Origin of the sequence: Pseudomonas bharatica (genome assembly GCF_048586865.1) — a bacterium.
Classification (GTDB): domain Bacteria; phylum Pseudomonadota; class Gammaproteobacteria; order Pseudomonadales; family Pseudomonadaceae; genus Aquipseudomonas; species Aquipseudomonas bharatica.
In genome coordinates this window covers 111,890-167,446 of the sequence record NZ_JBMAWR010000007.1, presented here as the reverse complement: position 1 = coordinate 167,446, position 55,557 = coordinate 111,890, and the positions used below count along the sequence as shown (strand labels likewise).

General features: G+C 61.9%; 57 protein-coding genes and 3 tRNA genes (2 of these 60 only partly in view). 17 read left to right on the top strand and 43 right to left on the bottom strand.

Features of this window, described 5'->3' with window-relative positions:
- From ACKLLE_RS11335 to ACKLLE_RS11180, 32 genes are all read right to left on the bottom strand, one after another.
- Positions 1–194, bottom strand: partial view of a RidA family protein gene (locus ACKLLE_RS11335; RefSeq protein WP_420057972.1) — the 5' portion only. 166 nt of this gene lie to the left of the window's left edge; only the first 194 of its 360 coding nucleotides appear in the window; the start codon lies at positions 192–194; its stop codon lies off the left edge, out of view.
- A gap of 46 nt (positions 195–240) precedes the next feature.
- A complete protein-coding gene (locus ACKLLE_RS11330; RefSeq protein ID WP_420057970.1) occupies positions 241–1,275 on the bottom strand; it encodes a zinc-dependent alcohol dehydrogenase in 1,035 nt (344 codons plus the stop codon).
- 103 nt (positions 1,276–1,378) lie between these two features.
- Positions 1,379–2,170: an IclR family transcriptional regulator gene (locus ACKLLE_RS11325; protein WP_420057969.1), complete on the bottom strand. Its 792-nt coding sequence runs from the start codon at positions 2,168–2,170 to the stop codon at positions 1,379–1,381.
- 92 nt (positions 2,171–2,262) lie between these two features.
- The gene (locus ACKLLE_RS11320) at positions 2,263–3,432 is read right to left on the bottom strand and encodes an NAD(P)/FAD-dependent oxidoreductase (protein ID WP_279896960.1); all 1,170 of its coding nucleotides are present in this window, start codon (positions 3,430–3,432) and stop codon (positions 2,263–2,265) included.
- A complete protein-coding gene (locus tag ACKLLE_RS11315; protein ID WP_420057967.1) occupies positions 3,429–4,910 on the bottom strand; it encodes a 2Fe-2S iron-sulfur cluster-binding protein in 1,482 nt (493 codons plus the stop codon). The genes ACKLLE_RS11320 and ACKLLE_RS11315 overlap by 4 nt, the downstream gene beginning before the upstream one ends.
- Positions 4,907–5,722 (bottom strand): ABC transporter permease, encoded by an 816-nt coding sequence (locus tag ACKLLE_RS11310; RefSeq protein WP_420057966.1) that lies wholly within the window; start codon positions 5,720–5,722, stop codon positions 4,907–4,909. The genes ACKLLE_RS11315 and ACKLLE_RS11310 overlap by 4 nt, the downstream gene beginning before the upstream one ends.
- 4 nt (positions 5,723–5,726) lie before the next feature.
- Positions 5,727–6,608, bottom strand: coding sequence for an ABC transporter permease (locus tag ACKLLE_RS11305; RefSeq protein WP_009399650.1), 882 nt, complete (start codon positions 6,606–6,608; stop codon positions 5,727–5,729).
- Positions 6,605–7,687, bottom strand: a complete 1,083-nt coding sequence (locus ACKLLE_RS11300; RefSeq protein ID WP_420057965.1) for an ABC transporter ATP-binding protein — start codon at positions 7,685–7,687, stop codon at positions 6,605–6,607. The genes ACKLLE_RS11305 and ACKLLE_RS11300 overlap by 4 nt, the downstream gene beginning before the upstream one ends.
- A 93-nt stretch (positions 7,688–7,780) precedes the next feature.
- Entirely contained in the window at positions 7,781–8,791 is a 1,011-nt protein-coding gene (locus tag ACKLLE_RS11295; protein ID WP_420057963.1) for an ABC transporter substrate-binding protein, read from the bottom strand.
- 38 nt (positions 8,792–8,829) lie between these two features.
- Positions 8,830–9,861 (bottom strand): polyamine ABC transporter substrate-binding protein, encoded by a 1,032-nt coding sequence (locus tag ACKLLE_RS11290; RefSeq protein ID WP_420057961.1) that lies wholly within the window; start codon positions 9,859–9,861, stop codon positions 8,830–8,832.
- Between the two features lie 144 nt (positions 9,862–10,005).
- Positions 10,006–11,343 carry an NAD(P)/FAD-dependent oxidoreductase gene (locus tag ACKLLE_RS11285; protein WP_420057960.1) on the bottom strand — a complete coding sequence of 446 codons (1,338 nt, stop codon included), beginning with the start codon at positions 11,341–11,343 and terminating at the stop codon, positions 10,006–10,008.
- Positions 11,344–11,770: 427 nt separating this feature from the next.
- Positions 11,771–14,185, bottom strand: a complete 2,415-nt coding sequence (locus ACKLLE_RS11280) for a TonB-dependent siderophore receptor (protein ID WP_420057959.1) — start codon at positions 14,183–14,185, stop codon at positions 11,771–11,773.
- Positions 14,186–14,264: 79 nt separating this feature from the next.
- Complete coding sequence (locus ACKLLE_RS11275) at positions 14,265–15,212, bottom strand: FecR domain-containing protein (protein WP_420057958.1); 948 nt, start codon at positions 15,210–15,212, stop codon at positions 14,265–14,267.
- Complete coding sequence (locus tag ACKLLE_RS11270; RefSeq protein ID WP_420057957.1) at positions 15,209–15,745, bottom strand: sigma-70 family RNA polymerase sigma factor; 537 nt, start codon at positions 15,743–15,745, stop codon at positions 15,209–15,211. Before ACKLLE_RS11270 ends, ACKLLE_RS11275 begins: the two co-directional genes overlap by 4 nt.
- Positions 15,746–16,211: 466 nt before the next feature.
- Positions 16,212–16,287 (bottom strand) — tRNA-Lys (locus tag ACKLLE_RS11265).
- A gap of 61 nt (positions 16,288–16,348) precedes the next feature.
- Positions 16,349–17,023, bottom strand: coding sequence for a 7-cyano-7-deazaguanine synthase QueC (gene queC / locus ACKLLE_RS11260; protein WP_064302302.1), 675 nt, complete (start codon positions 17,021–17,023; stop codon positions 16,349–16,351).
- Positions 17,024–17,037: 14 nt separating this feature from the next.
- Positions 17,038–17,685: a 7-carboxy-7-deazaguanine synthase QueE gene (gene queE / locus ACKLLE_RS11255; RefSeq protein ID WP_064302303.1), complete on the bottom strand. Its 648-nt coding sequence runs from the start codon at positions 17,683–17,685 to the stop codon at positions 17,038–17,040.
- A 157-nt stretch (positions 17,686–17,842) separates the two neighbouring features.
- Positions 17,843–18,670: a tol-pal system protein YbgF gene (gene ybgF, locus ACKLLE_RS11250; RefSeq protein ID WP_420057956.1), complete on the bottom strand. Its 828-nt coding sequence runs from the start codon at positions 18,668–18,670 to the stop codon at positions 17,843–17,845.
- 6 nt (positions 18,671–18,676) lie between these two features.
- Positions 18,677–19,174 carry a peptidoglycan-associated lipoprotein Pal gene (gene pal / locus ACKLLE_RS11245; protein ID WP_003178634.1) on the bottom strand — a complete coding sequence of 166 codons (498 nt, stop codon included), beginning with the start codon at positions 19,172–19,174 and terminating at the stop codon, positions 18,677–18,679.
- A gap of 52 nt (positions 19,175–19,226) precedes the next feature.
- Positions 19,227–20,477, bottom strand: a complete 1,251-nt coding sequence (gene tolB / locus ACKLLE_RS11240) for a Tol-Pal system beta propeller repeat protein TolB (RefSeq protein WP_205346411.1) — start codon at positions 20,475–20,477, stop codon at positions 19,227–19,229.
- A gap of 47 nt (positions 20,478–20,524) precedes the next feature.
- Complete coding sequence (tolA, locus tag ACKLLE_RS11235) at positions 20,525–21,613, bottom strand: cell envelope integrity protein TolA (RefSeq protein WP_009402101.1); 1,089 nt, start codon at positions 21,611–21,613, stop codon at positions 20,525–20,527.
- Complete coding sequence (gene tolR / locus ACKLLE_RS11230; protein WP_009402103.1) at positions 21,613–22,065, bottom strand: protein TolR; 453 nt, start codon at positions 22,063–22,065, stop codon at positions 21,613–21,615. Before tolR ends, tolA begins: the two co-directional genes overlap by 1 nt.
- A 14-nt stretch (positions 22,066–22,079) precedes the next feature.
- Complete coding sequence (gene tolQ, locus ACKLLE_RS11225) at positions 22,080–22,775, bottom strand: protein TolQ (RefSeq protein ID WP_009402105.1); 696 nt, start codon at positions 22,773–22,775, stop codon at positions 22,080–22,082.
- A gap of 2 nt (positions 22,776–22,777) precedes the next feature.
- On the bottom strand, positions 22,778–23,233 hold the full coding sequence (gene ybgC, locus ACKLLE_RS11220) for a tol-pal system-associated acyl-CoA thioesterase (RefSeq protein WP_420057949.1): 456 nt from the start codon (positions 23,231–23,233) through the stop codon (positions 22,778–22,780).
- A gap of 124 nt (positions 23,234–23,357) precedes the next feature.
- Positions 23,358–24,410: a Holliday junction branch migration DNA helicase RuvB gene (gene ruvB / locus ACKLLE_RS11215; protein WP_009402109.1), complete on the bottom strand. Its 1,053-nt coding sequence runs from the start codon at positions 24,408–24,410 to the stop codon at positions 23,358–23,360.
- The gene (gene ruvA, locus ACKLLE_RS11210; RefSeq protein WP_064302305.1) at positions 24,411–25,019 is read right to left on the bottom strand and encodes a Holliday junction branch migration protein RuvA; all 609 of its coding nucleotides are present in this window, start codon (positions 25,017–25,019) and stop codon (positions 24,411–24,413) included.
- 66 nt (positions 25,020–25,085) lie between these two features.
- The gene (gene ruvC, locus ACKLLE_RS11205; protein ID WP_064302306.1) at positions 25,086–25,610 is read right to left on the bottom strand and encodes a crossover junction endodeoxyribonuclease RuvC; all 525 of its coding nucleotides are present in this window, start codon (positions 25,608–25,610) and stop codon (positions 25,086–25,088) included.
- Positions 25,611–25,690: 80 nt separating this feature from the next.
- Complete coding sequence (locus ACKLLE_RS11200) at positions 25,691–26,437, bottom strand: YebC/PmpR family DNA-binding transcriptional regulator (RefSeq protein WP_420057948.1); 747 nt, start codon at positions 26,435–26,437, stop codon at positions 25,691–25,693.
- Positions 26,438–26,559: 122 nt separating this feature from the next.
- Positions 26,560–28,335 (bottom strand): aspartate--tRNA ligase, encoded by a 1,776-nt coding sequence (gene aspS / locus ACKLLE_RS11195; protein WP_064302372.1) that lies wholly within the window; start codon positions 28,333–28,335, stop codon positions 26,560–26,562.
- A 119-nt stretch (positions 28,336–28,454) separates the two neighbouring features.
- A complete protein-coding gene (locus tag ACKLLE_RS11190) occupies positions 28,455–28,670 on the bottom strand; it encodes an FmdB family zinc ribbon protein (RefSeq protein WP_009402119.1) in 216 nt (71 codons plus the stop codon).
- 112 nt (positions 28,671–28,782) lie between these two features.
- Complete coding sequence (locus tag ACKLLE_RS11185; RefSeq protein WP_009402121.1) at positions 28,783–29,136, bottom strand: ribbon-helix-helix domain-containing protein; 354 nt, start codon at positions 29,134–29,136, stop codon at positions 28,783–28,785.
- 259 nt (positions 29,137–29,395) lie between these two features.
- Positions 29,396–29,869, bottom strand: coding sequence for a Dps family protein (locus tag ACKLLE_RS11180; protein WP_009402123.1), 474 nt, complete (start codon positions 29,867–29,869; stop codon positions 29,396–29,398).
- A 302-nt stretch (positions 29,870–30,171) separates the two neighbouring features.
- On the opposite strand from ACKLLE_RS11180, the gene ACKLLE_RS11175 reads away from it, so the two are divergent.
- The gene (locus tag ACKLLE_RS11175) at positions 30,172–30,762 is read left to right on the top strand and encodes a cold shock domain-containing protein membrane protein (protein WP_420057946.1); all 591 of its coding nucleotides are present in this window, start codon (positions 30,172–30,174) and stop codon (positions 30,760–30,762) included.
- A gap of 70 nt (positions 30,763–30,832) precedes the next feature.
- Here the strand turns inward: ACKLLE_RS11175 and ACKLLE_RS11170 are convergent, their stop codons facing one another.
- Together ACKLLE_RS11170 and ACKLLE_RS11165 are read right to left on the bottom strand one after the other, a co-directional pair.
- Positions 30,833–31,039, bottom strand: a complete 207-nt coding sequence (locus ACKLLE_RS11170; RefSeq protein WP_009402128.1) for a SlyX family protein — start codon at positions 31,037–31,039, stop codon at positions 30,833–30,835.
- A 3-nt stretch (positions 31,040–31,042) separates the two neighbouring features.
- Positions 31,043–31,468 (bottom strand): HIT family protein, encoded by a 426-nt coding sequence (locus ACKLLE_RS11165; RefSeq protein WP_420057944.1) that lies wholly within the window; start codon positions 31,466–31,468, stop codon positions 31,043–31,045.
- Positions 31,469–32,249: 781 nt separating this feature from the next.
- Here ACKLLE_RS11165 and ACKLLE_RS11160 point away from each other — a divergent pair.
- The 3 genes from ACKLLE_RS11160 to ACKLLE_RS11150 all read left to right on the top strand — a co-directional run bounded on the left by ACKLLE_RS11160 (position 32,250) and on the right by ACKLLE_RS11150 (position 36,406).
- The gene (locus tag ACKLLE_RS11160) at positions 32,250–33,551 is read left to right on the top strand and encodes an OprD family porin (RefSeq protein ID WP_420057943.1); all 1,302 of its coding nucleotides are present in this window, start codon (positions 32,250–32,252) and stop codon (positions 33,549–33,551) included.
- Positions 33,552–33,716: 165 nt separating this feature from the next.
- Positions 33,717–35,432, top strand: coding sequence for a proline--tRNA ligase (locus ACKLLE_RS11155; RefSeq protein ID WP_009402134.1), 1,716 nt, complete (start codon positions 33,717–33,719; stop codon positions 35,430–35,432).
- Between the two features lie 20 nt (positions 35,433–35,452).
- Complete coding sequence (locus ACKLLE_RS11150; RefSeq protein ID WP_420057941.1) at positions 35,453–36,406, top strand: hypothetical protein; 954 nt, start codon at positions 35,453–35,455, stop codon at positions 36,404–36,406.
- A 45-nt stretch (positions 36,407–36,451) separates the two neighbouring features.
- Here ACKLLE_RS11150 and dinB read toward each other — a convergent pair whose 3' ends face one another.
- On the bottom strand, positions 36,452–37,516 hold the full coding sequence (gene dinB / locus ACKLLE_RS11145; protein ID WP_064302310.1) for a DNA polymerase IV: 1,065 nt from the start codon (positions 37,514–37,516) through the stop codon (positions 36,452–36,454).
- Positions 37,517–37,728: 212 nt separating this feature from the next.
- Here dinB and ACKLLE_RS11140 point away from each other — a divergent pair.
- From ACKLLE_RS11140 to ACKLLE_RS11125, 4 genes are all read left to right on the top strand, one after another.
- A tRNA-Met gene (locus ACKLLE_RS11140) sits at positions 37,729–37,805 on the top strand.
- Positions 37,806–37,940: 135 nt separating this feature from the next.
- Positions 37,941–38,017 (top strand) — tRNA-Met (locus ACKLLE_RS11135).
- A 219-nt stretch (positions 38,018–38,236) separates the two neighbouring features.
- Entirely contained in the window at positions 38,237–40,876 is a 2,640-nt protein-coding gene (mprF, locus tag ACKLLE_RS11130) for a bifunctional lysylphosphatidylglycerol flippase/synthetase MprF (RefSeq protein WP_420057940.1), read from the top strand.
- Positions 40,876–42,171, top strand: a complete 1,296-nt coding sequence (locus ACKLLE_RS11125) for a virulence factor family protein (protein WP_064302312.1) — start codon at positions 40,876–40,878, stop codon at positions 42,169–42,171. The genes mprF and ACKLLE_RS11125 overlap by 1 nt, the downstream gene beginning before the upstream one ends.
- Positions 42,172–42,309: 138 nt before the next feature.
- On the opposite strand, the gene ACKLLE_RS11120 is transcribed toward ACKLLE_RS11125, so the two are convergent.
- Positions 42,310–44,208, bottom strand: a complete 1,899-nt coding sequence (locus ACKLLE_RS11120; protein WP_420057939.1) for a potassium transporter Kup — start codon at positions 44,206–44,208, stop codon at positions 42,310–42,312.
- Between the two features lie 363 nt (positions 44,209–44,571).
- Here ACKLLE_RS11120 and ACKLLE_RS11115 point away from each other — a divergent pair, with 363 nt between their 5' ends.
- From ACKLLE_RS11115 to tsaA, 6 genes are all read left to right on the top strand, one after another.
- Positions 44,572–44,889, top strand: coding sequence for a type II toxin-antitoxin system RelE/ParE family toxin (locus tag ACKLLE_RS11115; RefSeq protein WP_064302314.1), 318 nt, complete (start codon positions 44,572–44,574; stop codon positions 44,887–44,889).
- Positions 44,890–45,216: an addiction module antidote protein gene (locus ACKLLE_RS11110; RefSeq protein WP_064302315.1), complete on the top strand. Its 327-nt coding sequence runs from the start codon at positions 44,890–44,892 to the stop codon at positions 45,214–45,216.
- A 264-nt stretch (positions 45,217–45,480) separates the two neighbouring features.
- The gene (gene rimO, locus ACKLLE_RS11105) at positions 45,481–46,818 is read left to right on the top strand and encodes a 30S ribosomal protein S12 methylthiotransferase RimO (RefSeq protein WP_009395167.1); all 1,338 of its coding nucleotides are present in this window, start codon (positions 45,481–45,483) and stop codon (positions 46,816–46,818) included.
- A 93-nt stretch (positions 46,819–46,911) separates the two neighbouring features.
- Entirely contained in the window at positions 46,912–47,622 is a 711-nt protein-coding gene (locus ACKLLE_RS11100; RefSeq protein WP_420057936.1) for an rRNA pseudouridine synthase, read from the top strand.
- A gap of 41 nt (positions 47,623–47,663) precedes the next feature.
- Positions 47,664–48,125 carry a YehS family protein gene (locus ACKLLE_RS11095; RefSeq protein WP_064302318.1) on the top strand — a complete coding sequence of 154 codons (462 nt, stop codon included), beginning with the start codon at positions 47,664–47,666 and terminating at the stop codon, positions 48,123–48,125.
- A gap of 7 nt (positions 48,126–48,132) precedes the next feature.
- The gene (gene tsaA, locus ACKLLE_RS11090; protein WP_420058011.1) at positions 48,133–48,831 is read left to right on the top strand and encodes a tRNA (N6-threonylcarbamoyladenosine(37)-N6)-methyltransferase TrmO; all 699 of its coding nucleotides are present in this window, start codon (positions 48,133–48,135) and stop codon (positions 48,829–48,831) included.
- A 125-nt stretch (positions 48,832–48,956) separates the two neighbouring features.
- On the opposite strand, the gene fpr is transcribed toward tsaA, so the two are convergent.
- Positions 48,957–49,736 (bottom strand): ferredoxin-NADP reductase, encoded by a 780-nt coding sequence (gene fpr, locus ACKLLE_RS11085; RefSeq protein WP_009395171.1) that lies wholly within the window; start codon positions 49,734–49,736, stop codon positions 48,957–48,959.
- Between the two features lie 123 nt (positions 49,737–49,859).
- On the opposite strand from fpr, the gene ACKLLE_RS11080 reads away from it, so the two are divergent.
- Positions 49,860–50,786: a LysR family transcriptional regulator gene (locus ACKLLE_RS11080; RefSeq protein WP_009395172.1), complete on the top strand. Its 927-nt coding sequence runs from the start codon at positions 49,860–49,862 to the stop codon at positions 50,784–50,786.
- Positions 50,787–50,802: 16 nt separating this feature from the next.
- Here the strand turns inward: ACKLLE_RS11080 and ACKLLE_RS11075 are convergent, their stop codons facing one another.
- The 3 genes from ACKLLE_RS11075 to ACKLLE_RS11065 all read right to left on the bottom strand — a co-directional run bounded on the left by ACKLLE_RS11075 (position 50,803) and on the right by ACKLLE_RS11065 (position 52,679).
- Positions 50,803–51,165, bottom strand: a complete 363-nt coding sequence (locus ACKLLE_RS11075) for a diacylglycerol kinase (protein WP_009395173.1) — start codon at positions 51,163–51,165, stop codon at positions 50,803–50,805.
- A 75-nt stretch (positions 51,166–51,240) separates the two neighbouring features.
- A complete protein-coding gene (gene erdR / locus ACKLLE_RS11070) occupies positions 51,241–51,891 on the bottom strand; it encodes a response regulator transcription factor ErdR (protein WP_009395174.1) in 651 nt (216 codons plus the stop codon).
- A gap of 77 nt (positions 51,892–51,968) precedes the next feature.
- The gene (locus ACKLLE_RS11065; protein WP_009395175.1) at positions 51,969–52,679 is read right to left on the bottom strand and encodes a tRNA-uridine aminocarboxypropyltransferase; all 711 of its coding nucleotides are present in this window, start codon (positions 52,677–52,679) and stop codon (positions 51,969–51,971) included.
- 216 nt (positions 52,680–52,895) lie between these two features.
- Between ACKLLE_RS11065 and ACKLLE_RS11060 the strand changes: the two genes are divergently transcribed.
- Positions 52,896–53,315: a quorum-sensing-regulated virulence factor family protein gene (locus ACKLLE_RS11060; RefSeq protein WP_009395176.1), complete on the top strand. Its 420-nt coding sequence runs from the start codon at positions 52,896–52,898 to the stop codon at positions 53,313–53,315.
- Here the strand turns inward: ACKLLE_RS11060 and ACKLLE_RS11055 are convergent, their stop codons facing one another.
- A complete protein-coding gene (locus ACKLLE_RS11055) occupies positions 53,316–53,516 on the bottom strand; it encodes a hypothetical protein (protein WP_009395177.1) in 201 nt (66 codons plus the stop codon). It abuts the gene before it with no gap.
- A gap of 300 nt (positions 53,517–53,816) precedes the next feature.
- On the opposite strand from ACKLLE_RS11055, the gene ACKLLE_RS11050 reads away from it, so the two are divergent.
- Entirely contained in the window at positions 53,817–54,935 is a 1,119-nt protein-coding gene (locus ACKLLE_RS11050) for an LOG family protein (RefSeq protein ID WP_064302321.1), read from the top strand.
- A 6-nt stretch (positions 54,936–54,941) separates the two neighbouring features.
- Here ACKLLE_RS11050 and recX read toward each other — a convergent pair whose 3' ends face one another.
- Both recX and recA read right to left on the bottom strand, forming a co-directional pair.
- Entirely contained in the window at positions 54,942–55,409 is a 468-nt protein-coding gene (recX, locus tag ACKLLE_RS11045; RefSeq protein WP_064302322.1) for a recombination regulator RecX, read from the bottom strand.
- A gap of 8 nt (positions 55,410–55,417) precedes the next feature.
- Positions 55,418–55,557, bottom strand: the final stretch of a protein-coding gene (gene recA / locus ACKLLE_RS11040; protein ID WP_009395182.1) for a recombinase RecA. It continues 928 nt past the right edge of the window; the window shows 140 of its 1,068 coding nt (coding positions 929–1,068); its start codon lies beyond the right edge, outside the window — the gene reads right to left on this strand; the stop codon is at positions 55,418–55,420.

Genomic DNA, 55,557 nt, shown 5'->3' with positions numbered 1-55,557 from the left:
GCGAACAGGATGTGCGACTTGTCGGAGCCGGCTTCGACCAGCAGTGCATCGATCCGCGCCAGGACCTGGGCAGTCTGCCCGGAGACATCCTGGGTGCGGTCGGCCGGCACCTGGCCGGTGATGTAGACGATGCCGTTGTGCACCAGCGCGTGGCTGAGCAGGCCGGGGTTGGGTTGCAGACGAGTGATGGTCATGAGGTGATTCCTGTTGGGTGGTTGAATGCTGTTGAAGGTGAATAGCTCAGGCAATTTTCAGCACCGTGCGGCCCACCAACTGGCCCTGACGCATGCGCGCAAAGATGTCGTTGATGTCGTCCAGGCGCTCCAGGTTGACCTGGGCCTTGACCTGGCCGCGGGCGGCGAAGGCCACCGCCTCGTTGAGGTCCTGCCGGGTGCCGATGTTCGAGCCGGTGATGGACAGCTCCCAGCCGCTGATGCTGGAGATCGATGCGCGCACCGTATCGGCATCGCCACCGGGCAAGCCGATGAACACCGCCGTGCCGCCAGGGCGCAGCATCTTCACCGACTGCTCGAAGGCGGCATTGGCAGTGGCCGTCACCAGTACCGCGTGGACGCCACCCGGGATGTGCCGCTTGAGGGTTTCCACCGGGTTGTCGAGGGCGTCGACCAGGCACTCGGCACCATAACTGCGTGCCAGTTCCAGCTTGTCGGCGGACACATCGATGGCCGCCACCCGCAAGCCCATGGCGACGGCATACTGCACCGCCACATGGCCCAGGCCGCCGATGCCCATGACCGCCACCCACTGCCCCGCCCGGGCACGGGAGCGCTTCAGGCCCCGGTATGTAGTCACTCCGGCGCAGAGGATGGGCGCCAGGGCGTACAGATCGACCCCCGGCTCGATGGTGGCGACAAAGGCGGCCGGCGCCACCATGTACTCGGCGTAGCCGCCCTGCTTGCTGTAGCCGGTGGATTCGCGCTGGGCGCAGATGGTTTCCATGCCGCCCAGGCAGAACTCGCAGGTGCCGCACGCGCTGTACATCCATGGCATGCCGACGGCTGCGCCGATCGGCGGTTCGCTGACACCGGCACCATGGGCCGCCACATGCCCGGTGATTTCATGACCGGGGATCAGCGGCAGCGTCGGCAATGCGGACCAGTCGCCGTCAATCGCATGCAGGTCGCTGTGGCACACGCCACAGGCCGCGATACGAATGAGGATTTCGCCGGGGCCGGGCTTCGGAATCGGCACTTGCTCGATACGCAGCGGCTCACCTACAGCGTGCAGGACCGCAGCCTTCATGGTCTGACTCATAACTCTCTCCTTCACGTACGCCTGGGTTTCGGGCAATGGGGCACCTATACCGCCGGCCAGGGCCGGCAGCAGGGTGTGCGGGTGCAAGGGGGTCCCCGGGGCGTCAGCCCACGGGGCGTAAACTGCGCGCCGCGCTGGCTATGTTTCGGGCGGTGTTGATGACCTTGGGCGCCAGTTGGCTACGCGCGTCCTCGAGGGTCCAGCGGCTGAACGGCACGGAAATGTTGACCGCGCCCAACGGATAGCCATCGGCATTGACCACGGCGGCGGCAACGCTGATATCGCCGGCGAAGTACTCTTCCTGGGCATAGGCATACCCGGCGCTGCGGGCTTCGGCGACCAACGCACGCAGTTGGTCCAGTTCCGTCACCGTGCTGGCGGTATAGCCCTGACGCTCGGAGGCCATCAGGATCGCGTCGGACTCGTCTTCCGGCAGCGCTGCCAGGTAAGCACGGCCCGCCGATGTGCAGTACATGGGCAGGTGCCGGCCCAACGGCATGTGGATGGCAATCTGCTTGTGGCTTGGGAAACGTGCCACGTAGAGCATGTCCAACCCGCAGGGTTCGAGCAGGTTGCAGCTTTCCTCGACATTGCGGTTGAGCTCATGCAGATACGGATTGGAGCGCTCGATCAATTCGCTGGTCTGCAGGTAGCCGGTGCCCAGGTCCAGCGACTTGGGCGCCAGGCGAAGACGCTTGGTCACCGGCTCCTTGTACAGATAGCCCAGCGCTTCGAGGGTAAAGGCGGAACGCTGCACGGTGCTTTTGTTCAGCCCCGTGTGTTCGGCCAGCTCGACCAGGCTCATGCTCGGCCGCCCGGCTCGGAATGCCGTCAGGATCGAAAGCCCTTTCGACAGGGCAGTGATGAAAAGTGGTGAGTCTTCCAGGGAACTCATGGATTTATCCTTATTCTGCAGCATCGGCATACGCATCACGGTACGTTTCAGGTTATGCGGGTTCGAGGGCGTACGGTACCCGTTTGGCTCGCTCATTCGAAATGACTCAGTACGATGCCAGGTTCTACCACTGGCCGGTTCAGTTCGAATCGGTCCACGGCGAACGGGCGCATGCGCTCGTCCACCTGCCCGCTGACAATTGCCTTGGCCAACAGCTCGCCGGCAGCCGGAGCGCCTGCGTGGCCATAACACCAGCCAGCGCTGACAAACAGCCCCGGCAACGCATGATGGGCGCCCAGCAGCGGCCCGAAATCCTTGGAGATGTGTACCAGCCCCGCCCATTGGCGCAGGATCCGGGCGTGGCCCAGTTGCGGAAACATCTCCAGATACGCCCGCGCGGTGGCTGCCATCACGGGCACATCGGCATTCAGGGTGTGTTGCGGGCGCTCGGCCACCTCGGCCCCTCCCACCACTTCCCCACGCGCGGTCTGATGCATATAGCAAAGCCGATCCAGCAACGCCACGGCCGGACCGATCAGGGGCCGCGTGGGTTCCAGCGCCATGGCCTCCAGGCGCATCGGGTAGCCATCCAGCGGTACTCCGGCCATCTGCGCCAGGGCATTGCTCTGGGCACCACCGGCCAGTACCAGGGTGTCGCTGGCAATCCGCTGGTCGCCGACCCGCACCCCGGCAACCCGCCCGGCGCTCTGGTCGATGGCGGTGACGCAGGTGCGATAGTGAATGCTTACGCCCCGGGCCTCGCACGCCCGGCGATAGGCATGCATGGCCGCGTGGTGAGGCGCCACGCCGCTGTCAGGCAGGTGCAACGCCGCGCTCACCCGTTCATGGGCCAGGGCGGGTAGCACTTCACGCAACCGGCCCGGTGTCAGCAGGTGGGAATGGATCCCGCATTCCTTGTGCACGGCCAGCGTGCGGTCGAGCAATCCGGCCGTGGCACTGCGCTCGCCCACCATGGTGTAGCCGCGGCGGGAATACATGACGTTCTCGCCCAGGCGCCTGGACAGGCCTTGCCACAATTCGCAGGAATGGGCGAAGAAACGTGTCCACTCGGGAGAGCTGAAGGCACCGCGAATCAGCGTACCGTTGCGGCCCGAGGCACCGCCCTGCCAGTAGCCGGCGTCGAGCACGAGAATGTCGCGCACGCCCAGTTCTGCCAGATTGAACGCCAGCGACAGGCCCTGGATCCCTGCGCCGACAATGATGATCGATGCCTTGGCAGGCAAAGGATTAGGCGTATTCATTTCAAAGGCTCGACTACATCGGCCAGGCCCGCGGCCTGAGCGACGCTCAGGGCCCGGCGTGGCGGGCGCAGCGTCGGCCTGGCCAGCAGCTCCAGGGCGATACCGCTTCGGGCACTGACCCAGGCGCGCAGCGAATCCCAGCAGGGTTGTCCCTGGCAAGGGCCCATGCCGCACGAGGTCAGGCGTTTGATCACTTCCAGATCGGTGATGCCCTGCTCTACCAGCGCTTGCACCTCATGGCTGGACACGTCGAAGCACGGGCACAACAAGGTGTGACGGGACGCTGGCGCCGCCACGGGCACCGGCTGGTCCGGCTCGGCGGCAGCCCCCACCACTTGCCAGTCGCAAGGGCGCTGCTCGCGCAACTGCAGCAAGCCTTCGGCGCGACCCTGGAAGGTCAGGCTGGCCTCTGTCAACCAAGGGCCGGAATGTACCAGCGCATCGCAGGTAATGCGCTCGGCAAAATACGCTGCCTTGACCCTGTTGCGCCCCGCTACCCGACGCAAATCGCCCAACGGGCGCACCGCCACGACCTTCACGCCCAACTGGCGCAAGCGCCTGGCCAATGCCTCCTGATCACCGTTGCCCACCACGACCACCCGCTCGCCCGGCGCCACGGCCTGCTCACTGGCCATGATCAGGGCCGTGCGTGCCTCCATCACCCCCGGCAGCCACATACCGGGGACCACCGGCGGGCAGGCGCGCCGTCCGGTGGCGAGGACAATCTCCTCGGCTTCGAGCGCCAGCGCACCCAGGCTTGGGTCATGAGGCGCGCCCAGCAGCAGCTCGCCCTCGCGGTAGGCACCAAAAACCTCGACGCCCGTGACCAGCGTCACCCGCTCATCCAGGACTGGCCGAGCCAGGCCGGCGGCCCGGGCATACCGCGCCAGGTCATGACCACGGGTGACCAGCACCACATCCAGCCCTTGCGCAGCCGCCTCGTTGGCCGCCGCGCAGCCGGCGGGCCCGCCACCGATCACCAGGCGCCCGGCGCTCAAGCGACGGGCCGGCGGCACTGCGACCTCCCCGGTGGGGGTGGCCGGCCTGGCCGACCCGGCCAGAAACGCCAGGATCGCTTCCCAACGCTGGAACAACGCCGTTCCACTGGGCACCAGGTTGGTGTGCTCGAAACCGCCCTGGATCCAGCCCGACGGGATCAGCCGCGACAGGCGCAACACATCGAACGCCGGGCTCGGCCAGCAGTTCTGCATCTCCACCCGCACTCCGGCCGCCACCGGGAACAAGTCCAGACGCACGTTGGGCACGCCATCCACCCGCGCGAGCACCCCGCTCAGGTAATTGCCCGAGTAGCCCAACGGCCGGTGGGATTTGCGCGTCCAGGCCAGCACCTTGATGCCGTTGGCCAACAAGGCCGCGGCCAGGCTTTCGCCCCGGCGTCCCTGAACCGGGCGACCGTTCCAGAAGAACCCGACCACCTCGCCGCTGGCGTGTTCGAGCCGCAGGTCGACACCCCTCATGCCGCCGCCCTCCGGGCCTTGCGCTGGGCCATGATGCTGATGCACAGCATGCTGATCGACAGCAGCGTCATCAGTGTCGCCACCACCGCGATCAGCGGATCGATCTCCGAGCGCAGCGAACTGAACATGCGCTTGGTCAGGGTGGAACTGTCACCGCCACTGATGAACAGCGAGATCACCGCTTCGTCCAGGGAGATGGCAAAGGCGAACATGGCGGCGGCGATCACCGAAAAGCGGATCTGCGGCAAGGTCACGTCGAAGAACGCCCGCAGCCGGGTCGCCCCGAGAATGCATGCGGCCTGCTCCAGGGTCATGTCGTAGCTGCGCAGGCCGGCGCTGACGTTGATTACCACGTAAGGCAGCGCCAACAGCGTGTGCGCCAGCACCAGGCCGGGGATGGTGTTGTTCATGTCCATGCGGGCATAGACAAAGAACAGGCCGATGGCGATGAAGATCGTCGGCACGATCATCGGCGCCATCAGCAGGCCACGCAGCACGCCCGTCAGCCGCGATTGGGTGACATGCAGCGAATACGCGGCCGCCGTGCCCAGCGTGGTGGCCAGCAGCATGGTCAGCGTCGCGGTGATCAGCGACACCACCGTCGCGCTGCGCCACTCCAGGGAGGCGAAATAGCTGAAGAACGGCTCGATGCTCAGCGACTTGGGCGGAAAACTCAGGTAGCGCGCATCGGACAGCGACATGGGAATCACGATCAGGGTCGGCAGGACCAGGAACAGCATGGTCGCCAGGACCAGCACGTACAGCCAGGAACCACGCAGGGCAGCCATCAGGGTTTGCTTGAATCCGATCATGATCTCACTCGCTGCGCCGGCTGAGGCCGGCGCCCTTCTTGACGATGAACAACATGAGCAGGGTGGCCAGCAACAGCACCACGCCCAGCGAAGACGCCGCTCCCCAGTTGGCATACATCGAGACATCGCTCTCGATCCGCATGGAGATCATCTGCACCTTGCCACCACCCAGCAGCGCAGGCGTGACATAGAAGCCCAGCGTGATCACGAATACCAGGGTGGCACCGGCCGCCAGCCCCGGCAGCGACAACGGCAGGAACACATCGCGAAAGGCCCGGGAAGGCGACGCGCCGAAGGTGGCAGCCGCCTGGTTGTAGATCGGGTCGATGCTCTTCATCGCGGCATACAGAGGCAGGATCATGAATGGCAGCATGATGTGCACCATGCCGATCACCGTGCCGGTCAGGTTATGCACCAGTGCCAGCGGCGTGTCGGTCAGGCCCAGGCTCATCAGCAGGTCGTTGGCGATACCGCGACGCTGCAGGATGATCAGCCACGCATAGGTACGCACCAGCAGCGAGGTCCACAGCGACACCAGCAGCAGCCCCATGGCCAGGTTGGCCAGCCAGCGCGCGCCCTTGACCATGAAGTAGGCGTAGGGGTAGCCGATCAGCACGCAGGCGATGGTGACAATGATGCTGATCTTGAAGGTCTGCACGAACGTCAGCACATAGATCGGCTCCAGCAGCCGGGTATAGTTCTCCACCGTCAACTGGCCGTTGGCATCGAACAACGACAGCCAGAACAACCAGCCGATCGGCAGGACGAAGGTCAGCAGCACCAGCAGCAACGCAGGCAATCCCGAGCCGAACAGATACCAGCGGTGACGCCGCTCGGCACTGCGCAAGCGACGGGCATTCAACGCGTCCAGATCGCCAATGCTCATGGTTCGTCTCCAACCACCAGGGTGTCCTGCGGGTGCAGGCCAAGCACCACGGCCTCGCCACGGGCTGGCAGGCGGCCGCTTTCGGAGCTGCGGGTCGGCCGGCGGATGGCGACCGACATGCCCTCGCCCAGGTCGATCTGCACCAGTTGGCTCTCACCCTGGAAAATCACATCGGTGACATGGCCGTAAAGTTGGTTGTACTCAGTGGCATCGGCCGAAACGAATTGCAGTTTTTCCGGACGAACCACCAGGCTAGGGTTCTTGAGCCCGGCCACCGCGCTGACAGTGGCCAGGGAACGTCCCTGGAATCGAGCGCCCCCTTCGTGCGCCACCACCGGCAGACAGGACGACTCGCCGACGAACTCTGCAACGAAGCGATTGGCCGGGCGCTCGTAGAGGTTCACCGGCGTATCGATCTGGCGAATCCTGCCCTTGCTCATCACCGCAATGCGGTCGGACATGGTCAAGGCTTCGCGCTGGTCATGGGTCACGTAGACTACGGTCATGCCCAGGCGCTCATGCAAGCGGCGCAGTTCCAGTTGCATGGTTTCCCGCAGGCGTTTGTCGAGCGCCGACAGCGGCTCATCCATCAACAGGATCTTCGGCTCGAAGACGATGGCCCGGGCCAGGGCAATCCGCTGGCGCTGACCACCCGACATCTCGGTGATATTTCGCTCGATCAAATGGTCGAGCTCTACCGTGGCCAATGCCTGCTCCACCCGCTGGCGAATTTCAGCGCGTGCGTAACCGCGCAGCTTCAGCGGGTAGGCGACGTTCTGGAACACGTTCATGTGCGGGAACAGTGCGTAGCTCTGGAACATCATGCCGACATCGCGTTTGTGTGGCGGCTCGAAAATCATCTCCCGACCGCCAAAGCGAATACTGCCGGCGTCAGGGCGAACAAAACCGGCCAGCGCCATCAGCAGCGTGGTCTTGCCGGACCCCGAGGAACCGAGCAGAGAAAGGAATTCGCCACTCTTGATCGAGAGTGAGACATCATCCAACGCAGCAAAGCTGTCGTAGGTCTTGGTAAGGTTCTCGATGTCGATCGACATCGAAAGTTTAGGGTCTTCGGACATACACACACTCGGCACAAACGGGCAACTTCAGCCCTTTTTATTGAAGCAGGGACGCCGAGGCGCCCCTCCTTACTTCGCGTCTGGCAGCAACCGTCAATGCGCCAGGAACAAGGCGAAGCGCTGGCGAACGGCAGCTTGATTGCTTACCCACCACTCGGGAGACACCGAGACCACCTTGTCGATGTTCTGCGGCGAGGTGGGCAGGCGTGCCGCCAGTTCCTCGGTGATCACCGGCTCCTGGTATGCCTGGCTGTTGACCGGCGAGTAGGGAATGAGCGTCGCCAGGGCTGCCTGGCTCTGCGGCGTCATGATCTGGGCGATCAGCTTCATTGCCAGGTCCTTGTTGGCCGCCCCCTTGGGAACGATCAGGCAGTCATGGCTCAACAGGGCGCCGTCGAAGCTGTAGTTCACCTTCTCGCCGCTGGCCTTGACATCATTCACCCGTCCGTTCCAGATCGCCAGGAAGTCGACCTCGCGGCTGCGCAACAGCTGCGCCGAGTCGGCACCGGCACTCCACCAGTTGACCACCTGTGGCTTGATCCGCTCGAGCACCTTGATGGCGCGCTCGACATCCAGCGGATACAGGTCTTTCGGCGCAACGCCGTCACCCAGCAACGCCGCCTCCATGGTCAACCAGGGTTGCCGATACAGGGCACGGGCGCCCTTGACCTGCGGATCGAAAAACTGCTGCCAGTTCTTCGCCACGGGAGCACCGGTGTCATCGGCCCAAGCCACGACGGTGGCGTAGGCATGGCTGGCGATCCAGTGACTGCTGACCACGCTCTTGTCGACGTGAGTCGCATCGATCACCGAGTAGTCGAGGGGTTCGACCAGGCCTTCCTGCTGGGCCTGGGCGCACTCCGTGCTGCCCAGCTCCACGACATCCCATTTCGGCTTGCCCGACATGACCTGGGCGCGCACCGCCGCCAGGCCATCCATGTTGTCTTCTTTGATCGTCACGCCCAGCACCTTGGCCGCAGGCTCCAGGTAGGCCTTGCGCTCGGCATCCTGCAATGCCCCACCCCAGCCCGAAAACGTCAGGCTGTCGGCCAGCGCGGTACAGCTTGCGGCCAGGGCCAATGCGGCCACGACGGCCGTATGCAAAGTTTTCCTCTTGAAACCGGACATATCCGAGCCTCCCATCAATTCTGGATGAACAAGTCAAAACGACGCTGGACTTCCGCCTGGTGCGCCTGCCACCAGACCGGGTCGAAGAACACCACCTTGTCGACGTTCGCAGGTGCGGTTGGCAAGGTCGCGGCCATGGCGGGCGGGATGATGTCGGTGTCGTAGGCCTTGACGTTGATGGGCGGGTTCGGAATCAGGGTGACCAGTGTCGCCTGGCTTTCCGGCTTCATGATCTGCGCAATCAGCTTCATGGCCAGTTCCTTGTTCGGCGCGCCCTTGGGCACGACCACACAGTCGTAGTCGAGCAGCGCGTGATCATAGGTGTAGTCGACGTTCTCGCCGGACTTCTTCAGGTCTTCGACCCGCGAGGCCCAGATCGCCAGGGCATCCACTTCGCGGCTGCGCAGCAATTGCGCGGAGTCGGTACCGCTGCGCCACCAATTGACCACCTGCGGCTTGATACGCTCCAGCACCTTGAAGGCACGGTCGACATCCAATGGATAAAGGGCCTTGGGGGACACACCGTCAGCGATCAGGGCCAGCTCCAGCGTGGTATAGGGCTGGCGATACATGGCGCGGGAGGCCTTGACCTGGGGATCGAAGAACTCCTTCCAGGTTTTTGGCGCATTGCCGTTGGCATCGTTGGCCCAGGCCAGCACGGTGGAGTAGGCATTGCTGGCGATCCAGTTCTTGCCGTAGAAGTTGGCTGCCACGCCTTCGGTGCTGATCACCGAGTAATCGAGGGGTTCGGTCAGGCCCTGTTCCTGGGCGAGCACGCAATCATTGGAGGCCAGCTCGACCACGTCCCACTTCGGCTTGCCCGACATCACCTGGGCACGCACTGCAGCCAGACCGTCCATGTTGTCTTCCTGGATCCTGATCCCCAGGGCCGCCTCTGCCGGTTTGAGATAGGCCTTGCGTTCAGCGTCCTGCAACGCCCCGCCCCAACCAGCGAATGTAACGGTACCCGCAGCCTGCACAGGGGCCACGGAACACACGGACAAGGCCAGCGCCACGCCAGCCAAGCGCTTATTGATCGAATGCATTTTCAACTCCTGAGTTATTTTAGTTAGACAGTTGAATCGAACGCGGGGCGAAATCACCCGAACCACTCTTTTTATAATGACGGAGGCAGCACTTGTGCCTCTCTAATTCCGGCCTCTACCGCAAACATACGGGATGCGAAAAGCCTATTGGGAATCCTTGAACCGATACCAGGCGTAGGTCATGCGTTGCCCCAACCGCAGGAACGGCTGGAAGGGAAAACGCTTGGGAACCTGGTGCAGGAAATCGATCGAGGTGGGCTGCGTTGTCCCCGTCAGCATCTGCGCCAGGCGCTTGCCGGTCTGCACCGAGAACGACACACCGCTACCGGCATAACCACCACCGGCGTACACGTTGTCGAGCCCCGGCACCCGGCAGATGAAGGGCAGCGAGTTTTCGCTGACCGCGACCCAGCCGCCCCAGTTGTAATCCACTTCAATACCGGCCAGTACCGGAAACTTGCGGCACAGCGCGTCGTGCAGGTTCTGCCTGTGACGAGGATCGTCCGCCTCCCGACCGGTGATGGCGCTGCGTCCACCGAACAAAATGCGGTCGTCCGGCAGGCGTCGGTAATACGAGAGCAGGTTGCGGGTATCGAACATGCATTCGCTGCCTGGAAGGCTGAGCCGCTTCTCTTCCGAAGTCAGGGGGCGGGTCACGATGATTTGCGAATGAACCGGCAGCACACGTCCGGCAGTGGCCTTGTTCAGTGCTGGCGAGGTGTAGCCATTGGTCGCCACCACGACCTTGCGGGCCGTAACCACACCACCAGGCGTGACCAAACGATGAACACCGTTGCTGCTGTGCCACTCCATCACCGGTGACGAGGTGTGCACCCTGGCACCGGCCGTGCGCGCCATGCGGTGAAGCCCCCAGGCCAGCTTGAGTGGGTGCATGGAAAACCCGTCCGGCATATACAAGGCGCCGAATGCTTCGGCGCCGCTGTGCACCGAATGCACCTGGCTGCCACTGACAAACTCGGCGCGGTAGTTCAATACATCGTTGTACAGGCCCACCTCGTGCTTGAGTGCCTCGACGTGTGACGCATGGCTCGCCACCTTGTAAACGCCATCGGGCTGTGGATCGCAGGCGATCGCTCCGTCGCGGATCAGTCCGCGAACGGTGTTGAGCCCGTCGGACATCTCCTCGAAATAGGCCTTGGCCCTGGTTGCGCCGTAGCGCTTGATCAACTGTGCCAGCGGCACACGACCACCGGAAATACGCGCAAAACTGCCATTACGACCGCTGCACCCCCAGGCCACCTGATTCGCCTCCAGCACCACGGCATTGATCCCATGATCACGAGCCAGATGCAGCGCGCAACTGAGCCCCGTGTAGCCGGCCCCGATGATGGCAACCTCTACATCGACTGCACCCGAGATCGGGCCATCGTCATCCGGGGCCTCACCCGCTGTATCAACCCAATAGGAGGGCGAATGTGGCATTCCTGCGCCTGGGGTAGCACTGACAAGAGGATCGTACAATTTAGACTCCGTATCGCTGTGCGATTCGACAAAATCACTTAACAAAAATAATCCGCCACATATCGATCCATGTCAATCGAATGAATGGTATCGACCTTCTTTTTTTGATTTAGGAAGGGGAATCGCCAGAAACAAGCCGTGCTTTTCGAACAACCGCCTGCGGGGCGTAGGAGGTGCTGTTCGGCTGCTCGTTGATAGCCACGAGACGATGCTGCGGGATGCAGAAATGACTATGCGTAGCTGATAGCGCTGGACGTGTATCCCGACGGGCGGAAGGTAATACCCCGCCCTTTCATAGGTTGCCGCCGGGTTACCCACAGATTCGACAACGCAGATAGCGTGGATCGATACGAAATCGGTCATGTGGGCGGGGGACAAGCTGCAAGGGCGATAGACCTCATCCGCTCGCCCTGCCCACTTGGCGCAATCACCAGTCGTAACTGAGGGTCGCAATCACGTTACGGCGGTTCCCGTAGAGCACGGAGTTCTCGTAGAACCCTGGCTGGAAGTAGTGCTTGTCGAACAGGTTGCTGGCCGAGACCGACGCTCGCGTGCCGTCCAGGCCAATGCCCGCCAGGTCATAACGCAGGGTGGCGTCGGTCAGGCTGTAATGCGGTGTCTTCAGCGTGTGCTGGACGTTGTACGAAGAGCCGACGTAGCGCTGCCCGAGGCCCATGCCCACGCCCTTGAATGCACCGTCGGCGACGGTGTAGTCGAGCCAGAGACTCGCGGTGTTGCGCGGAATCGCCCGCGGCGTGTTGCCTTTGAAGGCGTTGTCTTCGGTGATTTCGGCATCGAGGTAGGCGTAGGACGCCAGCAGGTTCAGTTCACGGCCGAGACTGGCCTTGCCCTCCACTTCCAGCCCGCGCGAACGCACCTCCCCACTCTGGACCGAGAAGCCGGGATTGAGCGGGTCGGTGGTGGAAACATTTGTTTGCAGCAGGTCGAACGCCGAGACGGTAACGAAAGCGTCATAACCCGGCGGCTGGTACTTCACCCCCACCTCGTATTGACGGCCCTCGGTGGGCTTGAACAGCTTGCCATTGCGGTCGGCTTCAGGGTTGGGCTGGAACGAGGTGGTGTAGCTGACGTAAGGCGTGATGCCATTGTCGAACAGGTAGGCGAGCCCGACGCGACCGGTGAACTCGCGGTCGCGCTGCACGGTGTCGACCTGCTCGGTGCCGAAGTACACGCCCTTCTCCCTGGCGGTTGACCAGTCCTGGCGCCCGCCGAGAGTCAAGGCCCAGCGGTCGAGCTTGATCTGGTCCTGTACATACAGTCCGACCTGTTGCAGGCGGGTGTCGGTGTCGCGTTGCAGCGGGTCGTACCAGATCGCTCCGCCGCCATAAACCGGGCGGTACAGGTCGATCATTTCGAATCCAGGTTCGGGGTCGCCGTTGCGGCGCGTCTCGAAGGCCTTGTAGTGCGAGTAGTCCAGCCCGACCAGCAGCGTGTGCTGCAAGGGGCCGCTGTCAAACAGGCCCTGCAGGTTGTTGTCGACCAGGAAGGTGTCGCTGCTTTTCGGGCGATTCTGCAGACCGATATCCTGGGTGCGCCCATCGGCGTTGAGCACCGTGTCCGGGCCGCTGGAGAGGTAACCGACGCTGGAGTGCATGTAGCGCAGGTTCTGCTTGAGCTTCCAGTCGTTGTTGAACAGGTGCTCGTACTGCAGGCCGATCGAGGTGTTTTCGCTGTGGTAGTAACTGCCCTTCCAGCCCAGATCGGTGTCTGAATCTATGTGGCCGTAGGGGCTCTTCAGCACCGTGCCGATAGCGGGAAAACTCTGCTCGGAACCGCCAATGCGGCTCTTGCTGTAGCTGCCAAGCAAGGTCAGGGTGTTGGTATCGTCGGCCTTCCAGGTCAGCGAGGGCGCCACGAAAGTGCGGTCATCGGGGGCATGCCTGACCTGGGTGTCGCTATCCCGTTGCAGCAGCAGGCGCCCGAACAGGGTGCCGTCGCTGTCCAGTTGGTCGCCCACATCAAGGCCCAGTTGGCGGCGGTCGAAGCTGCCGCCCTGCACCTCCACATGGCGAATGGGTGTCTCCTGCGGGCGCTTGCTGGTCATGTTGACCACGCCTCCCGGCGCCATTTGCCCGAACAGCACCGAGGCCGGTCCCTTGATCACATCCACTCGCTCCAGGCCGAAGGTCTCGAAGTTGGTGTCGTACTGGTTGAAACCGGTGCGCAGGCCATCCTGATACAGGCCGAACAGGTTGAAGGCACGAAATCCGCGCAGGAAGATGTCCGGCGCACCTTGCCCGCCCGCGTAATCCAGCGCGCGAATGCCAGGGGTGTAGGCCACGGCGGCGTTGAAGTCCTGCACGCCGCGCTGGTCCATTTCGTCTCGGGTAATCACCGATATGCTCTGTGGGATTTCATTGATCGGCGTGTCGGTCTTGCTACCGACCGTGGTGCGCTTGGCCACGTAGCCCTGCACCGGCCCGTCAGCGCTGCTTTCGGAGCTACGGCTATCGATGATCTGGGTGGCCTCGAGTTGCAACGACGCCTCGGTCTGCGGGATGACCGCCAGCACGTAAACACCGCTGCCCTGGCCTATCGCCTGCAAACCACTGCCATTCAACAGGCGCACGAAGCCCTCCTGAGGCGCAAAACTACCTTGCAGGCCCGCGCTCTGACGACCTTGCACCAAGGCCGGGTCGATAGCGAGGTTGATGCCTGCACGGGCGGCAAAGCTGGACAGCACCTGGCCCAGCGGGCCGGGCGCAATGGCGTAAAGCCGAGCGTCCGCAGCGAACAACAGTGGGCTGGCACTGGCGCCTAGCGCCAGGACAGTCACCTGAACGGTGGAAGCAAGAGGTGAGGAACGAAAGGAAGAAGGCATGCAGACTCCGCATCGATTAGACCTGTTTGCCTTGAGGACACGCGAGCGCGATAAAACAGGACAGCCCTGGAGAAGATTGTCAGACGTTGCGTGCCTGCAACGTCACCCAATAGCGGGTGCGGTACACCACCTGCACTGGCAAGGCGCGGGACACGGCGCTCAGGATCAGATCGGTGTCGCGCAGCTGAAACGCACCGGTGATCAGCAATTGCCCGACCTGGGGTTCGCAGCGCACCAAGCCTGGCCGGTAGCGGTTCAGCTCTTCGACGAAGGCGCTGAGCGGCATGCTTTCGACGCGCAGCACGCCGTTGACCCAATCACCCGCGCCCACGGGCAGTGATTCGGAGCGCGACACCTGGCGGTTGTCGAAGGACGCAGCCTGCCCCGCGTCCAGTCGCACTGGGCTACCGCCCTGGCGCGGCTGGATATCGACCGCACCCGCGAACACGCTGACCCGGCAGTCCGCCGCTTGCTGGCGCACACTGAACCGCGTGCCCACGGGGCGGATGATCCCTTGCTCGGTCTGCACCCACAAAGGCCGACCGAGGCTGTCGGGGTGAGTGGTGACGTAGATTTCACCGGCGCGCAGGTGCAGCAGGCGTCGCGTGGCATCGAAGCCGATGTCCACGGCGGTGTGGGTATCGAGGAACAGGTGCGTACCGTCGACCAAGGTCAGTTGCCGTTGCTCGCCGATCGCAGTGCGCTCATCTGCCAGCCAGTCGCTGTGACGCCAAGCCACCAGGGCGGCAGGTCCGGCGGTCATCAGCAGGATCAACGCCTTGAGGCCTGCACGGCGGTTGAGCCGGTCGGCCTGCTCCAGTGTCGGCAGCACGACACCTTGCGGGATCCCCTGCCACTGCTGGCTGACACGCTGCGCCAGTTGCCAGGCGCGTTCGTGATCCGGGTGCTGGCTGCGCCAACGCTCGAACCGCTGCTGCTGTACCGGGTCAGGCTCGGCGCCGTTGAGGCGCATGTACCAGCGCGCCGCCTCACGCACGATGAGCCGCTCCAGCGGCAGCTCGCTCATAGCTCTTCTGCCAGGGCCAGCAACATGCAGTGCTCCATGGCCTGAGTCAGGTAGCGCTGCACGCTGCGCACGGTGACACCGAGTGCTGTGGCGATTTCCGGGTAGGTGTGCCCTTCAAGTTGCGACAATAGGAACGCCCGACGCACTAGCGGCGGCAAACCGTTCAGCAGCGAGTCGATCAGTTGCAGCGCCTCGTGAATCAGGTACCGCTCCTCCGCCGACGGTGCCCACTGTTCGGGCAGTTGCGCCAGGGTCTGCAGCCACGCCTGCTCGATCGAGCGACGGCGGTAAAGGTTGAGCATCAGGCGACGGGCGACCGTGGCCAGGTACGCGCGCGGCTGGCGCAGGTCTGACTCACGGGGTACTGCGGACGGGGCGAACAGGCGCAGGAAGGTGTCGTGGGCAAGATCAGCCGCATCGCTGCGACAGCCCATACGCCGCAACAGCCAGCCTTGCAGCCAGGAATGGTGCTCGACGTACAACGTCCTGATGTCGCCATGGGTCGTGCAATCGCGGTGAGAGACCGAATCCATGAGGCAGACGTCCTGTATGGCGAGTCAATCGCATTTGAGAATGGATCGCACTATACCTAGACAAGGGTTACCGGGCAATTACTGCGCCATTACTTATCTGCGCACCAGCGCCTCAGGCTAAAACGGTCTTTACCTCGCGGTATTCGGTTTGAACGTTGTCAGCTGCTTGAACGGCATCATGGTGTGGGTAGCCGCAGCGCACCGCATCACCACGTTAACGATCAGCAGGTTGGAATTCTGCAGGCGATGCGGGTCAATTCGCCCATGCGGATGGGTGGTGAAAGTGCCCAGGAATCTATTCATCGGCAGCGGCCAGCCAACAAAAAAGCCCGCAAACCAGTAACGGCTGCGGGCTATTTCATATCTACATCACACTGAAGCGTGCCTAAGGTTCGCTCCAGGCAGCAGCATGACCAGATCGGCTCTTACGGGCCTTTACTTCCTGGTACATAAACCGCTGTGAAAATGGTGGGTCGTGTAGGATTCGAACCTACGACCAATTGGTTAAAAGCCAACTGCTCTACCAACTGAGCTAACGACCCGTTGGATGGCGCGTATAATACTGATTTCTAACGGGAAATCAACACCCCATCGCAAAATAATTTAAAAATATCGCGTCGGGTCCTGAATACCGGCCGCTGCGAAGCCTTCGGCACGCAGACGGCAGCTATCGCACTTGCCGCAGGCACGTCCGTCATCGTCCGCCTGGTAGCAGGACACGGTGAGGCTGTAATCCACTCCTCGTGCTATTCCCGCCTGGACGATTTGTGCCTTGCTGAGGTTCTGCAAGGGAGCCTGGATGCGGAACCCCTGCCCTTCCACACCAGCCTTGGTCGCCAGGTTGGCCATGCGCTCGAAGGCTTCGACGAACTCGGGACGGCAGTCAGGGTAGCCGGAATAATCCACGGCGTTGACACCGATGAAGATATCCCGTGCCTCCAGCACTTCCGCCCAGCCTAGGGCCAGGGACAGGAACACCGTGTTGCGCGCCGGCACGTAGGTTACCGGAATGCCTTCACTGGGAGCCTCAGGAACATCGATGCTGCTATCGGTCAGTGCCGAACCGCCGATACCGTTGAGATTCAGGCCGATCACCTTATGCTCCACCACACCCAGGTCACGGGCGACCCGGGCGGCGGCATCCAGCTCGGCGCGGTGGCGCTGGCCGTAATCGAAGCTCATGGTGTAGCACTGGTAGCCCTCGGCCTTTGCCATGGCGACCACAGTGGCCGAATCCAGCCCGCCGGACAGCAGAATTACCGCACGTTTCTCAGTCATTGCAGAAGCTCCTCTCAGCGTCCCGGCTCATCGTTCCAGAGCAGTTTGTGCAACTGCATCTGCAAGCGAACCGGCAGGTTGTCGGCGACGATCCAGTCAGCCAGATCAGTGACGTTCAGTTCATGGTGGCTGGGCGAGAACAGCACTTCGCCGGCACGCTTGTCGAGCCCGTACTGGATCAGCTTGGACACCGCCCAGTCGTAGTCCTCCCGCGAGCAAAGCACGAACTTGACCTGGTCGTTGGCGGTCAGCAGTTCGATGTTCTCGTAGCGGTTGCGGTGGACTTCGGCGGAACCAGGGGTCTTCAGGTCCACCACGCGACTGACCCGCTCATCGACGGCGGAGATATCCATCGAACCACTGGTTTCCAGGGAGACCTCGTAGCCGGCGTCACACAGCTGCTTCAGCAGGGGAATGACGTTCGGCTGGGCCAGTGGCTCGCCACCCGTTACACACACGTAGCGCGGGCGATAGCTGGCGACCTGCTCCAGCAGCGAGTCGAGGGTGCGAAGAGTGCCGCCACTGAAGGCGTAGGCGCTGTCGCAGTACTGGCAGCGCAGCGGACAGCCGGTGAGACGCACGAATACCGTGGGCAGCCCAGCGGTGCGCGTTTCACCCTGCAAAGAGTAAAAGACTTCGGTGATGCGTAATGTGTCTTGCATAGTCGCCACGGGCTGGACAGCTGAACAGGCTGTCCGCCTCCGTCAGGCACCGCCGCGAACTCGACATAGCGTTATTCGCGGCAGCGTTTCAATAAAAGGGGGCAGATTCTAACGAAAAAACCCGCGACAGGCGCGGGTTTCTTTCAAACGCTGTGATTCAGAGCTTCTGCAGGTCGCGTTGGGCGAGCTGGGCAGCCGAAGTACCAGGATACTGGGTCACCACCTGCTGCAGGATGCCCTTGACCCGATCGGTATGACCGAGACGACGCTCCACGTCGGCCAGCTTGTACAGCGAGTCCGGCACCTTGTTGTGCTTCGGATACAGCTGGCTGACCTTGGCGAAGGCCTGGCCTGCGCCTTGCAGGTCGCCTTTGGCCAGGTTCACTTCACCCAGCCAGTATTGGGCGTTGCCAGCATACTGGCTGTTCGGGTACTTGCGCAGGAAGGCATTGAACGCCTGGGCGGCTTTGTCGAAATCCTTGGCCTTGATCAGGTCGAACGCCGCATCGTAGTACAGCTTTTCCTTCGCCGGATCACCCGGTTCGCTGCTTGCGGCCGGCTGGTTGGCCGCTGCCGCAGTGTTGCCGGCGGCTGGCGCAGTCGCGCCACCGTCAGCGGAATTCTCGGGGGTTGCAGACGGAGCCGGAGCCGCGCCGCTTGAGATACGCCGATCCAGGTCCTGGTAACGCTCCAGGCCCTCCTGTTTCAGGCGGGATACTTCATTCTGCAGGATCTCGATGGTGTTCTGCTGCCGATCGATCTGTTCCTGCATTTGTTGCAACTGCATGAAAAGCTGGCCCTGCGCCGAGGCAGGGGTCGAAACCCCTCCCCCGGCGTAGGCGCCGTTCGTACCGTAACCTGCCGGCGGATAACTGCTTGCGCCGTTATATCCACCAGCATTGTCATCGACAACAGGAACCTCGGCCGCTGCCATGAGAGGCAGGGCGAGAGCCAGGACGGTTACAGCACGACGGCACGCTCGCATATCGAATTACTTACGCAGTTCGACGCGACGGTTTTGAGCCCAGGACTGCTCGTCGTTGCCGGTGGCAACTGGACGCTCTTCGCCGTAGGAAACCAGTTCCAGCTGGGCTGGGGAAACGCCTTGCAGCACCAGGTAGCGCTGAACGGCCTTGGCACGACGCTCGCCCAGAGCCATGTTGTACTCGCGAGTACCGCGCTCGTCGGTGTTGCCTTCCAGGACGACGCGAGCGCCGTTGGCTTTCAGGTCCTTGGCGTGAACGTCCAGGGCGCGCATGGCTTCTGGCTTCAGGTCCGAGCTGTCGTATTCGAAGTAGAAGGTGGTGATTGCGCGCAGAGCAGCTTCTTCGCTCAGGCTGCCGTCGACAGCACCGGTGTTGGCGCCATAGCCAGCGTTTGGATCAACAGCGCCTTCGCCAGCGTTGTCACCGCCTTTCGAGGAGCAACCTACAGCTACGGCCATGGCCAGAGCCAGCGCAGCAAACTTACCAAACTTCAGCATTTCCATCGTGAAACTCCTAATGAACCCCAGTGTGTTAAGTAAAACGTGTATCGCCGCATCAGTTCAGGTAAGGGGACCAGGACGGTTCTCTGACTTCGCCTTGAGCGGTAGGAAGCGGGAGCCTCACGCGTCCATTGAGAGAGACGAGCATCAAGACTCCCCGGCCCTGCTGGCGGGTGGCGTAGATTAGCATGGTGCCGTTTGGCGCAACAGTGGGAGACTCATCAAGGTTGGTATCCGTGAGGATCTTTACACTGCCGCGCTGCAGGTCTTGCGCAGCCACTTTGAAGTTGGTGAAACCGTCCTGGCGGTGGATCATCACCAGAGTCTTTTCATCCGCCGAAAGTTTCGGGTTGGCGTTGTAGTTGCCGACGAAAGTCACGCGCTCGGCGCCGCCGCTGCCGATAGTAGTCTTGTAGATTTGCGGCTTGCCGCCACGGTCCGAAGTGAAGTACAGGGTCGAACCATCCTTGCCGAAGAAAGGCTCGGTGTCGATGGCCGGGTTGTTGGTCACACGGGTCAGCTGGCGCGAGCCCATGTCCATCACGTAGATCTCCGGGTTGCCGTCGCGCGACAGCACGAACGCCAGGCGGTTGCCGTCAGGCGACCAGGCCGGAGCACCGTTCAGGCCTTCGAAGTTGGTGATCTGCTCGCGGCGGCCGGTATCGATGTGCTGCACGAAGATACGCGGGCGACGCTGCTCGAAGGACACATAGGCGATGCGCTTGCCATCCGGCGCGAAGCGTGGCGACAGGATCGGCTCGCGGGATTGCAGCAGGGTCACAGCACGAGCGCCGTCGTAGTCGGAGCGCTGAAGGGTGTAGCGGGTGCTGTTGGCGGAGAAACGCTCGGCCGTCACGTAGAGCATGCGGGTCGAGAACGCGCCCTTGATGCCGGTGAGTTTCTCGAACGACTGGTCGGCGATGTAGTGGGACATGTCGCGCAACTGGTCGACGGTGCCCGAAACGCTGCCGGTCAGCACTTGCTGCTCGGTGGCAACGTTGAACAGCGCGTACTGCACCTGCAGGCGACCGCCCGCCGGCACGATGCTGCCGACCATCACGTACTGCGCACCCAGCGCTTTCCAGTCGCGGAAGATGACTTCGCTGGCCTGGCTCGGCTGGCTGATCATGTTCTGCCGCGGAATCGGCGAGTAGTAACCCGAGTTGCGCAGGTCATTGCCGATGATGTCGGCCATGTCCTCGGGCAGGACGCTGCCGCCCTGCAGACCGAAAGGCACTACGGCGATCGGGGTGGCCCGGTCGCTGCCGCTGGTCACCAGAATGTTCTTTTCTTCTGCGTTGGCCATCCCTGCTGCACAGCAGAGAACGACCAGCAGTCCTCTAAGAAGGTTAATCACAAGGCTAGGTCCTCAGGTGTGAATGTCATCTTGAATGAACGATACGGATTGAATTCGCTCGGTTTCAAACCCTGCATTTCGGTCAGGCGCCCGATGTTCTTGACAGCCGCCACGGCGGAGCTGTCGAACGGACCGTCACCACTGGAGCGTGCGACGCTGACGTTGGTGATGGTGCCATCGGGCAACATGTTGATCTGCAGGACCACTGTCATGTTCTTGCGCGCAGAAGGTGGTCGCGCCCAGCCTTCGGCTGCCCGCGCCCGGATCAGGTCGTCGAAGTCGCCGGCGACCTGGTCGCCCTGCTCGTCCGCCAGTGCCTGCTGGCGCTCGGTGGTGTCGGACAGCAGCTCGGCCAGGGCCTGGGCTTTCTTGTCTTCCGCCGCCTTGCGGGCTGCCTCGGTGGCCTTTTTCTTGGCCGCGTCGGCTGCTGCTTTCTTCTTCGCTTCCTCGGCTGCCTTCTTCTTCGCCTCTTCGGCGGCGGCCGCTTTTTTCTTCGCGTCCTCGGCGGCCTTCTTCTTGGCGTCCTCGGCTGCTTTTTTCTTGGCCTCTTCAGCCGCTTGCTTCTTCGCCTCTTCTTCAGCCTTTTTCTTGGCTTCGTCCTCGGCCTTCTTCTTGGCTATATCGGCGAGCTGCTTCTCTTCGGCCTTCTTGGCTTCCTCGGCTTTCTTCGCCGCCTCGGCCTTCTTCGCCTCGTCAGCCGCCTTGGCCTGCTCGGCCTTCTTCGCTTCTGCAGCCGCGCGCGCTTCCTCGGCCTTTTGAGCCGCCTCTTCTTTCTTTTGTTCCGCGGCCTTCACAGCCTCCTGTTTCTGCTGCTCGACCTTCTTCTGCTCCATCTGTTCTTCTTCGGTTTGGCGCGAAGCGGTCTTCTTCGCTTCCCCGGCAATCTTCTGATTGGTCTGGGTAGTGGCCTGACTCTTGGATTTCAGCTGGTACAGGGTAGCCTGGACGATAGGCTTGGACGGCGGCAGTTCAGGGGTCATGGCGAAGCTGACGAACAGCATGCCGAACACCAGGACGTGCAGCGCGATGGCCCAGATGCTGGGCCAGAAGTAGCTTTCCGAGGCGGATGGCTCTCGCTGTTGCATCAGGGCGCCTCGGTAATCAGGCCAACGTTACCGACACCGGCCTTCTGCAACCCGCCCATGGCGCCCATTACCGCACCATAGTCGACAGCCTTGTCGCCACGGATGAAGACCTGGGTCTGTTTGCCCTGATCACGGCCGGCGGCGATGATCTTGGTCACCGCGTCGGTCATTTGCGGCAAGGTCATGGCCTTGTCCATCTGCTTGTCCGTGTCGACTTCGCTGCCAAGGTTCCAGTAGTAGGTTTTGTCGGCCTTGATCGAAATGGTCAGGACCTGGACGTTGTTGTCCTGCGGCAAGGCTTCGCTGGAAACCTTGGGCAGATCGACCTTCACGCCCTGGTTGAGCATGGGTGCGGTGACCATGAAGATGACCAGCAGTACCAACATCACATCGATGTAGGGCACCACGTTCATCTCGGCGACCGGCTTGCGTTTCTGGCGAACTCGGGCCATGGGTGTCTACCTGATCACTCTTCGCTGGTGTGCACTTTGCGGTGCAGGATGGCCTGGAACTCGTCGGCGAACGTGTAGTAGCGACCGATCAGCACTTCACTGCGGGCAGAGAAACGGTTGTAGGCGATAACCGCCGGAATCGCGGCGAACAGGCCGATCGCGGTGGCGATCAACGCTTCGGCGATGCCCGGGGCAACGGTGGCCAGGGTGGCCTGTTGTGCCGAGGCCAGGCCACGGAAGGAGTTCATGATGCCCCAGACGGTACCGAACAGGCCGATGTACGGGCTGGTGGAGCCGACGGTGGCGAGGAACGGCAGGCTCTGCTCGAGTTTTTCTTCCTCGCGGGAGATGGCCACGCGCATGGCACGACCGACGCCTTCCATCACCGCGTCAGGATCCACGCCCGGCTGCTGGCGCAGACGGGAGAACTCCTTGAAGCCGGCACGGAAGACCTGCTCGACCCCGGAATCCGGATCGGGGTTGCTCCCGGCCTGGCGATACAGCTTGGACAGGTCGATACCCGACCAGAAGCGCTCTTCGAAGCTGTCCAGGGCACGACGACCGGCGCGCAGCATGGTGCTGCGCTGAAAAATCATGATCCATGAAGTCACCGATGCGGCAACCAGTGCCAGCATGACCAGCTGCACCACGATGCTGGCATTGCTGACCAGGCTCCACATGGAGGTATGGTCGACGACGTTAGCTTCCACGCTTAATCTCCTGCCTTTGAATGAATGCCCGGACTGCCCGCCTCGACGAAGGCCGCTCGCAGTTCGGGGGGAATAGCCCGGGGTTTGAAGGTATCGGCGCGCACACAGGCCACCAGGAACTGCCCTTCGCAGAGCAGCGTTGCATCACTTTCGCGCCAGACCTGCTGCACGAAGCGCAGGCTGGCACGGTTCAATTCAAGCACTTGCGCGGTCACCCGCAATTCGTCGTCCAGTCGTGCCGGCGCGTGGTAGCGCGCTTCGCTGGAGTGAACCACGAACAAGGTGTTCTGCTGCGCCAGTTGCGACTGGGCAAAGCCCAGGTCGCGCAGCCTTTCGGTGCGGGCGCGCTCCATGAATTTCAGATAATTGACGTAATACACCACGCCGCCCGCATCGGTGTCCTCGTAATAAACGCGACAGCGATGTGCGAACGGCTCGACCCCATTTTGCGCGCGCATACTCTAGTGCTAACTCCTCAGCTTGCCAATCCGCCCAACCAACTGTTTTTGCGGATCATGTCGTATTGCTAGCGCCGTCACGGCCAGTCGGCGATTAGGACCACAAATCCGCAAGATAAATCTGTCACGCATCATCCGAATCAGAAAAATCGCTACCGGATGCTTCACCCAACTGTTTCGGAATGTTCAGACCGAAGTGCAGATAGGCATGACGGGTCACCACCCGCCCCCGGGGCGTACGCATGATGTAGCCCTGCTGGATCAGATAGGGCTCCAGCACATCCTCGATGGTGTGGCGTTCCTCGCTGATCGCCGCCGCCAGGCTGTCCACGCCTACCGGGCCGCCATCGAACTTCTCTATCATGGTCAGCAACAGGCGGCGGTCCTGATGATCGAAGCCACGCTCGTCGACATCCAGCAGGTTCAGCGCCATATCCGCCACGCCCTTGGTGATCTCGCCCTTGCCGCGCACTTCGGCGTAATCGCGCACCCTGCGCAACAAACGGTTGGCGATCCGCGGCGTTCCACGGGCACGGCGGGCAATTTCGAAGGCGCCCTCTTCCTCGATGGGCAGCCCGAGAATGCCGCCGGAACGGCTGACGATGGTGGCCAGGTCGGCGTTGCTGTAGAACTCAAGACGCTGGACGATACCGAATCGGTCACGCAGCGGATTGGTCAGCATCCCGGCACGGGTGGTGGCGCCGACCAGGGTGAATGGCGGCAGGTCGAGCTTGATCGAGCGCGCCGCAGGCCCTTCGCCGATCATGATGTCCAGCTGGAAGTCTTCCATGGCTGGATACAGCACTTCCTCGACCACCGGCGACAGGCGATGGATCTCGTCGATGAACAGCACGTCGTGCGGTTCGAGATTGGTCAGCAGCGCGGCCAGGTCGCCCGGACGCTCCAGGATCGGCCCGGACGTGCTCTTGATCGACACGCCCATTTCCTGGGCGATGATATTGGCCAGGGTGGTCTTGCCCAACCCCGGCGGGCCGAAGATCAGGGTATGGTCGAGAGATTCGCTACGGTTGCGCGCGGCCTGGATGAACAGCGCCATCTGCTCGCGCACCACCGGCTGGCCGATGTATTCGGCCAGGCGCAGCGGGCGTATCGCCCGGTCCTGGACTTCTTCCCGGTCGCGCCCGGTGGCGGTTATCAAACGGTCGGCTTCGATCACTTAAATCATCCCTTTCAGGCTGCGCCGGATCAGCTCTTCGCTGCTCAGGCCCTTGGCATCCACGGCGGCCACCGCGCGGCTGGCCTCCTGGGGTTTGTAGCCCAGGGAAATCAGGGCGCTGACCGCGTCGGCTTCGGCGCTGGATACGGTCGCCAGTGGCGCAGGACCATTCGGCACCAGCTGGAACATGCTCGGCACCGTCTCCCAGGCCTTGAAGCGATCCTTCAGCTCGACCAGCAGACGCTCGGCGGTTTTCTTGCCGACTCCCGGCACCTTGACCAAGGCCGACGCATCCTGCGCCTGGACACAGCGCACCAGTTCATCGACATCCAGGCCGGACATCAGCGCCAGGGCCAGCTTGGGACCGACGCCATTGAGCCGGATCAATTCGCGGAACAGCTCCCGCTCGCGCTTTTCAAAGAAGCCATAAAGCAGGTGGGCATCCTCGCGCACGATCAGGTGCGTGTGCAAGGTTACGGTTTCCCCCACCTTCGGCAGGCGATAGAGGGTCGTCATCGGCACTTCCAGCTCGTAGCCGAGGCCATTGATGTCGACAATCAGGTGCGGCGGCTGCTTTTCAACCAGGGTGCCGCGCAAACGTCCAATCACGCTCGGATCCTTTCTCGTGAGCGCCGCGGTCAACCGGCGGCGCTTCTATATAAAGCAGGGATGCTATCAGAGACGCAGCCGTCCGTTGCGACTGCGCGCCACACCCAGGCCGTGCGGCACCAGGCTGGAACGGGTATGGGCGTGACACAGGGCGATGGCCAGGGCGTCGGAGGCATCGATCTGTGGCTTCTGCGTCAGCTTGAGCAGATGCATGACCATCATCTGCACCGCCTCCTTGTTCGCGCCGCCACTGCCGGCCACCGCCTGCTTGACCTGGCTGGCCGTGTATTCGGCAATTTCCAGCCCGGCCTCGGCCGCCGCGACTATGGCCGCGCCCCGGGCCTGGCCGAGCTTGAGCGCAGAGTCGGCGTTGCGGGCCATGAACACCCGCTCGATGCCCATGGTTACCGGGCCATGCTGACGGATGATCTCGCTCACGCCACGAAAAACGATGTGCAGGCGCTCATGCAGCTCGCCGCTGCCCGTGCGGATACATCCCGACGCCACGTACTCGCAGCCGCGTCCGGTATGGCGAACCACACCGTAACCGGTTATCCGCGAGCCGGGGTCGATACCAAGAATCAGAGTCATTGCACCTGCGCCGTGTTGCACATACAAAAAGCCGGCCCCGCCTCCAGGGCGGGACCGGCCTCGGACAATGCAGAACAACCTTAGCCGAGCTGTTCCATGATCTCGTCAGGAATTTCAGCATTGGAATAGACGTTTTGCACGTCGTCCAGGTCTTCCAGCATGTCGATCAGCTTCAGTACCTTCTGCGCACCGTCCAGGTCCAGCTCGGCGCTGGTGGTCGGCTGCATCACGATTTCCGCGTCAGAGGCCTTGAAGCCCGCGGCTTCCAGGGCGCTGCGCACGGCATAGAAGCTGGCGAACGAGGTGAACACATCGAAGGAGCCGTCGCCATTGCTGACCACGTCATCGGCGTCGGCTTCCATTGCCGCTTCCATCAGGGCGTCTTCATCGACGCCTTCGCCGAAGCTGATCTGCCCCTTGCGTTCGAACAGGTAGGCGACGGAGCCGTCGGTACCGAGGTTGCCGCCGCACTTGCTGAAGGCATGACGCACGGCCGCTGCGGTCCGGTTGCGGTTGTCGGTCATGGCCTCGACCATGATCGCCACGCCGCCCGGGCCGTAGCCCTCGTAGCTCAGTTCCTCGACGTTGTCCGCTTCGGCAGTGCCAGCGCCACGGGCGATGGCACGGTCGATGATGTCGCGGCTCATGTTCGCACCCAGCGCCTTGTCCAGCGCCAGGCGCAGACGCGGGTTGGACGAAGGATCGCCACCGCCCTGCTTGGCAGCGACGGTCAGCTCACGAATCCACTTGGTGAAGATCTTGCCTCTCTTGGCATCCTGGCGCTCTTTGCGGTGCTTGATGTTCGCCCACTTGGAATGACCCGCCATAACTGACTCCAAAAATCCTTGAAACAAAATCAAGTGCCTTCCCGCCCGATGCGGAAGACACGACTGAATCGGGGTGCCTTAAAGCAAAGACGCATCCCGTGGGATGCGCCTTTCAGACCGGCTTACTCGGCCTTCTGCTGCTCACGCAGGCGAATGTGCAGCTCGCGCAGCGCCTTGGCATCGACCAGGCCAGGGGCCTGGGTCATGACGCAGGCAGCGCTCTGGGTTTTCGGGAAAGCAATCACTTCACGGATCGACTGGGCGCCGGTCATCAGCATGACCAGGCGGTCCAGACCGAAGGCCAGGCCGCCGTGTGGCGGTGCGCCGAACTTCAGGGCGTCGAGCAGGAAGCCGAATTTCTCTTCCTGTTCCGCCGCCTCGATACCCAGCAGACGGAATACCGCCTGTTGCATTTCCTTGCGATGGATACGGATCGAACCGCCACCCAGCTCGGTACCGTTCAGCACCATGTCGTAAGCGCGGGACAGCGCGGTAGCCGGGTTGGCTTCCAGCTCTTGCGGGGTGCACTTCGGTGCGGTGAACGGGTGGTGCAGCGCAGTGAAACTGCCGTCTTCGTTTTCCTCGAACATCGGGAAGTCGACGACCCACATCGGCGCCCACTCGCAGGTGTACAGGTTGAAGTCGGCACCCAGCTTGATACGCAGCGCACCCAGGGCCTCGCTGACGATCTTGGTCTTGTCGGCACCGAAGAAGACGATGTCGCCATCGACCGCGCCGACGCGATCCAGGATCACGTTCAGGTTGGCCTCGGGAATGTTCTTGACGATCGGCGACTGCAGGCCTTCGACGCCCTTGGCGCGCTCGTTGACCTTGATATAGGCCAGGCCCTTGGCACCGTAGATGCCGACGAACCGGGTGTACTCGTCGATCTTGCTGCGCGGCATGCTCGCGCCGCCAGGCAGGCGCAGGGCGGTAACGCGGCACTTCGGATCGTTGGCCGGGCCGGCGAACACCTTGAAATCGACATCCTTCAACTGGTCGGCGACATCGACCAGTTCCAGCGGGATACGCAGGTCAGGCTTGTCGGAGCCATAGCGGCGCTGGGCTTCCTCGAAGGTCATGTGCGGGAATTCGCCGAATTCCAGGTCCAGGACTTCCTTGAACAGCTTGCGGATCATGCTTTCGGTCAGGCCCATGATCTCGGACTCATCGAGGAAGCTGGTCTCGATGTCGATCTGGGTGAACTCGGGCTGGCGGTCGGCACGCAGGTCTTCGTCACGGAAGCACTTGGCGATCTGGTAGTAACGGTCGAAGCCGGCGACCATCAGCAACTGCTTGAACAGCTGCGGCGATTGCGGCAGGGCGAAGAAGCTGCCGGCGTGGGTACGGCTCGGTACCAGGTAGTCGCGTGCACCTTCCGGGGTGGCGCGGGTCAGGATCGGCGTTTCGACGTCGAGGAAACCGTTCTCGTCGAGGAACCGGCGGATGCTCGAAGTGATGCGCGAACGCAGGCGCAGTTTCTCAGCCATCTCCGGACGGCGCAGGTCGATGAAGCGATAGCGCAGGCGGGTTTCCTCGCCGACGTCGGAGTATTCGTTCAGCGGGAACGGCGGGGTTTCCGCTTCGTTCAGCACTTCAAGGTCGTAGCCCAGCACTTCGATGGCGCCCGACGCCATGTTCGGGTTGACCGCGCCGGCAGGACGCAGGCGCACGCGGCCGGTGATTTTCACCACATACTCGCTGCGCACGCGATCGGCGGCGGCGAAGCTGTCGGCGCGATCAGGATCGAACACGACCTGGGCCATGCCTTCGCGATCGCGGATATCGAGGAAGATCACCCCGCCGTGGTCGCGACGACGATGAACCCAGCCGCAAAGGGTGATTTCCTGACCGTCCAGGCTCTCGTTCAGTTGGCCGCAATAGTGGCTGCGCATCATGATGGTGGTTTCGCTTCTCGTCATTCGTGAATTCGTTCAGGCCCGGGCTTGTACGATGGGTACGGGCCCTGTCGGCCGCAAAGGGTCAATAGTGCAAGACCCGGGCAGTACAGTTCAACTCAGTCGCCGTTGCCGGCCAGATTCTTTTTCGCACCGGTCTTGAAATCGGTTTCATACCAGCCCTTGCCGCTCAGGCGAAAACCGGGGGCGGACAGGACCTTTTTCAGTTCGGGCTGCTGGCAGGCGGGACAGTCGGTCAGCGGCGCCGCGCTGATTTTCTGCAGCACTTCCATCTGGTGGCTGCAGGAACCGCATTGATAGTCGTACAGAGGCATGAGGTGTATCTCGGGTGAGTCCTGCGCGGACCGCGCCACGCAGTAAAAAGCGGGATTATATATGGTTAGCCGGGGCTGTGCAGCCCACGGACGACACCTGCGTGGCGAACGGTCATCGGACCGGATCGCCCTCCTCGTCCGCCTCGTCGGCCGCATTGAGCAGGAACACCACGCAGATGACCCGCACCAGCCCGCTGAAGTTCTTGACCCCGCCATGGCGCAGATGAACCTCCCGGTCGACATGGGACAGCACCGAGTTGACCGTGCAGCCGTTGGCCCGGGCAATCCGCTCCAGCACGGCCCAATAGATGTTTTCCAGGCGCAGGCAGGTTGCGAAACCGTTCAGTCGCACCGAGCGCGACAAGGGCTGGGCCAGTTGCATGTTGAAATCCGACTCGAACGGGTCGATATCGATGCCCCGCGGCTCGCCGGGCTTGCACAGGCTCTGATTCAGGGATCGGGACATTGCCACACCACTCACCAGGACAGGAAGGAAAGCGCGGGCGAAGGCACCGCGCACGTCCCGTCATGAAGCGCCGATGGATCCGGCTGCACTAGCAGACGACCGCCCTCGTGATGTAGGAGGCATCAGCAAACCGCGGCCTATCGGATAACCGGAGAAAACGCTTCCAGGCCTTGCGAAACGTGGCCGGCAGGCACAAAAAACCCGGCGCCTTTTCGAGGACGCCGGGTTTTGTGCTTAACCTGGACAGGTCAGCCGTGAATCATTTCTCTTCGAGCAGGACGCGCAGCATCCATGCAGTCTTCTCGTGGACCTGCATGCGCTGGGTCAGCAGATCGGCGGTCGGCTCGTCGCTGACCTTGTCGGTCAACGGAAACAGGCTGCGGGCGGTGCGCACAACGGCCTCCTGGCCTTCGACCAGGTACTTGATCATCTCGTCCGAGCTCGGCACACCTTCGGTTTCCTTGATCGAGGCCAGGCGCAGGTACTGGGCATAGGTGCCGGGGGCCGGGAAGCCCAGGGCACGGATCCGCTCGGCGATCGAGTCGACGGCCAGCGCCAGTTCGTTGTACTGCTCTTCGAACATCAGGTGCAGGGTGCGGAAGCTGGGACCGGTCACGTTCCAATGGAAGTTGTGGGTCTTCAGGTACAGCACGTAGGTGTCGGCAAGCAGGCGGGACAGGCCGTCGGCAATGGACTTGCGATCTTCTTGGCTGATTCCGATATCGATTGCCATCTGAAAATTCCTTCCTCTGATTTTTCGGTTCAAACGCTCTGGTGTCACTGTATCAAGAGTTTTCACAGCGCGCAGCCCAGACCCCGCGACACAGCGCTGCAGGCCTCGCGAGCCGGGCGTCCCGCTGATTTGAGAAGCCCCGGGCTTTGCGGTTAAATAGACGGCGTGCCGCCATGGCCAAGTCTCAGCGCCATGGCGCATAGGCTGGAAACGCCACGCTTTTGCGCTTTTTCCATGTACCGCGCACCGTGGTTCCAGCTCTTACTGTGATCCGCCTGAATAATGATGCGAGCCAAACCAACATGTTCAAGATCGTCCACCTCCTGACGGGCGCAGCTGCCTTGCTGCTGTCCTTCATACCCAGCCTCAGGGCCGATACCACGCCCTACCTGCAACAACCCGACGCCATCTACCTGGCACTCCTGGGCCTGGCCAACCTGATCCTTGCCCCGATCGTTCCGCAGTACTACAAGGGCGTACGCCAGTATCTGCGGATCGCCGCCAGCGTATTCCTGGTGCTTGCAGTGATCCTGCAGGCGCTGGCGCTGCTGGCGTTGCCCGACATGGATGCCCTCGCCGCCCTGCTGGTTGCGCTGCTCGCCGCGGTGCTTCACCTCGGTGCCGGCTTCATGAGCCAGCCCAAGGCCCGCAGCACCGGCAACACCCAGTACGACATGAGCAACCGCGATACCGGCACGGTAAAGTGGTTCAACACGTCCAAGGGCTTCGGCTTCATTTCCCGGGACTCGGGAGACGATATCTTCGTGCACTTCCGCGCGATTCGCGGCGAAGGCCACCGGGTATTGGTCGAAGGCCAGCGTGTCGAGTTCTCGGTCATGAATCGGGACAAGGGGCTGCAGGCCGAAGACGTGATCGCTGCACCTCGCCGCTGATCACTGACCGCTGCAAACGAAAAAGCCGCGAAGCCTTGTAGGCTGTCGCGGCTTTTTCATGGAGGAAACTTCAGTAATGCGGCGGCGGCGCTTCCTCTTCGCCTGCCCCATATTGCCCCATCACCTCCTCATAGCGTTTGAGCAGGGCGGCCATCTGCAACTGCAGGCGCTCCACGACACGCTGCTGCTCGACGATCACATCGTTCAGGGCCAGCAACGTGTCATCCTGGAAGGCCAGACGACTCTCCAACTCCATTACCCGCTCTTCAAGGTTCATTGCTCAAGCCTCCACGAACCGGAAGTCATCACCCAGTACTGCCGCGATGCGCTGGCGGACTTCATTCAACTGATCGGCCGTATATCCGATTGCAGGTTTTTGCCCCCAAACCGGCGCCGGCCATGCAGCGTCATTACGACGGCGAACGATCACATGCATATGTAGCTGGCTGACGACATTACCCAGCGCGGCCACATTCATCTTGTCTGCGGCAAAACATTCCCCAAGCTTTTTACTCAGGAAATCGGTTTCCTTCCAAAGTTGCAGGCGGTCACTGTCATCCAATTGAAATATTTCACTGATGCCAGGGCGACGGGGCACCAGGATGAACCAGGGATAGTTAGCATCCTTACTAAGTAACAAACGGCAAAGAGGAAAGTCCCCCAATGCGAAAGTGTCTTGTTCAAGACGCGAATCCAATGCAAACACGGGGCAATCTCCTCATCATTCAGTGCAGCCCACCTGCGCGACACAGGAGCGCAGGATACTCCTGTTACCGGTATCGGGCACGGGCGGACAACGAAGCACCGAAAAGCAGCCCGCAAAACCGGACCGCCGAAGCGTTTCACCCCGTGTTTCAGGGCATCGGTAACAAAATGCTACTTTCCGCACCAAAATGGCGCTTCGCGACCTACCGGGGAGCGCCGGACATCCACAAACTACCCACTCAAGGCCCTGCGACGGTAACGTTCTGACTTCGAGGTCGATTTTTCCCTTATTCCAGAAAAATACCGACAAAAGAGCGGAGCGTTCTTTGAGCCCCGGTTTTTCGGACCTTTTCCGGTGCCGGACTGGAAAAAGTGAAAATTTCGTCAACACTTGGCGGCTTTGAGCACGCTTGTTGCATTGCACCTTGGCATGGTCGGCATGTCGTCTGCATACACAGCCGGGGTGCGACAAATAACAACAGCTGCACGGGCGACCAGGGAGTTTGGGGATCGCGGATCCAGGGTTATGAAGCATGGTCCCGGGTCCGACCGAAACAGCGCTGGAGTTGTACGATCCGTCCTACGCGGAACGTAATTTGCGACATGGATATAAGTATTTGCGACACGACCGTAAAGTTACCGAAAGGTTCAATTCGCAAGTATCGCTAATGACAGTCAGCGTGATATACATTTCCGCCGACTCAAACAAGAAAGAGCAGCCCCGATAAAAAAACCAGGTGGGGCAGCAGCAATCTTCCTAAAAACCAAAGGAGCAAATCACGATGCGCGTGATGAAGTGGAGCATGATCGCCCTGGCCGTAGCTGCCGGGACCTCGCAACTGGCTGTAGCGTCCTCGCAGGACGAATCCAAGGGTTTCGTTGAAGATAGCACCCTGAATGTCAAAACCCGCGCCATGTACATGAACCGTGACTTCAAGCACGGTGCAGGCAACATTGAAGATCTCAGCAAGGCCAGCGGTTACAAGAGCGGCTACCGTGAAGATAGCGGCGCATCGCTGCTGGGTGTTTTCGAGTCCGGCTTTACACAAGGCACCGTCGGAGTGGGCCTTGACGTGATCGGCATGGGCTCCGTCCGCTTCGATGGTGGCGAAGGTCGTCAAGGCAATGGCCTGTTCCGCTCTGACAGCGACGGAAAACCAGAGAAATCCCAAGGCAAGGCCGGCGCTGCAGCGAAATTCCGCATCTCCGATACCACACTGAAAATTGGTGACCAGTTCGTCGCCAGCCCGGTCTTCGCAACCGACGACAGCCGGCTGATGCCTGAACTGGCTCGCGGCACCTTGATCACCAGCAAAGAGATCAAAGGCCTTGAACTGAGCGCCGGTCGCTTCACCTCGCTGAGCTCCCAGACCGGCATGGGTCACGACAGCATTCGGGGCAAAGGCCTCCCAGGCCTGACCGCCGCCAACATTGCCGGCGCAACCTATGCCTTCACCGACAACTTCACTGGCACACTCGCCGCGTCGGATGTCGAAGATCACTTCAAGAAACAATATGTCAACCTGAACCTGACCACTCCACTGGGTGACAAACAGGCACTGAACTTCGACTTCAACGCCTATCGCACCAAGGATGACGGCAAAGCGCTGTCTGGCGAACAGGACAACAAGATCTGGAGCTTGGCAGCAGCCTATAGCCTGGAAGGCCATAAATTCACCCTGGCCTACCAGCGTTCCAGCGGCGACACCGGCTACAACTACGGCGTAGACGGTAACGGCACGGTCTTCGTTGCCAACTCGATCCAGATCTCCGACTTCGTTGGTCAGGAAGAGAAATCCTGGCAAGCTCGCTACGACCTGAACATGGCCTCCTACGGCGTGCCGGGCCTGAGCTTCATGACTCGCTACGTATACGGTGACAACATCGAAACCGCAGAGGGTGAAGGCAAAGAGCACGAGTGGAACTTCGAGACCAAGTACGTTCTGCAGGAAGGCCCGGCCAAAGACCTGTCCTTCCGCGTTCGCTACGCCGTGTACCGTGCCAACGATGCGTATGAAAACATCTACGCCTCGGACAACAACGATCTTCGCCTGATCGTCGAGTACCCACTGAGCATCCTGTAAGCCTCCCGGCCCGCAGACCTCAGTACGAAGAAGCCCGGCCCTGCCGGGCTTTTTCATTTGTGTCATCGACTTACGACAGATTAGGTTTCCTGCGTCCTATACGTTACCGATTCCCCCCCGTACAATGCGGGGTCATTTCAGTTAAGCAACCGACAACGGCCTATCATGCGCACCAGTCAATATTTGCTCGCCACACAGAAAGAAACCCCTTCCGACGCGGTCGTCATCAGCCACCAGCTCATGCTGCGTGCCGGCATGATCCGCAAGCTCGCCTCCGGCCTGTATACCTGGCTGCCGATGGGCCTGCGCGTGATGCGCAAGGTCGAAGCCGTGGTTCGCGAGGAAATGAACGCCGCCGGTGCCCTGGAAGTGCTGATGCCGGCCATCCAGCCGGCTGAGCTGTGGCAGGAGTCCGGTCGCTGGGAACAGTACGGCCCCGAGCTGCTGCGCCTGAAAGACCGCCATAACCGCGAATTCTGCGTCGGCCCGACCCACGAAGAGGTCATCACCGACCTGGCGCGCAACGAGCTGAGCAGCTACAAGCAGCTGCCGCTGAACATGTACCAGATCCAGACCAAGTTCCGCGACGAGATCCGTCCGCGCTTCGGCCTGATGCGCGGCCGCGAATTCATCATGAAGGACGCCTACTCCTTCCATGCCGACCAGGCTTCCCTGCAGGAAACCTACGACCGCATGCACCAGGCCTACTGCAACGTGTTCACCCGCCTGGGCCTGAACTTCCGTCCGGTGCAGGCCGATACCGGCTCCATCGGCGGCAGCTACTCCCACGAGTTCCATGTGCTGGCCGAGTCCGGTGAAGACGACGTGATCTTCAGCGACAGCTCCGACTACGCCGCCAACATCGAAAAAGCCGAGGCCATCCCGCGGGAAACCGTGCGCCCTGCGCCGACCGAAGCCCTGCGACTGGTCGATACCCCGAACACCAAGACCATCGCCGCCCTGGTCGAAGGCTTTGGCGTGCCGATCGAGCGCACCATCAAGACCCTGATCGTGCATGGCGCGGAAGAAGGCAAGCTGGTGGCACTGGTGGTCCGTGGTGACCACGAGCTCAACGAAATCAAGGCGACCAAGCTGCCCCAGGTCGCCGAACCGCTGGTCATGGCCAACGAAGAAGAGCTGCGTGCAGCCATTGGCGCCGGCGCCGGCTCCCTCGGCCCGCTGAACCTGCCGCTGACCTGCATCATCGACCGTTCGGTCGCCCTGATGAGCGACTTCGCCATCGGCGCCAACATCGATGACAAGCACTACTTCGGCGTGAACTGGGAACGCGATCTGCCGGTTCCGGAAGTCGCCGACCTGCGCAATGTGGTCGAAGGCGACCCTAGCCCGGACGGCAAGGGCACCCTGCAGATCAAGCGTGGTATCGAAGTGGGTCATATCTTCCAGCTGGGCACCAAGTACAGCGAAGCGCTGAAGTGCCAGGTCCTGGGCGAAAACGGCAAGCCGGTCACCCTGACCATGGGCTGCTACGGCATCGGCGTTTCCCGCGTGGTCGCTGCCGCCATCGAGCAGAACTACGACGACAAGGGCATCATCTGGAGTGACGCGCTGGCGCCCTTCCATATCGCCCTGGTACCGCTGCGCTATGAAACCGAGGAAGTCCGTGCGGCCACCGACAAGCTGTACGCCGAACTGACCGCCGCCGGCTTCGACGTGCTGCTCGACGATCGCGACAAGAAGACCAGCCCTGGCATCAAGTTCGCCGACATGGAACTGATCGGCATTCCGCACCGTATCGTCGTCAGCGATCGCGGCCTGGCCGAGGGCAAGCTGGAGTACAAGCACCGCACCGAGAGCGAGGCCCAGGCCCTGCCCGTGGCGGACGTCGTATCGTTCCTGCAAGCCCGCATCCGTCGCTGATAGCCAATGCCAGAGTAGCCATGTTCAAGCGAAGTACCTTCACCTTCGGCGGCGCCGCCTTGTGCGGCGCCCTGCTCCTGGGCGGTTGCGCCAACCAGATGTCGCAGCGCAGCGACCACGAGGAACGCATCGAGCGCAAGCTGCTCGAGCACAGCCTGCAGATCGATGTCGGAGAACCCAAGGTACTCGAGCTGCCGCAACGCCGTGTGCGCATCCATGAGCAGAAGAACTTCGAAGTGACCGAATTCGAAGTGACCCGCCGCTACGATCGCTATACCCCGTATCAACCCTGGCGGGAAATCTATGAGATTCCGCTGGGCGCGGTGGCGGTGGTCGCCGGGATCGGCGCCAACGTGGTGAACGTTTTCGCCCTGGGCAACCTTCCCGACAGCGTCACTCATGACTGGCTCAGTTATGGCATCGCCGGCCTCAACCCGTTCATGAACGTGCAGTCCAATGGCCGGGCGCAGCAGAACCTGGCCGGCATCGATGAAGTGCAGAAGGACAAGCGCCAGGAATACAGCAGTGTTCCCTGGAGCGAGCGGCCGGTCGAGGTGAAGGCTGGCAAAAGCACCTACGAGCTGACCACCGATCGCAATGGCGTCCTGCGCCTGAACCTGCTGGACAGCCCGTTCAGTGAACAGAACCTGACTCACGTCGGCACCCTTCACCTGTCGGTGGTCGATGACGACAGTGCGGTACGCGCCGACGCCAGCCTGCTGGTGAGCGGCACCCTGCGCAACAAACTGGTAGAAGCCCATGACCTGATCTTCGACGACCTCGAGGACGACGATGTCAGCCAGTGGGTGCACCGGGTCAAGCGCCTGTCGGACCTGGGCCTGGAAGAGGAAGCCAGCGAACTGGAACAGAGCCTGATCGAGCTGACCCGCAACGATCCGGAGTTGCAACAGGAATTCCTGCAGTCGCTGAGAAAGGATGCGCATCGCCTGGTCGCAGATCCTGCCGCCCAGTGAGTGAAATACCCTCCGCAAAAGCACCGTTAAGGTGCTTTTTGCATTTCAGGAGGCGGGAAACAGCTCCAACTGTTCATGAGCGCCGCGCAGGTCCTGCAAGCGCACGCCGATCCCCAGCAGGCGAACCGGCCGCCCACCGCGAGCGAAGGCCTGGCCGAGCAACTGCTGGTAACTGTGCAAGTCTCGCCCTGCCCCCGCCTGCTCCAGGGTGGTCTGGCTGAAATCATGGAACTTGACCTTGACGAATGGCTTGCCAGGCCGATAGCTGCTGTCGATTCGCTGCATGCGGCCATTGAGCGATTCAAGCAATTCCGGAAGCTTCTCCAGGCAACTGGCCAGATCCGGCAAATCCTGATCGTAGGTGTTTTCCACGCTGATGGACTGGCGCCGGCTGTCGTTCTGTACCGGGCGCTCATCGATACCGCGGGCCAGATTGAACAGGCGCTCGCCAAACCCGCCGAACTCCCTTACCAGCGCCAATCGCTCCCACTGACGAAGGTCGAGGCAAGTCACGATGCCCAGGCGATGCAGCTTGTCCGCGGTAACCTTGCCCACGCCGTGCAGCTTGCTTACCGGCAAACCTGCGACGAAGCCTTCCACCTCCGCCGGGGTGATCACGAAGCAGCCGTTGGGCTTGCGCCAGTCGCTGGCGATCTTGGCCAGGAACTTGTTGGGCGCCACTCCGGCGGAAACGGTGATATGCAGGCGCTGGGCGATCTTGCGCCGGATATCCTGGGCGATCAGCGTGCCACTACCCGAACAGCGCTCGCTGTCGCTGACATCCAGATAGGCTTCATCCAGCGACAGGGGCTCGATAAGGTCGGTGTATTCGCGAAAAACGTTGTGGATCTCCCGCGACGCGTCCTTATAGGCATCCATGCGCGGCTTGACGATCAGCAGGTCCGGGCATAGACCCAAGGCGTGCCGCGACGACATCGCCGAGCGCACGCCGAAGGCCCGGGCCTCATAGTTGCAGGTGGCAATCACGCCACGACGCTCGGCCGAGCCACCAACGGCAAGTGGCCGCCCGGCCAGGCGCGGGTCGTCACGCATCTCGATGGCCGCGTAAAAGCAATCGCAGTCGATATGAATGATCTTGCGTTGGCGCATGTATGACCGTTAATGCGGAAAAATCGTACGCGCAGTATCTCACTCGCCTTGCCCGACCGCATCACCCCTCTATACCGCCCCGATCAGCGCGGTGCGTGCCCCGCCGCCGGGCCCAGGCCCCTCCCAGAATGCTAACCATTTGAAGAAAAAAGGATTTTTTTCAGCTTTTGCTTGACAGGGAAACGCATCCCTGTAGAATTCGATCCCACAGGCGCGGGATGGAGCAGCCTGGTAGCTCGTCGGGCTCATAACCCGAAGGTCGTCGGTTCAAATCCGGCTCCCGCAACCAGATACAGGAAAAGGCCAATCGAAAGATTGGCCTTTTTCATTTGCCTGCGATTTGGCCAGCATCAGGTTTTTCAGGAAAATCAACAATTAAGCATTGACAGCAGGAAGCAAGGCTGTAGAATGCGCACCCATCAGACGCGGGATGGAGCAGCCTGGTAGCTCGTCGGGCTCATAACCCGAAGGTCGTCGGTTCAAATCCGGCTCCCGCAACCAGATACAGAAAAAGGCCAATCGAAAGATTGGCCTTTTTCGTTTGCGCGGGAAAATTCCCCCACCTCTCGCCCTGGCGCCGGCAACGTAAATATTCTTTAACTATCATGACCGGCACGGATCCGCCTGAACGCTAGTAATATTCAGACATTATTTTTCCATAGGGATTGGTAAATTGACTGGATACGCCCATCCTGTCGCGCACAGTCCCCGAGGTGATTGATGCGCCCTACCGCTGAAACCGACATTCCTGTTACTGCCGCCCATCCTATCGCCGACAGCCGCCTGCGCTGGCTCGATCTGCTGAGCAAGTATCGCCAACCCATCGGCCTGGCCGTGACCCTGGTGCTGTTCGGGATCGCCCTGATCGCCTGCCGGCACCTGCTCAGCGAGCTGGACATCTACGCCCTGCACGACCAGTTGCTGAGCGTGCCGTTGCCTGCACTCGGTGGCGCCTTGCTGGCAACCGCGGTCGGCTTCGTGATCCTGCTTGGCTATGAGTGGTCGGCCAGCCGTTATGCCGATGTCAAACTGCCTGCTGGCAGCCTGGTCATGGGCGGCTTCTGCGCCTTTGCCATCGGCAACGCCATTGGTTTGTCGCTGCTTTCCGGCGGCTCGGTGCGTTACCGCCTGTATGCCCGACAGGGCGTCGGCGCCGCCGAAGTGGCGCGCATGACCTTGTTCGCCAGCCTGTCCCTGGGCTGCGCACTGCCGCCGCTGGCAGCGCTGGCAACCCTGAGCAACCTGCCCGCTGCGGCCGAAGCGCTGCGCCTGCCTGCGGGCGTGCTGGCCGCTATCGCTGTTACGGTGCTGCTGCTCAGCGCAGCCCTCGCCTACGGCCTGTATCGTCGCCGCTTGCCCGAACAGCCGTTCGCCCACGCCCTGCTGGCCCGGGTCGGTCGTCGTACCCTGCGCTTGCCGGGCGCCAGGCTGGCCCTGCTGCAACTGGTCATTACTGCCCTGGACGTGGCCGCCGCCGCCACCGTGCTCTACCTGCTGCTACCCGAAGCCCCACCTTTCGGCGCCTTCCTGCTGGTCTACCTGCTGGCCCTGGCGGCAGGCGTCCTCAGCCATGTACCTGGCGGCGTCGGTGTATTCGAAGCGATCTTGCTGGCCGCCTTTGCCAACCAGTTGGGCGCCGCGCCGCTGGCCGCCGCGCTGCTGCTGTATCGCCTCATCTATGTGGTGCTGCCGATGCTGGTGGCCTGCGTGATCCTCCTGGCCAGCGAAGCGCGCCGCTTCCTCTTTGCGCAACAGGCGATCAAGGTCGCCTCGGGCCTGGCTGCGCCAGTGCTCGCCGTACTGGTATTCCTTTCCGGCGTGGTGCTGCTGTTCTCGGGTGCCACCCCGGAAATCGATACCCGTCTCAAGCACCTGGGCTTCCTGATCCCGCACCGCCTGATCGATGCCTCGCACTTCGGCGCCAGCCTGATCGGCGTGCTCTGCCTGCTGCTCGCCCAGGGCCTGCGCCGTCGCCTCTCGGCAGCGTGGATGCTGACCACCATATTGCTGCTGGTCGGCGCCCTGCTGTCCCTGCTCAAGGGCTTCGACTGGGAAGAAGCCAGCATCATGATCTTCACCGCGAGCCTGCTGGCTTTGTTCCGGCGCTCGTTCTACCGTCCGAGCCGCTTGCTGGAACTGCCCTTCTCGCCGGTCTACCTGGTAGCCAGCGCCTGCGTGGTCGGTGCGTCGATCTGGCTTTTGCTGTTCGCCTACCAGGACGTGCCCTATAGCCATCAACTGTGGTGGCAGTTCACCCTCGACGCCGATGCCCCGCGCGGCCTGCGCTCGGCGCTGGGCAGCGCGGTGCTGCTGGTCGTGCTGGCCCTGACCTGGCTGCTGCGCACCGCCCGCCCGACGATCCATCTACCGACCGCCGAAGAACTGCAGCGCGCCAACCGCATCCTGCTGGCGTCGGACCAGCCCGACGGTGGCCTGGCCTTGACCGGCGACAAGGCGCTGCTGTTCCACCCCAACGATGATGCCTTCCTGATGTACGCGCGCCGTGGTCGCAGCCTGGTCGCGCTATACGACCCGATCGGCCCGACCCAGCGTCGCGCGGAGATGATCTGGCAGTTCCGCGATCTCTGCGATGTTCATCACGCCCGCCCGGTGTTCTACCAGGTGCGCGCCGAGAACCTGCCGTTCTACATGGACATCGGCCTGACGGCGATCAAGCTGGGCGAAGAGGCACGGGTCAACCTGCCGCGCTTCGACCTGGAAGCCAAGGGCAAGGAGATGAAAGACCTGCGCTACACCTGGAACCGAGGCAGCCGCGATGGCCTGAGCCTGGAAATCCACGAACCCGGCCAGGCGCCGCTGGAAGAACTGAAGGTCATTTCCGATGCCTGGCTCAGCGGCAAGAACGTGCGCGAGAAAGGTTTTTCCCTGGGCCGCTTCAGCGAAGACTACCTGCAACACTTCCGCATCGCCCTGATCCGCTTCCAGGGCCAACCGGTGGCCTTTGCCAACCTGCTGGAAACCCATAGTCGCGAACTGGCCAGTCTCGACTTGATGCGCGCCCATCCGGAGGCGCCGAAGCTGACCATGGAATTCATGATGATCGGCCTGATCCAACACTATAAACAGCATGGATATGCCCGCTTCAGCCTTGGCATGGTGCCCCTGTCGGGCCTGCAGCCGCGGCGCGGCGCACCACTGACCCAGCGCCTGGGCTCGATGGTGTTCCAGCGCGGCGAGCAGCTCTATAACTTCCAGGGCCTGCGCCGCTTCAAAGACAAGTTCCAGCCAGACTGGGAACCCCGTTACATGGCCGTCCCTGCCGGACTCGATCCGCTGGTCGCACTGGCCGATACCGCCGCCCTGATCGCGGGCGGTCTTACAGGATTGGTGAAACGCTGATGATTCGACGTTACTGGCATTACCTGCTCGGCGCGCTGCTCGCGGCGCTGCTGGCAGCGGCGGCAGGCTTCTGGCTGTGGACGCGCCCGGCTCCGGAGGCGCATCTGGAGCACATCACCCTCGGCGACGGCAGCGCTGCCGTGCGCGCCACCCCCGGCACCAACGCTCGGGCCCGGGTGCTGATCGCCTCGCCACAGGACCAATTGCTGAGCGACAAGCAACTGCTGGACCTGAGCCAGAGCGGTGAAGCACAGCTGGTCCAGGTCACCCTGCCGCTGGGCGACTGCACCCAGCAGCAGAAAGTCGTGCAGCTCGCCACTGAGCAACTCAAGGGCGCGCCCACCCTGGTCGCCGGCATCGGCCCCGGCGCCAACCTGGCCTGGGACTGGCTGGCCGCGCAAAAGGACGACAAGGCCCAGGCCATTTCCGTTGGCTTCAACCTGGAACGCCCGGGCTGCACGCTTCCGCTCGCCAAGTCGGCCCCCCATGGTCACTGGAACGTTGCATGGAACGACAACCCGGACGATGCCAGCGCCGCTTTCGTGCGCGACCAGGCCAACGCCGAAACCAGCATCTCCGACTACGATGTGCACCTGCCGCAGGTGCTCAAGGCGCAACTGACCACCGCCCTGCTGGGCGAGGACGGCAACGCGATGAGCATTCCGGTGGTGGAGGTGCCCGCCGGGCAGACGACCGACACCGTGACCCTGTTCCTTTCCGGTGACGGCGGCTGGCGTGACCTGGACCGCGATGTCGCCGGCGAGATGGCCAAGCTTGGCTATCCAGTGGTGGGCATCGACACCCTGCGTTACTACTGGCAGCACAAGACCCCGGAACAGAGCGCCGTGGACCTCTCCGAGCTGATGCAGCACTACCGGCAGAAATGGGGCACCAAGCGCTTCGTGCTGACCGGCTACTCGTTCGGCGCGGACGTCCTGCCGGCGATCTACAACCGCTTGCCGGAAGCGGACCAGAAGCGCATCGATGCCGTTATCCTGCTGGCTTTCGCCCGTAGCGGCAGCTTCGAGATCGAAGTGGAAGGCTGGCTGGGCCAGGAAGGCAAGGAGGCCCCGACCGGCCCGGAAATGGCGAAGATGCCGGCGGCCAAGGTGCTCTGTGTGTATGGCGTGGAAGAAACCGATGAAAGCGGCTGCACCGACAGCACGGCAGTGGGCGAGAAGCTCAAGCTGCCAGGCGGGCACCACTTCGACGAGAACTACCCGGCATTGGCGCGCAAGCTGATCGGCGAGATCGAAAGCCGCCAGGGAAAGACCAGCGTGGCTGAGCAGAATTGATGTCCCACTGAAGTCCCTATCGCTGGCAACGCCAGCTCCCACAGAATCCGCGCCAGACCCAATCATCTGGCCAACACAAAACCCTGTGGGAGCCGGCGTGGCCGGCGAAAGGCCTGCAAAGCAGGCCCCAAATCCATCTCAGATCTCGACCTGGGTGCCCAGCTCGATCACCCGGTTCAGCGGCAGATTGAAGAACCGCAGGTTCCCGTTGGCATTCTTCAACAGGAATGCGAACAGATTCCCCCGCCACCGCGCCATCCCTTCCAGCCGCGAGGCGATCACCGTCTCCCGGCTGAGGAAGTAGGTGGTGCGCATAGGGCTGAAGTCCAGCTCGTCCAGATGGCACAGGCGCAGCGCCGCCGGTACGTCCGGCTCGTCCATGAAGCCGAAGTGCAGCAGCACGCGGAAGAACCCGTCGCCATATGCCTCGACCTCGAAACGCTCCTGCTCCGGCACCCGCGGCCGGTCTTCGCTGACCACCGTCAATAGCACCACCTGGCTGTGCAATACCTGGTTATGCAGCAGGTTGTGCAACAGCGCGTGGGGAACCGCATCCGCCCGCGCAGTAAGGAACACTGCGGTGCCCTCCACCCGGTGTGGCGGCTGCACGCGAATACTGCCGATAAACACCGGCAGCGGCAGTGCGCCCTCGTCGATGCGTTCGACAAGAATCTGCTTGCCGCGCTTCCAGGTGCTCATCAACAACAGCAGCACCGCACCGGCCAGCACCGGGAAGGCACCACCCTGGACCACCTTGGGCAGGTTCGCGGCGAAGAACAGGCCATCGACCAGCAGGAAGCCGAGCAGGATCGGCACTGCCAGCAACGGTGGCCATTTCCACAGCAGCAGCATCACGGTGGACACCAGCAAGGTGGTCATCAGCATGGTCCCGGTCACCGCCACGCCGTAGGCCGCGGCCAGGGCGCCGGAAGACTCGAAACCTATCACCAGCAGGACCACTGCCACCATCAGCGTCCAGTTCACCGCGCCGATATAGATCTGTCCCTGCTCGTCGCTGGAGGTGTGCTGGATCTGCATGCGCGGGATATAGCCGAGCTGGATGGCTTGGCGGGTCAGGGAGAACGCGCCGGAAATCACCGCCTGGGACGCGATCACCGTGGCCAGGGTCGCCAGGGCGATCAACGGCAGCAGTGCCCAGCCCGGCGCCAGCAGATAGAACGGGTTGCGCGCGGCATCCGGGTTCTGCAGGAGCAAGGCACCCTGGCCGAAATAATTGAGCACCAGCGCCGGCAATACCAGGGCGAACCAGGCCCGGGCAATGGGCTTGCGGCCGAAGTGGCCCATATCGGCGTACAGCGCCTCGGCGCCGGTCAGCGCCAGCACCACGGCCCCGAGAATGGCTACGCCCATGCCGGGATGAACGATGAAGAAACGCACCGCCCACACCGGGTTGAAAGCCTTGAGCACCTCAGGGCTCTGGCCAATGCCATGCAGGCCGAGCAGCCCCAGGACCACGAACCAGGCGACCATTACCGGACCGAACAGGATGCCGATCTTCGCCGTACCGTGTTTCTGCACCAGGAACAGCGCCACCAGGACGACCAGGGCAATCGGCACCACCCAGTGATCGATGCCGTCGAAGGCCAGCTCCATGCCCTCTACCGCCGACAGCACCGACACCGCCGGTGTGATCATGCTGTCGCCATAGAACAGCGCAGCGCCGATAAGGCCGCAGATCACCATCATCGCCCTGAGCTTCGGCCGTGACGCCGAGGCCCGGGTGGCCAGCGCAGTCAAGGCCATGATCCCGCCCTCGCCCTGGTTATCGGCACGCAGGATGAAGGTCACGTACTTGATCGACACCACCCAGATCAGCGACCAGGCGATCAGGGAAAGAATGCCCAACACACCATCATGGTTGACCGGCACCCCATAACCGCCGGTAAAGACTTCCTTGAGGGTATACAAGGGGCTGGTCCCGATATCGCCATAGACCACCCCGACAGCTGCCACCAGCAGGCCCAACGACTTGGTCGCCCCATGCCCCGCAGCGGCTTCACTGCTCGCCTGACCCATCAACCACTCCCGCAAAAAAGAACCGGAAACCGGTGAATCTCGTACCAGACGTCATGATTTTTCTCGTCGGCCGAACCGCGTTGCGCCTGTCATGAATTGACACAGGCGCAACGCGGCGAAGCATAGCGCAGCGTTCGTCGTTTTTCTGCTGGGTGGAGACCCAAGGACGCCATCGACGCCTAGTCCGGGCGCACTGCGATGCTCCAAACAAACGCTCACACTCCTGTGCTCCCTGCCCGCCAGTCAGTCACTACACTCCCGGTCACCTCGCAAGCATTGCGCTCCGATATCTCATTTCGTCTGTATTCGCTGGATCCGATAAAAACATGCAATCAACGATCTGTCGCCTTTAAGATACAGTTTATGTATGAAGTGGAACACGTACTGTCTCCCAACGGAGTGGATATCTATCAAGCCTGGCTCGACACCGTGCGAGACAAGCGCTCCAAGGCAAGGATCACTACGCGGGTGGACCGTGCCTCATTAGGCCACTTCGGGGATGTCGAACCAGTGGGTGAAGGCATCTTCGAAATGAAGATCAATTTTGGGCCTGGGTTTCGCGTCTATTACGCCCTGCAGGATCGCAAGATCATTTTCCTGCTGGGCGGAGGTTCGAAAGACAAGCAGCAAAAAGACATCGACCAGGCCAAGGCCCTTTGGAAATCTCATAAGGTGAATTGAATGAAAGCTCGCAGTCGTCCTCATGAAGACAGCGTTCTCGACATGCTGCGGGATGACGAGGACTTTGCCATCGAATATCTCGCCGCCGCCCTTGAGGAAATTGACGAACCTGGCGGTGAAGACGTGTTTCTTCTCGCAATTCGGCGCATCGTGGAAGCAAGAGGTGGCATGAGTAGCCTCTCACAAAGTACAGGCCTGGCCAGACCCAGCCTATACCGCTCGATAGCAGCAGGAGGCGACCCGAAGCTTTCCACCGTTCTGAAAGTGCTTCAGGCTCTGGGCATCGGCATGTCCAAAGTCGTATCCCACAGAACTGAAGAAGCGTGAGACCGACTCGTTATCCGGGGCTTTTCTTTCGCTCCAGCGTCTGCAACGCCGAACAGACAGCACATTCAACATCCAAGGAAAGGGTCGAGCGTTTCATCACCCGGAACATCCTGAAGTGAGCGGCACAGCGTTCGTCGTTTTTCTGCTGGTCAAGCAGGCGAACGCTCGCTAGAATTGCGCACTTTTTGACCAGAGGCGCCTGGAAGCGCCCGCCAGGGTTGCCTCCTTCTTCTATCCGGCAGCCCCTCTACACCGAGGTTAACCATGTCCACGACCGATACTCCCACCACGCCGAAGGTAGGATTTGTCTCACTCGGGTGCCCGAAGGCTCTCGTCGACTCCGAGCGCATCCTCACCCAACTGCGGATGGAAGGCTACGAAGTCGTGCCCACCTATCAGGACGCTGACGTGGTGGTGGTCAACACCTGCGGCTTCATCGATTCGGCCAAGGCCGAGTCCCTGGAAGTGATCGGCGAAGCCATCAAGGAAAACGGCAAGGTCATCGTCACCGGCTGCATGGGCGTCGAGGAAGGCAACATCCGCGATGTGCATCCGAGCGTTCTGGCCGTGACCGGCCCGCAGCAGTACGAGCAGGTGGTCAGCGCCGTGCACGAGGTGGTTCCACCGCGTCAGGACCACAACCCGTTGATCGATCTGGTGCCGCCACAGGGCGTCAAGCTGACACCGCGCCACTACGCCTACCTGAAGATTTCCGAAGGCTGCAACCATAGCTGCAGCTTCTGCATCATCCCGTCGATGCGTGGCAAGCTGGTCAGCCGCCCGGTTGGCGAAGTGCTCAGCGAGGCCGAGCGCCTGGTCAAGGCCGGGGTCAAGGAAATCCTGGTGATTTCCCAGGACACCAGCGCCTACGGCGTCGACGTCAAGTACAAGACCGACTTCTGGAACGGTCGCCCGGTCAAGACCCGCATGCTGGAATTGTGCGAAGCCCTGAGCAGCCTGGGCGCCTGGGTTCGCTTGCACTATGTCTATCCATACCCGAACGTGGACGACGTGATCCCGCTGATGGCTGCCGGCAAGATCCTGCCGTACCTGGATATCCCGTTCCAGCACGCCAGCCCGAAAGTGCTCAAGGCCATGAAACGCCCGGCCTTCGAAGACCGGACCCTGGCGCGCATCAAGAAATGGCGCGAACAGTGCCCGGACCTGATCATTCGCTCCACCTTCATCGTCGGCTTCCCCGGTGAAACCGAAGAAGACTTCCAGTACCTGCTGGACTGGCTCACCGAAGCACAGCTCGACCGCGTTGGCTGCTTCCAGTACTCACCCGTCGAAGGCGCGCCGGCCAACGACCTGGGCCTGGACGAAGTCCCGGACGAGATCAAGCAGGACCGCTGGGACCGCTTCATGGCTCATCAACAGGCCATCAGCAGCGCCCGCCTGCAACTGCGCATCGGCCGTGAGATCGAAGTGCTGATCGACGAAGTCGAGGAGCAAGGTTCGGTGGGTCGCAGCTTCTTCGACGCACCGGAAATCGATGGCAACGTGTTCATCGATGGCAACCATGGCTACAAGCCCGGCGACAAGGTGCGCTGCCGGGTAGTGGATGCCGATGAGTACGACCTCTGGGCCGAGCCTGTCTAAGGCCTCCAGCGGAAAAAACCAGGCCCCTTTCCGGGGCTTTGTTTTTTCGGCGGTTACAATGCCACCCATCCCCCCCGCAACACGGCCCTCCCAATGTCTGAAACCACCCGTCTCTCCAAACGCCTTATCGCCCAACTGGGTTGCTCCCGTCGCGAGGCCGAACTCTATATCGGCGGCGGCTGGGTCACCGTGGACGGCGAGGTCATCGACGAGCCGCAATTCCAGGTCGACCAGCAGGTCGTCGCCCTGCTGCCCGGCGCCAAGGCCGATGCACCCGAGCCGGTGACCCTGCTGCTGCACCAGGAAGCCGGGCAGACTGCCGAAAGCGCTCGCCTGGGCATGACCGCAGCCACCCTTTCACCCGCCCACAGCGAGGGCTGCCGCGTATTGCGCGGGCATTTCGCCCGCCTCAAATGCCTCGCCGAGCTGCAAGCGGGCGCCAGCGGCCTGCAGGTCTACACCCAGGACTGGCGCACCGAGCGCAAGATCACCTCCGACCTGCGCAAGCTGGAACAGGAATATGTGGTCGAGGTCAGCGGCGAAATCATCAAGCACGGCTTGGAGCGGCTGAACCGCGGCTTCGAGTGGAAAGGCCATGAACTGCCTCCGGTCAAGGCCAGCTGGCAGAACGAAACCCGCCTGCGCCTGGTGCTGAAGAACCCTGCGGCCGGCCTGATCGACCTGCTGTGCCGCAGCGTCGGCCTGCAGGTGGTCGGCATGCGCCGCATCCGCCTTGGCGGCGTGGCCATGGGCAAGCTGCCCGCCGGACAATGGCGCTACCTGGAAAGCAAGGAAAAATTCTGAGCTACGCCGTACTGGCGAGACTCCCGAACAGGACTCCATACATGATCCACAATGACGTACTGCGCAGCCTGCGCTACATGCTGGATATCACCGACACCAAGATGGCCCAGATCGCCCGCAGCAATGGCTTCAAGCTGAGCGACGCAGACATGGCCGGCTACCTGAAGAAAGAGGATGACAAGGACTTCGTGCACTGCCCGGACGAAGCCATGGCGCACTTTCTCGACGGCCTGGTGATCTTCCGCCGCGGTCGCGATGAAAGCCGTCCGCTGCCGCCGATCGAGCTGCCGGTCAGCAACAACACCATCCTCAAGAAGCTGCGGGTAGCCTTCGAACTCAAGGACGACGATATCCTCGCCCTGCTCAAGGCGGTGAACTTCCCGGTATCCAAGACCGAATTGAGCGCGCTTTTCCGCAAGGTCGGGCATGACAACTTCCGTCCTTGCGGCGACCAATTGCTGCGCAATTTCCTCAAGGGTCTGAGCCAACGGATCCGTGGCTGATACGACGATGGACTACAAGGTCTCGCCGGTCGGTTTCATGCGCTCCTGCTTCAAGGAGAAGTTCGCCATACCGCGTCAGCCGCAACTGGCGCCAGCGGCCCGTGGCGTGCTGGAGCTGGTGCCGCCGTTCGATTCCGGCGAGGCTGTGGCCGGGCTGGAGCAGTGCAGCCACGTGTGGCTGCTGTTCCTGTTCCACCAGACGCTGGAGGACAAGCCGCGCTTGAAGGTTCGCCCTCCCCGCCTCGGCGGCAATGCATCCATGGGCGTGTTCGCGACCCGGGCGACGCATCGTCCGAACGGCATCGGGCAGTCAGTGGTCAAGCTGGAAAAGGTCGAGCCAGGACGGCTGCTGCTGTCGGGCATCGACTTGCTGGACGGTACGCCCGTTCTCGATATCAAGCCCTATGTGCCCTACGCCGACAGCATCGCCGGGGCGAGCAACGGCATGGCCAGCGCTCCGCCTGCGGCGATCGCCGTGGAATGGAGTGATGAGGCGCTGATGCAGGCGCATGAGCATGCACAACGGCTGGCCGAGCCGCTGGTGGCGCTGATCGAGCAGTGCCTGGCCCAGGATCCGCGGCCGGCCTATCAGGTGCCGCCGCCGGAACGAGTGTATGGGGTGAAGTTCTGGGATGTACAGGTCAGGTGGCACTATCCGGAGCCGGAGAGGATCAGGGTGCTGGAAGTGGTGGCTGATCCTGTATAGATGTTTTGAGCAGCGCTGCCGAACCCTGTGGAAGCTGGCTTGCCAGCGATGGGGCCCGAAAGCACACCACATAAATCCCAGACAAAAAAAAGCGCAGGCCAAGGCCTGCGCTTTTTTATATCAGCTTACTTCTCGACGAAAGCACGCTCGATCAGGTAGTCACCCGGCTCGCGCATGCGCGGCGAGATCTTCAGGCCGAAGCTGTCCAGCACTTCGCTGGTCTCGTCGAGCATGCTCGGGCTACCGCAGATCATCGCGCGGTCGTCCTGAGGGTTGATCGGCGGCAGGCCGATATCGCTGAACAGCTTGCCGCTGCGCATCAGGTCGGTCAGACGTCCCTGGTTCTCGAAGGGCTCGCGGGTTACGGTCGGGTAGTAGATCAGCTTTTCACGCAGCGCTTCGCCGAAGAACTCGTTCTGCGGCAGGTGCTCGGTGATGAACTCGCGGTAGGCGACTTCGTTCACGTAGCGAACGCCGTGGACCAGGATGACTTTCTCGAAACGCTCGTAGGTTTCCGGGTCCTGGATGACGCTCATGAAGGGCGCCAGGCCGGTGCCGGTGCTGAGCAGATACAGGTGCTTGCCCGGGTTCAGGTCGTCGAGGACCAGGGTACCGGTAGGCTTCTTGCTGATGATGATCTCGTCGCCTTCCTTCAGGTGCTGCAGCTGGGAAGTGAGCGGACCGTCGGGCACCTTGATGCTGAAGAACTCCAGGTGCTCTTCCCAGTTCGGGCTGGCGATGGAGTAAGCACGCATGAGCGGGCGGCCGTTGGGCTGTTGCAGGCCGATCATCACGAACTGACCGTTCTCGAAGCGCAGGCCCGGGTCGCGGGTGCACTTGAAGCTGAACAGGGTGTCGTTCCAGTGGTGAACACTGAGGACACGTTCGTGGTTCATGTTGCTCATGTTAAGGGGGCTCCTGAGAAAAACGCAGCGCTAAAACCGAGAGCGCGATTGCGCGATAGTTTAATGCGGAGGACAATATCTGTTAAATGAATTATCAAGATATGTCTTATCGGTTATATAGATATGCGATTTACCCTACGTCAGCTTCAGGTCTTCGTCGCCGTCGCGCAACACCAGAGCGTTTCGCGTGCCGCCAGCGTGCTGGCGTTGTCGCAATCGGCAGCCAGCACTTCCATTACCGAGCTTGAACGGCAATCCAGTTGCCAGCTCTTCGACCGTGCCGGCAAACGCTTGAGCCTCAATGCCCTGGGCCATCAACTACTGCCCCAGGCGGTGGCACTGCTGGACCAGGCCAAGGAAATCGAGGACCTGCTCAACGGCAAGTCCGGTTTCGGCTCACTGGCGGTCGGCGCGACCCTGACCATCGGCAATTACCTGGCGACCCTGCTGATCGGCAGCTTCATGCAGGTACACCCGGAAAGCCAGGTCAAGCTGCATGTGCAGAACACTGCACATATCGTGCAACAGGTGGCTCACTACGAAATTGATCTGGGTCTAATCGAAGGCGACTGCAACCATCCGGACCTGGAAGTACAGCCTTGGGTGGCGGATGAGCTGATCGTCTTCTGCGCTCCACAGCACCCCTTGGCCAAGCGCGGCAGCGCCAGCCTCGACGAACTGACCCGAGAGGCGTGGATCCTTCGCGAGGAAGGCTCCGGTACCCGCCTGACCTTCGACCAGGCCATGCGCCACCACCGTTCGGAACTTAATATCCGTCTTGAGCTGGAACATACCGAGGCGATCAAGCGCGCCGTGGAATCCGGGCTGGGCATCGGCTGCATTTCCCGCCTGGCCCTGCGCGATGCTTTCCGCCGCGGCAGCCTGGTACCGGTGCAAACCCCGGAACTGGACCTGGCGCGGCAGTTCTTCTTTATCTGGCACAAGCAGAAGTACCAGACTTCGGCGATGAGGGAATTCCTGGAGCTGTGCAGGAGCTTTACCGCTGGGGTGAGTCGGAGCGATGAGATCGTGCTGCCCAGTATCGCCTAGGCTCTGTACGAAAAACCTAAAGCAGGATCACACCCCACACCAGCCCGACCATGGTCAGCGCCACGAACTGGGCGGCGCTGCCCATGTCCTTGGCGTTCTTCGACAATGGATGGCGATCGAGGGAAATACGGTCGATCGCCGCCTCTACTGCGGAGTTGAGCAGCTCGACGATCAGGCCCAGGAGGCACACCGCGATCAGGATGGCCCGCTCGGCACGACTGACATCCAGCCAGAATGCCAACGGCACCAGGATTACATTGAGCAGCACCAGCTGGCGGAAGGCCGCCTCGCCAGAGAACGCCGCACGCAGGCCATCGAGGGAATAGCCCGCCGCATTGAAAACACGTTTGAAACCGGTCTGACCTTTGAAGGGCGACATAGAAGAACCACTTCCGACTGTGGAAAGCGCTGCAGACTAGTGCACCGCGAGTCAAAAAACCGTGAAGGTCGTTAATCAGCTGGAGGAAACCGACTCCAGTTGCTGCAACAGCAGTGCGGCCTGGGTCCGCGTGCGCACACCCAGCTTGCGGAAGATGGCCGTGACGTGGGCCTTGATGGTCGCCTCGGAGACATTCAGCTCATAGGCGATCTGCTTGTTCAGCAACCCTTCGCAAACCATGGTCAGAACGCGGAATTGCTGCGGTGTCAGGCTGGCCAGGCCTTCGCTGGCAGCCTTGGCCTCGGCGGAGACATCGACCTTCTCGAAGGCCTGCGGCGGCCACCAGACCTCGCCATCGAGCACCTTGCGCACAGCATCCTGGATGTCCTCCAGCGGGCTGGACTTGGGAATGAAACCACTGGCGCCGAATTCCCGGGACTTGACGACGACCGCCGCTTCTTCCTGGGCCGAAACCATCACCACCGGAATCTGCGGATACTGCCCGCGCAGCAGCACCAGACCGGAGAACCCATAGGCACCGGGCATGTTCAGGTCAAGCAGGACCAGGTCCCAATCGGATTTTTCGGCGAGACGGGTTTCCAGTTCGGCGATGCTGGCGGCCTCCACCAGACGCACGTCAGGGCCGAGCCCCAGGGTCACGGCCTGGCGCAGGGCGCTGCGGAAAAGCGGGTGGTCATCGGCAATCAGGATTTCGTAGGTGGCCATCGATCTAATGAACCTGTTCTGTGCTGGATCCGGAAGTTTCATCATTATGAAGCAAAGTGCAACATTTGCCCCTTGGACTATAGGAAGGGCCTAAGGCGCTGATGGACAGCATCGTCGATGTCCAGCGGCAGGCGGAACTTGGCCCCCAGGTAGTGGGCACTGAAAACATCGAGGTAGGCATCCAGTGCCTGCGCGGCATCCTGGTCGCCGGCCAGCTCCAGGCACATCGCCGCCACTTCTGCGGTACAGAAATGGTCGTCGCGCTTCGAGCGGCGCAGACGGTATCGGGAGATCTGCTCGGGCTCCAGGCTCAGCACCGGGAAACGGTCCAGGTAAGGACTCTTGCGGAACATCTTGCGTGCCTCGGTCCAGGTCGCATCCAGCAGGATGAACAACGGCCGCTTGCCCGGCTGCGGACGCACCTCGGTGACCACGCGCGACGACTCGACGAACTCACCCGGGAACACGATATAGGGTTGCCAGTCGGGCTTTTCGAGCAGGGCGAGCAATTGTTGGTCCACCATCGTACGTTGCCAGCCGAAGGCGCTGGTATCGTCGATTACGTCGGCAATAAGCCAACCGGTGTTGGTTGGTTTAAGTGGCTCGGTGTCATGCATCAGCAGGCACATCGCCGACGCCGCCGCGACCCGTGGGCGCCATGCACATAGGCAATAATCGAAGATCACCCGGCAATCAGGACAACGCGGAGCGCGGGAACCACGGGCGACAAAGGGTTTGATACTGAGGGCCAGGCGCTCGGCGCGCAGGCGTGAGACAGCGTGGCTCATGAAGACATTCGACGAGAAAGGATAACGACAGGCAACGGCAAGCGCTCGGACGGGCGGAATCGGCGGGAGTTTACGGCACAACGCTTTACCGTGCAGGGAAATCTCCGACTCCACTATAATCCCGGGCTTATTGATGGTTGCGAATGACTGCGCTCGTGACGGAACACGACGTGCGGATGCGGGTCAAAGCGCCAGTTACCGAATCTGGAGAAGTGAATGCTGCGTTTCATCGCCCCCACCCTGAGCTTGCTGCTGGTCCTGCCGATCGCCGCCAATGCCGCGTCCAAGCAGGAATACGAATTGAGCCAGATGCTCGAGAAAGTCGCACGGGACAGTAGCGTCGGAACCCCACGCGCCATCAACGAAGACATCCTCGACCAGGGTTACACCGTCCAGGGCCCGCAACTGATCAACCATTTGAGCGTCCGCCCCAGCCACGCCGAGCAGATGCGCGCCAATCCGGACAAGGTACGTGACCAGTTGGGCGCCAGTGTCTGTACCAACAATGGCTATCGCCAGTTGCTGGCACGAGGGGCTGTATTGACTTACCAGTTCACCGAATACAAGACCAACCGTCCGGTGGCCGTGGAGAACTTCAACGCGCAAAGCTGCGGCATCAACGGCAAGAAGAAGTAACTACATCAATTGACTGCTTTCGCGCCGTTGTTCCTCATCGGCGCGCAACTCCGCGACCAGCGCCTGCAGATAGCGTGAACGGCGCTCGCCGCCTTCCAGCCGGCGCAGGCATTCCTCTTCGAATGTCAGGTTGTTGGCCCGGGCGGCATTTTGCAAAAGCCGGAACAGCTGGCTATCGACCTCCAGACTGATACGTTGCATTGGCAGCCTCCCTGAGCCGCATATCGCCAAGGTTCAGTTAACCAGAGCATTCGAAATATTGGATCCGATCTGACGAGCGGCGCATGTGGTTTCCGAGAGAAACACGACGACGATCTGTCATGACCTCATGCGTACATGGGCGATGGAGCGCAAACACTTGGTAGGGTCTAGATTGATTACAAACATCTTTCGAATACCGGACAGACACAGGAGGCTGTCCGCGCCCGGTCCGTGCCGCGACAAAATCCCGAAAAAGAGAACACAAAGGGATAGGTCATTGCTGCAAAAAGGAGACGTTTGATGCCTTATCTACCCAACGAGCTGCTTGCCAGCCACTTCAGGAACCAGGGAATCGACCTGGACCACATCGACCGGCAACTGAGCCTGGTCGCCGCCGACAGCCCCAACCTGCCGCTTTACCGGGACATGATGCTCACCGTGCTGCGCATGGCCCACGACGACAGCAACCGCTGGAACGCCAAGATCACCCTCCAGGCCCTGCGTGAACTCGACCACGCATTCCGGGTGATGGAACAGTACAAGGGACGCCGCAAGGTCACCGTATTCGGCTCGGCCCGCACCCCGGTCGAACACCCCATGTACGCCCTGGCCCGGGAGCTGGGCGCGACTCTGGCCCGCTCGGGGCTGATGGTAATTACCGGCGCCGGGGGCGGCATCATGGCCGCTGCGCACGAAGGCGCCGGCGTGGACAACAGCCTGGGCTTCAATATCACCCTGCCCTTCGAGCAGCACGCCAATGCGACGGTGGACGGCACGGACAAGCTGCTGCCGTTCCATTTCTTCTTTATTCGCAAACTGTTCTTCGTCAAGGAAGCCGATGCTCTGGTGCTGTGTCCAGGCGGGTTCGGCACCCTGGACGAAGCATTGGAAGTGCTGACCCTGATCCAGACCGGTAAAAGCCCGCTGGTGCCGGTAGTGTTGCTGGATGCGCCCGGCGGCAGTTTCTGGGAGGACGCACTGGCCTTCATCAAGCGACAACTGGAAGAAAACCGCTACATCCTGCCCACCGACATGAAACTGGTACGTCTGGTCAACAGCGCCGAAGAGGCGGTCGCCGAGATCAACCAGTTCTACGCCAACTATCACTCCAGTCGCTGGCTGAAAAACCAGTTCGTGATTCGTATGCAGCATCCCCTGAGCGAAGCGGCACTGCTGGACATGCAGGAGAGCTTTGCCGACCTGCGCCTTAGCGGAGATTTCAGTCAGCACGGCTATACAGGGCCGGAACAGGACGAGGCCGGTTTCAGCCATTTGCACCGTTTGGTATTTGCGTTCAACGGACGCGATCAGGGCCGTTTGCGGGAACTGGTGGACTTCATCAACCTGCCGGAAAACCGTGAATCCCAGCCATCCATGCCTGCCGCACAGCGCACACGGCAACCATCCAGGGTCACCTGAGCGCCATCAATCGTCGAAGCTTCGGCCGCTGAGCAGGCGGCCGACCCTCTCCATGGAAAAACCGCGATAGACCAGGAAGCGGGTCTGTCTGGCCCGCTCGCGTGGGTCACTCGGTAACTGACCGGAAAACTTGCGCTGCCAGAGATCAACCAGTTGTACCTGCCAATCAATGTCGGCGTCACGCAATGCCTGCTCGACATCGCCCCGAGGTAGGCCGCGCTGGGTCAGCTCCTCGCGAATACGCGAGGGTCCAAAGCCCGAACGCGCCCGTGAGCTGATATAGCTTTCCAGATAACGGGTTTCGCTCAGCAGCCCCTCGTCCGCCAGGCGGTCGAGTTCGTGCTCGATCATTTCAGGAGGGGCGCCGCGCTGACGCAACTTGCGCGTCAGCTCGGCTCGACCGTGCTCGCGGCGTGCGAGCAGGTCCATGGCTGTCCGCCTGACGGCGACGGGGGTGTCGAGTACAACGGACATGCGCGGGCTCAGAAGTCGGCGTCAGCGTCGGCCATGTCTTCCGCAGATTCGTTTTCTGCTGCGGCTTTGCCGGCAGCATCGACGGCACCCGGGTTCAGCAGTTTTTCACGGATCTGCTTCTCGAGGGTCTCGGCGATTTCCGGGTTCT

Bases quoted from the DNA above. Each gene is read 5' to 3' on its own strand.
- fpr (WP_009395171.1), bottom strand. From the start codon at position 49,736: ATGAGCAACATGAACCACGAACGTGTCCTCAGTGTTCACCACTGGAAC.
- ACKLLE_RS11180 (WP_009402123.1), bottom strand. From the start codon at position 29,869: ATGGCAATCGATATCGGAATCAGCCAAGAAGATCGCAAGTCCATTGCC.
- erdR (WP_009395174.1), bottom strand. From the start codon at position 51,891: ATGGCCACCTACGAAATCCTGATTGCCGATGACCACCCGCTTTTCCGC.
- ybgC (WP_420057949.1), bottom strand. From the start codon at position 23,233: ATGCGCGCGCAAAATGGGGTCGAGCCGTTCGCACATCGCTGTCGCGTT.
- aspS (WP_064302372.1), bottom strand. From the start codon at position 28,335: ATGATGCGCAGCCACTATTGCGGCCAACTGAACGAGAGCCTGGACGGT.
- ACKLLE_RS11080 (WP_009395172.1), top strand. From the start codon at position 49,860: ATGCGATTTACCCTACGTCAGCTTCAGGTCTTCGTCGCCGTCGCGCAA.
- ACKLLE_RS11185 (WP_009402121.1), bottom strand. From the start codon at position 29,136: ATGTCCCGATCCCTGAATCAGAGCCTGTGCAAGCCCGGCGAGCCGCGG.
- tolB (WP_205346411.1), bottom strand. From the start codon at position 20,477: ATGGCCAACGCAGAAGAAAAGAACATTCTGGTGACCAGCGGCAGCGAC.
- ACKLLE_RS11155 (WP_009402134.1), top strand. From the start codon at position 33,717: ATGCGCACCAGTCAATATTTGCTCGCCACACAGAAAGAAACCCCTTCC.
- tolR (WP_009402103.1), bottom strand. From the start codon at position 22,065: ATGGCCCGAGTTCGCCAGAAACGCAAGCCGGTCGCCGAGATGAACGTG.
- ACKLLE_RS11280 (WP_420057959.1), bottom strand. From the start codon at position 14,185: ATGCCTTCTTCCTTTCGTTCCTCACCTCTTGCTTCCACCGTTCAGGTG.
- ACKLLE_RS11055 (WP_009395177.1), bottom strand. From the start codon at position 53,516: ATGCAACGTATCAGTCTGGAGGTCGATAGCCAGCTGTTCCGGCTTTTG.
- ACKLLE_RS11275 (WP_420057958.1), bottom strand. From the start codon at position 15,212: ATGAGCGAGCTGCCGCTGGAGCGGCTCATCGTGCGTGAGGCGGCGCGC.
- queE (WP_064302303.1), bottom strand. From the start codon at position 17,685: ATGCAAGACACATTACGCATCACCGAAGTCTTTTACTCTTTGCAGGGT.
- ACKLLE_RS11110 (WP_064302315.1), top strand. From the start codon at position 44,890: ATGAAAGCTCGCAGTCGTCCTCATGAAGACAGCGTTCTCGACATGCTG.
- ACKLLE_RS11325 (WP_420057969.1), bottom strand. From the start codon at position 2,170: ATGAGTTCCCTGGAAGACTCACCACTTTTCATCACTGCCCTGTCGAAA.
- ruvC (WP_064302306.1), bottom strand. From the start codon at position 25,610: ATGACTCTGATTCTTGGTATCGACCCCGGCTCGCGGATAACCGGTTAC.
- ACKLLE_RS11330 (WP_420057970.1), bottom strand. From the start codon at position 1,275: ATGAGTCAGACCATGAAGGCTGCGGTCCTGCACGCTGTAGGTGAGCCG.
- ACKLLE_RS11315 (WP_420057967.1), bottom strand. From the start codon at position 4,910: ATGAGGGGTGTCGACCTGCGGCTCGAACACGCCAGCGGCGAGGTGGTC.
- mprF (WP_420057940.1), top strand. From the start codon at position 38,237: ATGCGCCCTACCGCTGAAACCGACATTCCTGTTACTGCCGCCCATCCT.
- ACKLLE_RS11310 (WP_420057966.1), bottom strand. From the start codon at position 5,722: ATGATCGGATTCAAGCAAACCCTGATGGCTGCCCTGCGTGGTTCCTGG.
- recX (WP_064302322.1), bottom strand. From the start codon at position 55,409: ATGTCCGTTGTACTCGACACCCCCGTCGCCGTCAGGCGGACAGCCATG.
- dinB (WP_064302310.1), bottom strand. From the start codon at position 37,516: ATGCGCCAACGCAAGATCATTCATATCGACTGCGATTGCTTTTACGCG.
- tsaA (WP_420058011.1), top strand. From the start codon at position 48,133: ATGGACTACAAGGTCTCGCCGGTCGGTTTCATGCGCTCCTGCTTCAAG.
- ACKLLE_RS11170 (WP_009402128.1), bottom strand. From the start codon at position 31,039: ATGAACCTTGAAGAGCGGGTAATGGAGTTGGAGAGTCGTCTGGCCTTC.
- ACKLLE_RS11320 (WP_279896960.1), bottom strand. From the start codon at position 3,432: ATGAATACGCCTAATCCTTTGCCTGCCAAGGCATCGATCATCATTGTC.
- ACKLLE_RS11095 (WP_064302318.1), top strand. From the start codon at position 47,664: ATGATCCACAATGACGTACTGCGCAGCCTGCGCTACATGCTGGATATC.
- ACKLLE_RS11100 (WP_420057936.1), top strand. From the start codon at position 46,912: ATGTCTGAAACCACCCGTCTCTCCAAACGCCTTATCGCCCAACTGGGT.
- ACKLLE_RS11115 (WP_064302314.1), top strand. From the start codon at position 44,572: ATGTATGAAGTGGAACACGTACTGTCTCCCAACGGAGTGGATATCTAT.
- ybgF (WP_420057956.1), bottom strand. From the start codon at position 18,670: ATGCGAGCGTGCCGTCGTGCTGTAACCGTCCTGGCTCTCGCCCTGCCT.
- rimO (WP_009395167.1), top strand. From the start codon at position 45,481: ATGTCCACGACCGATACTCCCACCACGCCGAAGGTAGGATTTGTCTCA.
- ACKLLE_RS11060 (WP_009395176.1), top strand. From the start codon at position 52,896: ATGCTGCGTTTCATCGCCCCCACCCTGAGCTTGCTGCTGGTCCTGCCG.
- ACKLLE_RS11300 (WP_420057965.1), bottom strand. From the start codon at position 7,687: ATGTCCGAAGACCCTAAACTTTCGATGTCGATCGACATCGAGAACCTT.
- ACKLLE_RS11150 (WP_420057941.1), top strand. From the start codon at position 35,453: ATGTTCAAGCGAAGTACCTTCACCTTCGGCGGCGCCGCCTTGTGCGGC.
- ACKLLE_RS11175 (WP_420057946.1), top strand. From the start codon at position 30,172: ATGTTCAAGATCGTCCACCTCCTGACGGGCGCAGCTGCCTTGCTGCTG.
- ACKLLE_RS11270 (WP_420057957.1), bottom strand. From the start codon at position 15,745: ATGGATTCGGTCTCTCACCGCGATTGCACGACCCATGGCGACATCAGG.
- tolA (WP_009402101.1), bottom strand. From the start codon at position 21,613: ATGCAACAGCGAGAGCCATCCGCCTCGGAAAGCTACTTCTGGCCCAGC.
- ACKLLE_RS11065 (WP_009395175.1), bottom strand. From the start codon at position 52,679: ATGAGCCACGCTGTCTCACGCCTGCGCGCCGAGCGCCTGGCCCTCAGT.
- ACKLLE_RS11075 (WP_009395173.1), bottom strand. From the start codon at position 51,165: ATGTCGCCCTTCAAAGGTCAGACCGGTTTCAAACGTGTTTTCAATGCG.
- ACKLLE_RS11200 (WP_420057948.1), bottom strand. From the start codon at position 26,437: ATGGCGGGTCATTCCAAGTGGGCGAACATCAAGCACCGCAAAGAGCGC.
- queC (WP_064302302.1), bottom strand. From the start codon at position 17,023: ATGACTGAGAAACGTGCGGTAATTCTGCTGTCCGGCGGGCTGGATTCG.
- ACKLLE_RS11290 (WP_420057961.1), bottom strand. From the start codon at position 9,861: ATGCATTCGATCAATAAGCGCTTGGCTGGCGTGGCGCTGGCCTTGTCC.
- ACKLLE_RS11305 (WP_009399650.1), bottom strand. From the start codon at position 6,608: ATGAGCATTGGCGATCTGGACGCGTTGAATGCCCGTCGCTTGCGCAGT.
- ACKLLE_RS11125 (WP_064302312.1), top strand. From the start codon at position 40,876: ATGATTCGACGTTACTGGCATTACCTGCTCGGCGCGCTGCTCGCGGCG.
- ACKLLE_RS11160 (WP_420057943.1), top strand. From the start codon at position 32,250: ATGCGCGTGATGAAGTGGAGCATGATCGCCCTGGCCGTAGCTGCCGGG.
- pal (WP_003178634.1), bottom strand. From the start codon at position 19,174: ATGGAAATGCTGAAGTTTGGTAAGTTTGCTGCGCTGGCTCTGGCCATG.
- ACKLLE_RS11190 (WP_009402119.1), bottom strand. From the start codon at position 28,670: ATGCCTCTGTACGACTATCAATGCGGTTCCTGCAGCCACCAGATGGAA.
- ACKLLE_RS11050 (WP_064302321.1), top strand. From the start codon at position 53,817: ATGCCTTATCTACCCAACGAGCTGCTTGCCAGCCACTTCAGGAACCAG.
- ACKLLE_RS11120 (WP_420057939.1), bottom strand. From the start codon at position 44,208: ATGGGTCAGGCGAGCAGTGAAGCCGCTGCGGGGCATGGGGCGACCAAG.